Annotated in this window: 56 protein-coding genes and 2 pseudogenes (2 of these 58 running past the window's edge); 42 read left to right on the plus strand and 16 right to left on the minus strand. The window is 68.3% G+C overall.

Annotated features, from left to right (window positions below):
• Positions 1-285 carry the 3' portion of a hemophore-related protein gene (locus SBI80_RS06370; protein ID WP_318973526.1) on the plus strand. Its footprint begins 60 nt before the window's first position, so 285 of the gene's 345 nt are visible here — the last part of the coding sequence; its start codon lies beyond the left edge, outside the window; its stop codon occupies positions 283-285.
• A gap of 51 nt (positions 286-336) precedes the next feature.
• On the opposite strand, the gene SBI80_RS06375 is transcribed toward SBI80_RS06370, so the two are convergent.
• Complete coding sequence (locus SBI80_RS06375; RefSeq protein ID WP_318973527.1) at positions 337-933, minus strand: TetR/AcrR family transcriptional regulator; 597 nt, start codon at positions 931-933, stop codon at positions 337-339.
• A gap of 88 nt (positions 934-1021) precedes the next feature.
• Between SBI80_RS06375 and SBI80_RS06380 the strand changes: the two genes are divergently transcribed.
• Positions 1022-2065 (plus strand): aldo/keto reductase, encoded by a 1044-nt coding sequence (locus SBI80_RS06380; protein WP_318973528.1) that lies wholly within the window; start codon positions 1022-1024, stop codon positions 2063-2065.
• On the opposite strand, the gene SBI80_RS06385 is transcribed toward SBI80_RS06380, so the two are convergent.
• Positions 2062-2676: a hypothetical protein gene (locus tag SBI80_RS06385; protein ID WP_318973529.1), complete on the minus strand. Its 615-nt coding sequence runs from the start codon at positions 2674-2676 to the stop codon at positions 2062-2064. The genes SBI80_RS06380 and SBI80_RS06385 overlap by 4 nt on opposite strands.
• Before the next feature lie 141 nt (positions 2677-2817).
• On the opposite strand from SBI80_RS06385, the gene SBI80_RS06390 reads away from it, so the two are divergent.
• The 6 genes from SBI80_RS06390 to SBI80_RS06415 are packed head-to-tail and all read left to right on the plus strand — an operon-like array spanning position 2818 to position 9093.
• Positions 2818-3189, plus strand: coding sequence for a YraN family protein (locus SBI80_RS06390; protein WP_318973530.1), 372 nt, complete (start codon positions 2818-2820; stop codon positions 3187-3189).
• Complete coding sequence (locus SBI80_RS06395; RefSeq protein WP_318973531.1) at positions 3189-4700, plus strand: YifB family Mg chelatase-like AAA ATPase; 1512 nt, start codon at positions 3189-3191, stop codon at positions 4698-4700. The genes SBI80_RS06390 and SBI80_RS06395 overlap by 1 nt, the downstream gene beginning before the upstream one ends.
• Positions 4697-5878, plus strand: a complete 1182-nt coding sequence (gene dprA, locus SBI80_RS06400; protein WP_318973532.1) for a DNA-processing protein DprA — start codon at positions 4697-4699, stop codon at positions 5876-5878. Before SBI80_RS06395 ends, dprA begins: the two co-directional genes overlap by 4 nt.
• A gap of 10 nt (positions 5879-5888) precedes the next feature.
• A complete protein-coding gene (locus tag SBI80_RS06405; protein WP_318973533.1) occupies positions 5889-6740 on the plus strand; it encodes a siderophore-interacting protein in 852 nt (283 codons plus the stop codon).
• A gap of 23 nt (positions 6741-6763) precedes the next feature.
• Entirely contained in the window at positions 6764-7942 is a 1179-nt protein-coding gene (locus SBI80_RS06410) for an alpha-hydroxy-acid oxidizing protein (protein WP_318973534.1), read from the plus strand.
• A complete protein-coding gene (locus SBI80_RS06415; protein WP_318973535.1) occupies positions 7939-9093 on the plus strand; it encodes a zinc-binding dehydrogenase in 1155 nt (384 codons plus the stop codon). The genes SBI80_RS06410 and SBI80_RS06415 overlap by 4 nt, the downstream gene beginning before the upstream one ends.
• Positions 9094-9174: 81 nt before the next feature.
• Here the strand turns inward: SBI80_RS06415 and SBI80_RS28210 are convergent.
• Positions 9175-9345, minus strand: a pseudogene (locus tag SBI80_RS28210) (DUF222 domain-containing protein); the annotation flags it as partial.
• Between the two features lie 55 nt (positions 9346-9400).
• Positions 9401-9805, minus strand: a pseudogene (locus SBI80_RS28215) (DUF222 domain-containing protein); the annotation flags it as partial.
• A gap of 338 nt (positions 9806-10143) precedes the next feature.
• Between SBI80_RS28215 and SBI80_RS06425 the strand changes: the two are divergent.
• Complete coding sequence (locus SBI80_RS06425; RefSeq protein WP_318973730.1) at positions 10144-11046, plus strand: tyrosine recombinase XerC; 903 nt, start codon at positions 10144-10146, stop codon at positions 11044-11046.
• A gap of 5 nt (positions 11047-11051) precedes the next feature.
• Here SBI80_RS06425 and SBI80_RS06430 read toward each other — a convergent pair whose 3' ends face one another.
• Complete coding sequence (locus SBI80_RS06430) at positions 11052-11543, minus strand: M23 family metallopeptidase (RefSeq protein WP_318973537.1); 492 nt, start codon at positions 11541-11543, stop codon at positions 11052-11054.
• Between the two features lie 317 nt (positions 11544-11860).
• On the opposite strand from SBI80_RS06430, the gene rpsB reads away from it, so the two are divergent.
• From rpsB to SBI80_RS06475, 9 genes are all read left to right on the plus strand, one after another.
• Entirely contained in the window at positions 11861-12688 is an 828-nt protein-coding gene (rpsB, locus tag SBI80_RS06435; RefSeq protein ID WP_318973538.1) for a 30S ribosomal protein S2, read from the plus strand.
• 25 nt (positions 12689-12713) lie between these two features.
• The gene (tsf, locus tag SBI80_RS06440) at positions 12714-13529 is read left to right on the plus strand and encodes a translation elongation factor Ts (RefSeq protein WP_318973539.1); all 816 of its coding nucleotides are present in this window, start codon (positions 12714-12716) and stop codon (positions 13527-13529) included.
• 137 nt (positions 13530-13666) lie between these two features.
• Positions 13667-15109 (plus strand): amidase, encoded by a 1443-nt coding sequence (locus SBI80_RS06445; protein ID WP_318973540.1) that lies wholly within the window; start codon positions 13667-13669, stop codon positions 15107-15109.
• A 140-nt stretch (positions 15110-15249) separates the two neighbouring features.
• On the plus strand, positions 15250-16422 hold the full coding sequence (locus SBI80_RS06450; RefSeq protein WP_413232666.1) for an FtsX-like permease family protein: 1173 nt from the start codon (positions 15250-15252) through the stop codon (positions 16420-16422).
• 148 nt (positions 16423-16570) lie between these two features.
• Positions 16571-17137 (plus strand): FtsX-like permease family protein, encoded by a 567-nt coding sequence (locus SBI80_RS06455; RefSeq protein WP_318973542.1) that lies wholly within the window; start codon positions 16571-16573, stop codon positions 17135-17137.
• Between the two features lie 94 nt (positions 17138-17231).
• Positions 17232-17894, plus strand: coding sequence for an ABC transporter ATP-binding protein (locus SBI80_RS06460; protein WP_318973731.1), 663 nt, complete (start codon positions 17232-17234; stop codon positions 17892-17894).
• A gap of 25 nt (positions 17895-17919) precedes the next feature.
• Entirely contained in the window at positions 17920-19437 is a 1518-nt protein-coding gene (locus SBI80_RS06465) for an APC family permease (protein ID WP_318973543.1), read from the plus strand.
• Positions 19438-19441: 4 nt separating this feature from the next.
• The gene (locus tag SBI80_RS06470) at positions 19442-21457 is read left to right on the plus strand and encodes a primary-amine oxidase (protein ID WP_318973544.1); all 2016 of its coding nucleotides are present in this window, start codon (positions 19442-19444) and stop codon (positions 21455-21457) included.
• A 62-nt stretch (positions 21458-21519) separates the two neighbouring features.
• The gene (locus SBI80_RS06475) at positions 21520-22827 is read left to right on the plus strand and encodes a DUF1254 domain-containing protein (protein WP_318973545.1); all 1308 of its coding nucleotides are present in this window, start codon (positions 21520-21522) and stop codon (positions 22825-22827) included.
• Positions 22828-22831: 4 nt separating this feature from the next.
• Here the strand turns inward: SBI80_RS06475 and SBI80_RS06480 are convergent, their stop codons facing one another.
• Complete coding sequence (locus SBI80_RS06480; RefSeq protein ID WP_318973546.1) at positions 22832-23251, minus strand: MarR family winged helix-turn-helix transcriptional regulator; 420 nt, start codon at positions 23249-23251, stop codon at positions 22832-22834.
• 45 nt (positions 23252-23296) lie between these two features.
• On the opposite strand from SBI80_RS06480, the gene SBI80_RS06485 reads away from it, so the two are divergent.
• The 4 genes from SBI80_RS06485 (at position 23297) to SBI80_RS06500 (ending at position 26449) form a co-directional block, all read left to right on the plus strand.
• Positions 23297-23986, plus strand: a complete 690-nt coding sequence (locus tag SBI80_RS06485) for a class I SAM-dependent methyltransferase (protein ID WP_318973547.1) — start codon at positions 23297-23299, stop codon at positions 23984-23986.
• Positions 23987-24194: 208 nt separating this feature from the next.
• Entirely contained in the window at positions 24195-24950 is a 756-nt protein-coding gene (gene pyrH / locus SBI80_RS06490) for a UMP kinase (protein WP_318973548.1), read from the plus strand.
• 28 nt (positions 24951-24978) lie between these two features.
• Positions 24979-25536, plus strand: a complete 558-nt coding sequence (frr, locus tag SBI80_RS06495; RefSeq protein ID WP_318973549.1) for a ribosome recycling factor — start codon at positions 24979-24981, stop codon at positions 25534-25536.
• Positions 25537-25549: 13 nt separating this feature from the next.
• Positions 25550-26449, plus strand: a complete 900-nt coding sequence (locus tag SBI80_RS06500; RefSeq protein ID WP_413232667.1) for a phosphatidate cytidylyltransferase — start codon at positions 25550-25552, stop codon at positions 26447-26449.
• Here SBI80_RS06500 and SBI80_RS06505 read toward each other — a convergent pair.
• Complete coding sequence (locus SBI80_RS06505; protein ID WP_318973732.1) at positions 26360-27292, minus strand: DMT family transporter; 933 nt, start codon at positions 27290-27292, stop codon at positions 26360-26362. The two genes, SBI80_RS06500 and SBI80_RS06505, sit on opposite strands and share 90 nt — an antisense overlap.
• Positions 27293-27463: 171 nt before the next feature.
• Between SBI80_RS06505 and SBI80_RS06510 the strand changes: the two genes are divergently transcribed.
• Together SBI80_RS06510 and rlmN are read left to right on the plus strand one after the other, a co-directional pair.
• Positions 27464-28315: a LysR family transcriptional regulator gene (locus SBI80_RS06510; RefSeq protein ID WP_318973551.1), complete on the plus strand. Its 852-nt coding sequence runs from the start codon at positions 27464-27466 to the stop codon at positions 28313-28315.
• Positions 28316-28329: 14 nt separating this feature from the next.
• Entirely contained in the window at positions 28330-29421 is a 1092-nt protein-coding gene (gene rlmN, locus SBI80_RS06515; protein ID WP_318973552.1) for a dual-specificity RNA methyltransferase RlmN, read from the plus strand.
• Here rlmN and SBI80_RS06520 read toward each other — a convergent pair.
• Both SBI80_RS06520 and SBI80_RS06525 read right to left on the minus strand, forming a co-directional pair.
• Complete coding sequence (locus tag SBI80_RS06520; RefSeq protein WP_318973553.1) at positions 29418-29672, minus strand: DUF2631 domain-containing protein; 255 nt, start codon at positions 29670-29672, stop codon at positions 29418-29420. The genes rlmN and SBI80_RS06520 overlap by 4 nt on opposite strands.
• 71 nt (positions 29673-29743) lie before the next feature.
• Entirely contained in the window at positions 29744-31036 is a 1293-nt protein-coding gene (locus SBI80_RS06525; RefSeq protein ID WP_318973554.1) for a cryptochrome/photolyase family protein, read from the minus strand.
• Between the two features lie 100 nt (positions 31037-31136).
• On the opposite strand from SBI80_RS06525, the gene puuE reads away from it, so the two are divergent.
• Together puuE and SBI80_RS06535 are read left to right on the plus strand one after the other, a co-directional pair.
• Entirely contained in the window at positions 31137-32027 is an 891-nt protein-coding gene (gene puuE, locus SBI80_RS06530) for an allantoinase PuuE (RefSeq protein WP_318973733.1), read from the plus strand.
• A 53-nt stretch (positions 32028-32080) separates the two neighbouring features.
• A complete protein-coding gene (locus SBI80_RS06535; RefSeq protein WP_318973555.1) occupies positions 32081-32848 on the plus strand; it encodes an SDR family oxidoreductase in 768 nt (255 codons plus the stop codon).
• 33 nt (positions 32849-32881) lie between these two features.
• Here the strand turns inward: SBI80_RS06535 and SBI80_RS06540 are convergent, their stop codons facing one another.
• Positions 32882-33322 (minus strand): nitroreductase family deazaflavin-dependent oxidoreductase, encoded by a 441-nt coding sequence (locus SBI80_RS06540; RefSeq protein WP_318973556.1) that lies wholly within the window; start codon positions 33320-33322, stop codon positions 32882-32884.
• Between the two features lie 128 nt (positions 33323-33450).
• On the opposite strand from SBI80_RS06540, the gene sigI reads away from it, so the two are divergent.
• Entirely contained in the window at positions 33451-34320 is an 870-nt protein-coding gene (gene sigI / locus SBI80_RS06545; RefSeq protein WP_318973557.1) for an RNA polymerase sigma factor SigI, read from the plus strand.
• Here sigI and SBI80_RS06550 read toward each other — a convergent pair.
• The 3 genes from SBI80_RS06550 to SBI80_RS06560 all read right to left on the minus strand — a co-directional run bounded on the left by SBI80_RS06550 (position 34307) and on the right by SBI80_RS06560 (position 37506).
• Positions 34307-36037, minus strand: coding sequence for a cytochrome c biogenesis protein DipZ (locus tag SBI80_RS06550; RefSeq protein ID WP_318973558.1), 1731 nt, complete (start codon positions 36035-36037; stop codon positions 34307-34309). The two genes, sigI and SBI80_RS06550, sit on opposite strands and share 14 nt — an antisense overlap.
• A 130-nt stretch (positions 36038-36167) precedes the next feature.
• Positions 36168-36725: a fasciclin domain-containing protein gene (locus SBI80_RS06555; protein ID WP_318973734.1), complete on the minus strand. Its 558-nt coding sequence runs from the start codon at positions 36723-36725 to the stop codon at positions 36168-36170.
• Between the two features lie 94 nt (positions 36726-36819).
• Positions 36820-37506 carry a fasciclin domain-containing protein gene (locus tag SBI80_RS06560; protein ID WP_318973559.1) on the minus strand — a complete coding sequence of 229 codons (687 nt, stop codon included), beginning with the start codon at positions 37504-37506 and terminating at the stop codon, positions 36820-36822.
• Positions 37507-37679: 173 nt separating this feature from the next.
• Here SBI80_RS06560 and dxr point away from each other — a divergent pair, with 173 nt between their 5' ends.
• The 8 genes from dxr (at position 37680) to SBI80_RS06600 (ending at position 46346) form a co-directional block, all read left to right on the plus strand.
• A complete protein-coding gene (dxr, locus tag SBI80_RS06565) occupies positions 37680-38885 on the plus strand; it encodes a 1-deoxy-D-xylulose-5-phosphate reductoisomerase (protein ID WP_318973560.1) in 1206 nt (401 codons plus the stop codon).
• Entirely contained in the window at positions 38882-40111 is a 1230-nt protein-coding gene (locus SBI80_RS06570) for a M50 family metallopeptidase (protein ID WP_318973561.1), read from the plus strand. Before dxr ends, SBI80_RS06570 begins: the two co-directional genes overlap by 4 nt.
• A gap of 18 nt (positions 40112-40129) precedes the next feature.
• Entirely contained in the window at positions 40130-41293 is a 1164-nt protein-coding gene (ispG, locus tag SBI80_RS06575) for a flavodoxin-dependent (E)-4-hydroxy-3-methylbut-2-enyl-diphosphate synthase (RefSeq protein ID WP_318973562.1), read from the plus strand.
• Between the two features lie 49 nt (positions 41294-41342).
• Positions 41343-42197 carry a GNAT family N-acetyltransferase gene (locus tag SBI80_RS06580; RefSeq protein WP_318973563.1) on the plus strand — a complete coding sequence of 285 codons (855 nt, stop codon included), beginning with the start codon at positions 41343-41345 and terminating at the stop codon, positions 42195-42197.
• A gap of 82 nt (positions 42198-42279) precedes the next feature.
• Entirely contained in the window at positions 42280-44103 is a 1824-nt protein-coding gene (locus SBI80_RS06585; RefSeq protein ID WP_318973564.1) for a penicillin-binding transpeptidase domain-containing protein, read from the plus strand.
• A gap of 30 nt (positions 44104-44133) precedes the next feature.
• The gene (locus tag SBI80_RS06590; RefSeq protein ID WP_318973565.1) at positions 44134-44733 is read left to right on the plus strand and encodes a DUF1707 SHOCT-like domain-containing protein; all 600 of its coding nucleotides are present in this window, start codon (positions 44134-44136) and stop codon (positions 44731-44733) included.
• A 61-nt stretch (positions 44734-44794) separates the two neighbouring features.
• Positions 44795-45655 carry a type I methionyl aminopeptidase gene (gene map, locus SBI80_RS06595; RefSeq protein ID WP_318973566.1) on the plus strand — a complete coding sequence of 287 codons (861 nt, stop codon included), beginning with the start codon at positions 44795-44797 and terminating at the stop codon, positions 45653-45655.
• A 127-nt stretch (positions 45656-45782) separates the two neighbouring features.
• Positions 45783-46346, plus strand: a complete 564-nt coding sequence (locus tag SBI80_RS06600; RefSeq protein ID WP_318973567.1) for an alpha/beta fold hydrolase — start codon at positions 45783-45785, stop codon at positions 46344-46346.
• 64 nt (positions 46347-46410) lie between these two features.
• Here the strand turns inward: SBI80_RS06600 and SBI80_RS06605 are convergent, their stop codons facing one another.
• On the minus strand, positions 46411-47967 hold the full coding sequence (locus SBI80_RS06605; RefSeq protein ID WP_318973568.1) for an amino acid permease: 1557 nt from the start codon (positions 47965-47967) through the stop codon (positions 46411-46413).
• Positions 47968-48181: 214 nt separating this feature from the next.
• Here SBI80_RS06605 and SBI80_RS06610 point away from each other — a divergent pair, with 214 nt between their 5' ends.
• The 7 genes from SBI80_RS06610 (at position 48182) to nicT (ending at position 54860) form a co-directional block, all read left to right on the plus strand.
• Positions 48182-49531 (plus strand): glutamine synthetase family protein, encoded by a 1350-nt coding sequence (locus tag SBI80_RS06610; RefSeq protein WP_318973735.1) that lies wholly within the window; start codon positions 48182-48184, stop codon positions 49529-49531.
• A complete protein-coding gene (locus SBI80_RS06615; RefSeq protein WP_318973569.1) occupies positions 49512-50288 on the plus strand; it encodes a gamma-glutamyl-gamma-aminobutyrate hydrolase family protein in 777 nt (258 codons plus the stop codon). The genes SBI80_RS06610 and SBI80_RS06615 overlap by 20 nt, the downstream gene beginning before the upstream one ends.
• Entirely contained in the window at positions 50285-51649 is a 1365-nt protein-coding gene (locus SBI80_RS06620) for an aldehyde dehydrogenase family protein (protein WP_318973570.1), read from the plus strand. The genes SBI80_RS06615 and SBI80_RS06620 overlap by 4 nt, the downstream gene beginning before the upstream one ends.
• Positions 51650-52423: a 3-oxoacyl-ACP reductase gene (locus tag SBI80_RS06625; RefSeq protein WP_318973571.1), complete on the plus strand. Its 774-nt coding sequence runs from the start codon at positions 51650-51652 to the stop codon at positions 52421-52423.
• 4 nt (positions 52424-52427) lie between these two features.
• Positions 52428-53162, plus strand: a complete 735-nt coding sequence (locus SBI80_RS06630; RefSeq protein ID WP_318973572.1) for a FadR/GntR family transcriptional regulator — start codon at positions 52428-52430, stop codon at positions 53160-53162.
• A 155-nt stretch (positions 53163-53317) separates the two neighbouring features.
• On the plus strand, positions 53318-53644 hold the full coding sequence (locus SBI80_RS06635) for an ArsR/SmtB family transcription factor (RefSeq protein ID WP_318973573.1): 327 nt from the start codon (positions 53318-53320) through the stop codon (positions 53642-53644).
• 109 nt (positions 53645-53753) lie between these two features.
• Positions 53754-54860 carry a Nickel transporter NicT gene (nicT, locus tag SBI80_RS06640; RefSeq protein WP_318973574.1) on the plus strand — a complete coding sequence of 369 codons (1107 nt, stop codon included), beginning with the start codon at positions 53754-53756 and terminating at the stop codon, positions 54858-54860.
• Positions 54861-54909: 49 nt separating this feature from the next.
• Here the strand turns inward: nicT and SBI80_RS06645 are convergent, their stop codons facing one another.
• Complete coding sequence (locus tag SBI80_RS06645) at positions 54910-55704, minus strand: phosphodiesterase (RefSeq protein WP_318973575.1); 795 nt, start codon at positions 55702-55704, stop codon at positions 54910-54912.
• Between the two features lie 71 nt (positions 55705-55775).
• Positions 55776-56811 carry the 3' portion of a mycothione reductase gene (mtr, locus tag SBI80_RS06650; protein ID WP_318973576.1) on the minus strand. Its footprint extends 356 nt past the window's final position, so 1036 of the gene's 1392 nt are visible here — the last part of the coding sequence; its start codon lies off the right edge, out of view — the gene reads right to left on this strand; its stop codon occupies positions 55776-55778.

The following is a 56811-nucleotide window of genomic DNA, read 5'->3' on the forward strand; positions in this document are numbered from 1 at the left end:
GCCGCACCGTGCAAGGCCAGCGGATACGCCGCGACGGCCAGCGGTGTGCTCAGCTCCGCGGGTGCCTACCTCGATGCCCACCCCGGTGCCGACGACGTGCTCACCGCGGCCGCCAACCAGCCTGCCGCCGACGCGCGGACCTCCGTGCGGGGCTACTTCTTCGCCCACCCCAACGAGTTCCTGGACCTGCAGAACATCGTGCAGCCGCTCAAGGACGTGAAGAACCAGTGTGGCGTGGACGTCTCACCGAGCCAGCTGGCCACGCTGTTCGAGGCGCTGTCCTAGGTGTACTGACCTGGGTGTACTGGCCTGCGTGTACTGACCTAGGTCCCCGCCTCAGCCGGTCACGAACACGCCGGCGCCGATCGCGGCCATCGTGACGGCCACGGCGCGTTCGGCATCGGCGGTGCTCAGCCGCCGGGTGTCGGTGAGGAAGCGGTAGTAGAGCGGCGCCGACAGCTGCCGGATCGCCTCGCGCGGGTCAGTGCCCACGGGCGCCTCGCCGCGCTCGATGGCGTCTGCCACCACGGGAGAGACCTCGTCGAGTCGTTTGCGGTAGAACCCCGCGAGCGCCTCGGCCGTGATGGGGTCGCACGTGGCCGCGGCGATGATCGCCTTGAACAGCGGGCCCTGCCGCGCGTCGTTCAGGGTGCGCCTGATCAGTTTCGCCGCGGATAGCAGATCGGCCTCCAGCGAGCCAGTGGACGGTCGCTGCGACGACGTCTCGGCCATGTCGGTAAGCAAGTCGGCGACCAGACCCGGCACCGAACCCCAGCGCCGGTACACCGTCGACTTGCCGACGCCTGCCCGTTCGGCGACCGCGGTGAGCTCGATGCCCTCGAGCCCGGACTCGACCAGTAGGTCGGCAGCGGCCCGGAGTACCGCATCGCGGACGGCGGCGGTTCGTCCACCCGGTCGGGAAGTCACTGACACCCCCGCATCCTAACGGGACATCGGTTTCGTTAGTGCATTCTTCGTGCTAGCTTCCTTATCGGGAACATCGTATCGATAAGGGGTTGGCATGGAGTACCGACGAGTGGGCCGTTCCGGCCTGGTGGTATCCGAATTGAGCTTCGGCGCAGCGACGTTCGGAGGTTCCGGAGAGTTCTTCGGAGCGTGGGGTGACACCGACGTCGCCCAGGCTCGCCGCATGGTCGACATGTGCCTCGACGCGGGCATCACGCTGTTCGACACTGCCGACGTCTACTCCGACGGTGCCTCCGAGGAAGTGCTCGCAGCGGCCGTGAAGGGCAGGCGCGATCGCGTGCTGATCTCGACCAAGGCCGGGTTGCCCCTCGGTCCAGGGCCCGGCGAGGCGGGGACCTCACGGACCCGGTTGATCTCCTCGGTCGAGGGCGCGTTGCGACGGCTGGACACCGACAGGATCGATCTCTTCCAGCTGCACGCCTACGACGCGCACACGCCCATCGAAGAGGTCCTCGACACCCTCGACGTGCTGGTCACCGCGGGCAAGATTCGCTACGCCGGGGTGTCCAACTTCGCGGGCTGGCAGCTGATGAAGTCGCTGTCGGCGGCGCGCGAGGCGCACCGACCACGCTACGTCGCGCACCAGGTGTACTACTCGTTGATCGGGCGGGACTACGAGTGGGAACTGATGCCGCTCGGCCTCGATCAGGGCGTCGGGGCGCTGGTGTGGAGCCCGCTGGGGTGGGGACGCCTGACGGGGCGCATCCGGCGCGGTGCGCCCCTGCCCGAACGGAGCAGGTTGCACTCCACCGCCGATGCCGGTCCGCCGGTGGACGATGCGTTGCTCTTCGACGTCGTCGACGTGCTCGACGCCGTGGCCGCGGAGACCGGCCGGACCGTGGCGCAGGTGGCGTTGAACTGGCTGCTGCGCCGGCCGACGGTGTCATCGGTCATCGTCGGTGCCCGTGATGCCGAGCAGCTGGCCGAGAACCTCGGGGCCGTCGGGTGGGCGTTGAGCGCCGAACAGGTCGACCGCCTCGACGTGGCGAGCCGTCGCGAGGCGCCGTACCCGTACTTCCCCTACTTCCGGCAAGACGGGTTCGCGCGGTTGAACCCGCCGGTGTTCGCCGGACGCTAGCCGGGCAGGTCGGTGTACTGGAACGTCGCGCCGTCGGCGCTGAAGGTGAAGCCCTTGCCGGTCAGCTCGCTGACACACGAGATGCCCGTCGCCTCCTGCACGTTGCAACGGAAACCCGAGACGATCAGCACCTTGCCGAACGGCAGCGCGTTCGCTGGCCCGGGGAGCAGGGCGTATCCGGGTGCGTCCAGAGCGACGAACTGAGGATCGGCGTCGCGGCCCACCTGAATCGCGGTGGGGGCGGCCTCGGTCCCGTCCTCGCGCGTGACCGCGTTTGGCGCGCCCTTGATGGGGATCGTCGAACCGGTCGCCGACTGACATCCCGCCGCCACCCGCGGGACTATGGCGCACACCCACCGCTTGCTGGGGCTGGTGAAGTAGTAGGCGGTCTGCCCGTCCGGGAGCGCTCCGGCGAAGTCGTAGGCGTTGGCCAGTGCGTCGTTGGAGGCGGGGTTGGCCAGTGGAGGGGGTGCGGTGATGCTGGTCTGCACGGTGGGTCGGGCGTCGTCGGTGTTGACCACCGTCCCGGAGTCGCAGCCGGCCAGTGACACGGCGGCCGCGACGGCGACCACCGGCGGCAGCAGACCTCGGAGATGGTTTCGGCCAGCCATGGGCGCCATCGTCGCACGGGTCCCCGACCGTTCGGCATTCGACGAGGTCGGTAGTCCGGGGTGCTGTGGATGGCGCCGCGATTGTGGATGACGGGCCACCGCGGAGGTCGTCTCGTCGGGGTCGGTCTGCACGGTGGTGCCATGACCGAAACGTGGAGCCGCGCCCAGATCGGGGCGCTCGGTGAGCAACTCGCAGTCGAGCATCTGAGATGGTGTGGATTGCGGGTGATCGCCCGCAACTGGCGTTGCCGCCATGGCGAACTGGACGTGATCGCCACCGATCCGGAGAGCGGCGGGGTGGTGTTCGTGGAGGTGAAGACGCGCACCTCCGACCGGTTCGGCGGGGTCGAGCAGGCCGTGACGCCCCAGAAGCTGCGCCGGCTGCGCCGCCTGTCCGGGCTGTGGCTGGCCGCCCAGGACGTCCGGTGGCCACACGTCCGCATCGACGTCATCGGGGTCCGCATCGGCCGGGGGCCCGTCCCCGAGATCACCCACCTGAAGGCGGTGGGGTGATGCCGCTCGGACGCGCGTACTCGGTGGGCGTTCGCGGGGTCGACGGCGTCATCGTGGAGATCGAGGCGCACATCACCTCGGGGCTGCCGGGCGTGCACCTCGTCGGGTTGCCTGACGCGGCGCTGCACGAGGCGCGCGACCGGGTCCGCTCGGCGATCACCAACTGCGGCGACGAATGGCCGCAGACGCGGCTGACCCTGGCCCTGTCGCCGGCCACGTTGCCCAAGATGGGTTCGGTCTACGACATCGCCCTCGCGGCGGCCGTGCTGTCGGCGGCCCAGAAGAAGGTGTGGGCGCCGCTCGAACAGACGGTGCTGCTCGGCGAGCTCGCGCTCGACGGGCGGGTGCGGCCGGTCAAGGGCGTGCTCCCGGCGGTGCTGGCGGCCAAGCGGGAGGGCTGGCCAGCGGTGGTGGTGCCCATCGACAACCTGGCCGAGGCCAGCCTGGTCGACGGCATCCGGGTGCGGGGCGTCAGAACTCTGCAGCAGCTGAAGAGGTGGTTGGCCGGCAAGGGAACGCTCGACGACCGGGTGCCCGAGTCCTCGCCGGAGGCCGAACCCATCGCCGATCTCGCCGACGTGGTCGGGCAGGCGCAGGCCAGATTCGCCGTCGAGATCGCGGCGGCGGGCGCGCATCACCTGCTGCTGACCGGGCCTCCAGGAGTGGGCAAGACCATGCTGGCTCAACGACTCCCGGGTCTGCTGCCGCCGCTCACGCACGAAGAGGCGCTGGAGGTCACCGCGATCCACTCGGTGGCGGGGTTGCTGACCGGCGCCACCCCGCTGATCACCCGACCGGTATTCGTGGCACCGCACCACACCTCGACGGTCGCCGCACTGGTCGGCGGTGGATCGGGTATCGCGCGCCCGGGAGCGGTGAGCCGTGCGCATCGTGGCGTGCTGTTCCTCGACGAGTGCGCCGAGATCGGATCCAGCGTCCTGGAGGCACTGCGAACGCCGTTGGAGGACGGCGAGATTCGGCTCGCCAGGCGGGACGGGGTGGCGCACTACCCGGCCCGCTTCCAGCTGGTGATGGCGGCCAATCCGTGCCCGTGCGCACCGGCCAAGTCCAGTGATTGCGTCTGTGCCGCAGCGGTCAAGCGTCGATACCTTGGCAGGTTGTCGGGCCCGCTGATGGACCGCGTCGATCTGCGCGTGGAGTTGCACGCGGTGCGCTCCGGTGCGATCGGCGCCGAGGCGGGGGAGCCGACCGAGGCGGTCCGCGCGAGGGTCGCCGCCGCAAGGGAGGCGGCTGCAGCGCGCTGGGCCCCGCATGGCGTGCGAACCAACGCGGAGGTCAGCGGACCGCTCCTGCGCCGGCGATTCCGGCCCGATCGCACCGTGATGGCGCCGCTGAGCACCGCGCTGGATCGCGGGGAGCTCAGCATCCGCGGCGTCGACAGGACGCTGCGCGTCGCGTGGACCCTCGCCGACCTGGGTGGCCGCACGATGCCGGTGCTCGATGACGTCAACACCGCGTTGAGCTTTCGTCAGGGTGGGGGTGCGCGATGACCTCGGAGGCGATGGCGTGGGCGTACCTGTCCCGCGTGGTCGAGCCACCGTCACACCAGCTGACCTCCTACGTCGCGACGGTCGGACCGGTGCAGGCAGCGACCTGCATCAGACGGGGGAGGGTCACCGGGGATCTGGCTCGGCTCACCGAGGCGCGGCGCGACGTCGATTGCGCAGCAAGCGATGTGGAGACATTGGAGCGGCTCGGTGGTCGACTCGTCACCCCCGAGGATTCCGACTGGCCGCTGCTGGCCTTCACCTCGTTCCGCGGCGAGGCCGCCCGCACGCGTCCGTCGGGCCACCCACCGATGGTGCTCTGGGTGATCGGTGAGGAATCGCTGGCCGACGTGGCGATGCGGGCCTGCTCGGTCGTCGGCACCAGGGCGGCGACGGCCTACGGTGAACATCAGGCTGCCGAACTCGCGGCGGGCCTGGCCGAGCGGGACGTCGCGGTGGTCTCCGGCGCCGCCTTCGGCATCGACGGTGTCGCGCACCGCGCGGCGCTCGGCGCGGACGGGCTGACCGTCGCGGTGCTCGCCGGTGGTGTCGACGTGCCCTACCCGGCAGCGCATTCGGCGATGCTGCGGCGCATCGGCGAGCAGGGTCTGCTGGTCAGTGAATACCCGCCCGGTGTGCGACCGGCCCGCCACCGCTTCCTGACCCGCAACCGGTTGGTCGCCGCGCTCTCCGGCGCGACGGTCGTCGTCGAGGCCGGTCTGCGCAGTGGCGCCGCCAACACCGCGGCGTGGGCGGAGGCGCTGGGACGTCCCGTCTGCGCCTACCCAGGGCCGGTGACGTCGTCGGCATCCGCCGGTTGTCACGTGCTGCTGCGCAACGGCGCCCAACTGGTCACCCGGGTGGAGGAGGTCGTCGAGTTGGTTGGCTCGCCAGGTGAGATGGCGACCGAGCCGGCGCACCCGGTCTCACCGCTCGACGGGTTGTCCGACGCCGAGCTACGGACCTATGACGCCCTGCCGGCCCGGGGGGCCCGCACGCTCGAGCAGATCGCGGTGGCCGCGGGTACACCGCCTACCCAGTTGCTTGGGCCGTTGGCCGCCTTGGAACTCGCCGGCCTGGTGGTGCGCCGCGAGGGGCGGTGGCGCATCGCCAGGGCACGAGACGTAGCCGGCCATCTGAGCGCGCCCGCTCGTATAGTCGGGGGAGCAATCGACGAATGACGAGGTGACCGTGGCAGGGCGTCCCATCCACACGTTCGACGTGGTGCGCAGTGAACGGCTGGCGCCTCACATGACTCGGGTGGTGCTCGGGGGCGCCGGGTTCGACACGTTCACCCCGAGCCAGTTCGCCGATTCCTACGTCAAGATCGTGCTACCGCGGTCGGGTACCGACGTGTGCGCGTTGCCGACCCCGCTGACACTGGACAGCTTCAAGGAGTTGCCCGCCGAGCACCAGCCCGTCGTTCGCACCTACACCGTGCGCCGCGTCGACCCCGACCGCCGCGAGATCGCGATCGACTTCGTCGTCCACGGCGAGCAGGGTGTGGCCGGGCCCTGGGCTGCCTCCGTCGCACCCGGTGACCCGGCCTACCTCATGGGTCCCAGCGGTGCGTACGCCCCCGATCCCGCGGCGGACTGGCATCTGCTGGCCGGTGACGAGGCCGGACTGCCTGCCATCAGCGCGGCACTGGAGGCACTCCCGCCCGAGGCGGTCGGGTTGGCCTTCATCGAGATCAGCGGTCCCGACGACGAGATCGAACTGACGGCCCCCGACGGGGTGCAGATCCGCTGGATCTACCGCGGCGGGCGTGCCGACCTGGTGCCCGAGGAGCAGGCCGGCGATCACGCGCCGCTGATCACCGCCGTCAAGGAAGCGCTGTGGCTGCCCGGTCAGGTGCAGGTCTTCATTCACGGTGAGGCGCAGGCCGTCATGCACAACCTGCGGCCCTACGTCCGCAAGGAGCGCGGCGTCGAGGCGAAGTGGGCGTCGATCTCGGGCTATTGGCGGCGCGGACGCACCGAGGAGACGTTCCGTCAGTGGAAGGCCGAGCTGGCGAAAGCGGAGTCTCAGCCCGCGAACTGACCCCCGCCTGGCACCCTTGGGCCATGGCATTCGGCGACTATCAGCTCGAGATCTACCTTCAAGGCCTGTCCGGCGTGCTGCCGTCCCTCCCGATGGCGTTCGCGGAATTGGAGGCCAAGGCCAAGGCGGCGATGTCGCCGTCGTTGTGGTCCTACGTGGCCGGCGGCGCCGGTGACGAGCGCACCCAGCGGGTCAACGTCACGGCCTTCGAACGCTGGGGCGTGATGCCGCGAATGTTCGTCGGCGCCAAGGAACGAGACCTCTCCGTCGACCTCTTCGGCCTGCGGTTGCCGTCGCCCGTCTTCATGGCCCCCATCGGGGTGATCGGCCTCTGCGCGCAGGACGGGCACGGCGACATCGCCGCGGCCAGGGCCGCCGCCCGCACCGGCGTGCCGCTGATGGTGTCCACCCTTACCGCCGACCCCCTCGAACGGGTGGCCGCCGAATTCGGCGATACCCCGGGCTTCTTCCAGCTCTACACCCCGACCGATCGTGACTTGGCCGCCAGCCTGGTCGCTCGCGCCGAGGCGGCCGGGTTCAAGGGCATCGTGGTCACCCTCGACACCTGGGTGCCCGGCTGGCGGCCGCGGGATCTGTCGACGTCGAACTTCCCGCAGCTGCGCGGGCACTGCCTGTCCAACTACACCAGCGATCCCGTCTTCCGGGCCGCCCTGCCCCAGACGCCGGAGGAGAACCCGCAGGGCGCGATCCTCAAATGGGTGTCTACGTTTGGTCACTCACTGTCGTGGGACGACCTGCCGTGGCTGCGATCGCTGACCGACCTGCCGCTGTTGGTCAAGGGAATCCAGCATCCCGACGACGCCCGCCGCGCGATCGACGGGGGGGTCGACGGCATCTATTGCAGCAATCATGGTGGGCGCCAAGCCAATGGCGGGCTGCCAGCGATCGAATGCCTGCCCGGGGTGGTGGAGGCGGCCAATGGTGTGCCGGTGCTGTTCGACTCCGGAATCCGCAGCGGCGCCGACATCGTCAAGGCCCTGGCGCTGGGTGCCACCGCGGTGGGCATCGGGCGGCCCTACGCATACGGCATGGCGCTGGGCGGCACCGACGGCGTGGTGCACGTGCTGCGGTCGCTGCTCGCCGAGGCCGACCTCATCATGGGCATCGACGGGTATGCCACTCTGAAGGATCTGACCGCAGACGCGTTGCGCCGCGTCGACTTCTCGGAGGTGCCGCGATGAAGGCCGTGTCCTGTCTCGAAGGACGACTGGACGTCGTCGACGTTGCGACGCCGCAGCCGCAGAAGGGCCAGCTGGTCTTGAACGTCAAGCGCTGCGGCATCTGCGGATCCGACCTGCACGCCCGGCACCACGCAGGTGAGCTCGAAGACGTGATGGTCGCCGTCGGCTATCGCGACTTCATGCGGGCCGACACCCCGGTCGTGATGGGCCACGAATTCAGCGGCGAGGTCGCCGAACGTGGACGCGGTGTCCCCAAGGAATTCAAGGTGGGCACGCTGGTCGTGTCCTTTCCCTTGGTGCGGGCCCATGGCGGCGTGCATCTGACGGGCCTGTCGCCGCTGGCTCCTGGCGGCTACGCCGAGCAGGTCCTGGCCGAGGCGGCGATGAGCTTCGTCGTGCCCAACGGATTGTCGGCCGACGTCGCGGCGTTGACCGAACCGATGGCCGTCGCCTTGCACGCCGTGCGCCGCAGCGAGATCGGCAAGGGTGACGTCGCGATCGTCATCGGCTGCGGACCCGTCGGGCTCGCCGTCATCAGCCATCTAGCGGCGCGTGGCGTCAAGACCATCGTCGCCAGCGACTTCTCCTCCGGCAGAAGGGAACTCGCCAGCAAGTGTGGTGCCGACGTCGTGGTCGATCCTGCGGTGGAATCACCCTACGAACGAGTCGGCAAGGGGGCGATCACCAATGCGCCCGATCTCTACGAACTCGGCATGGGCTCGATGGAGAAGCTGCGCAAGCTTCCGGGCTGGTCGCACGTCTACCGCGCCGCGGACGCGTTCGGCGCAGCCGGTCCGAAGCGGCCGGTGATCTTCGAGTGCGTCGGCGTGCCCGGCATGATCGACGGTGTCATCGCTGCCGCGCCGCTGAATTCGCGCGTAGTGGTCGTCGGCGTCTGCATGGGCGAGGACAAGCTGCGGCCGGCCATGGCGATCGCCAAGGAAGTCGATCTGCGGTTCGTATTCGGTTACACGCCCTTGGAATTCCGCGACACCCTGCACCTGCTAGCCGACGGAAAGGTGGACGGTACGCCGCTGCTCACCGGCACCGTCGGACTCGACGGGGTGGCGGCCGCGTTCGATGCGCTGGGCGATCCCGAGACCCACGCCAAGATCCTCATCGACCCGGCCAGCAGCGCCGTCGCCCCCTGACCTCACCCCTCGGGTTCGTCCTCGGGTGGGTTCCCCGGACGACAGCACCGAGCGGGCGGTGGCGACGAGCGCGTCGTGGTGGCGTTGCCCGACGCTGCGATGATCGCCATCGATCTGCGTCTGGCTTGGCGTGCCCGAGGTACGGGGATGCTCGTCGTCCGGATTGCACATCCCGGGCGCGCCGAACCGCCCGAGGATCGGCTCCAGGCAAGCGCGGGCTTCGGCGTCGATCTCGCCGGTGAGTGAACTCATTCCGTCGGGGCGCTGCCTGCCGATGCGTAGGTGACGTTTGCGGGCGTTCGGCTGCGTCGGGCATCGGGCCGTCCTGATCCAGCAGCGCCATCAACCGCTCGGCGGCCATCCGGACCTCCGTCGGCCCGAACCCCACCGCAAGGTCGACGAGGGTGGCCTCGGCCTGCGCACGGGTGGTCGCGTCCACCCACCTCGGCAGCCGGTCGAAGAACCGCCGAAGGACCACCACGTGCTCGGCCCCGATCCGCCCACCGGCCTGGGCGGCGGCCACCCTGGCCAGTGCGGGCGCCAGGGGTTGCCCCGATAGCGCCACACGCGGCCCCAGATCGGCGGCCTCGTGCAGGCGTCGCCCGGCTTCGGTGGTGGAGATCCGCAGCCGTCCGGTCAGCATCTGGCGCAGGTTCCTGGCCCCCCAAATCCCGCGGGGTGGCCTCGCGCTGCAACCGGGCCAGGATCCGATGCGACAGCACCGGCAGCTGCCGGGTCACCGTCTCCACCTCACCCAGCACCGCCACGAGCTCTCGATGATCGACGCCGTCGGCACTGCACGCGGTGACCTCGGCGTAGGCCGCCCGCAACCGCGCCACCGCCTCGAGCAGATCCCAACCATTCCTCGAACATACATTCGACCACCGACACGAATGCCAGGCTGTGACGGCTGAAACCAAAGGGGCGCACGTGTTTTCGAGGTTAGACAAGAATCGACCTGGTCACCATGTGGTCTCGATTCCGCGACACCCCTGCCGCTCGTTCGCGGCGCCCGTGCGGGGCCGGGAGACTAGGGGAGTGGCGGTGGCGATCGACGTGGTCCTCGAGGAATTCGACGAATACCTCGACCTGCAGTGCGGGCGCTCAGAACACACCCGCCGCGCCTATCTGGGCGACCTGAGGTCGCTGCAGGCCTTCCTCGTCGCACGTGCGCCCGAGGCGGGGCTGGACCACATCACGCTGCCGGTGCTGCGGTCGTGGCTCTCGGCGCAGGCCGCGGCGGGGACGGCGCGAACCACGCTGGCGCGACGGACGTCGGCGGTGAAGACGTTCACCGCGTGGGCATCCCGGCGCGGACTGCTCGACGGCGACCCGGCCGCACGGCTGCAGGTGCCCAAGGCTCGTCGCACCCTGCCCGCGGTGCTGCGTCAGGATCAGGCACGCGATGCGCTGGAGGCAGCCGAGTCCGGCGCGCAGCAGGGCGACCCGCTGGCGCTGCGGGACAGGCTGATCGTGGAGATGTTGTACGCCACCGGGATTCGCGTTGGCGAGCTGTGCGGCCTCGACGTCGACGACGTCGACACCGGCGCCAGAGTGCTGCGTGTCCTCGGCAAGGGCAACAAGCAGCGCACGGTGCCGTTCGGCGAACCCGCGCTGCGCGCACTCGGGTCGTGGCTCGCCGACGGCAGGCCCGCCCTGGCGAGTCCGGCGTCCGGGCCGGCACTGCTGCTCGGCGCGCGGGGCCGGCGCCTCGATCCGCGACAGGCTCGCACCGTCGTGCACCAGACCATGACCGCGGTCGACGGCGCACCCGACATCGGCCCGCACGGGCTGCGACACAGTGCAGCGACCCACCTACTGGAGGGCGGGGCGGATCTGCGGGTGGTCCAGGAGTTGCTCGGGCACTCCAGCCTGGCGACCACGCAGCTCTACACCCACGTCACGGTCGCGCGGCTGCGTGCGGTGCACGACCAGGCCCACCCCCGGGCGTGACTGCGTCAGCCGGCCAACGGCTTGAGACGGATCACGGCCGTGGCGACCAGCCCGAGCGGGTCCACGTAGTCCGCCCGCGACGCTGGGCCCCACATCGCACCCCAGTGCAGGCATGCCGCGATACCGCAGCCGGGATGACCGGCCACAAGCGTCCCCACCGGCGCTCCCGCGCCGACCAGCTGACCGGCCCGTACGGTGGCCTCGACCGGTTCGTAGCTGGTGCGCAAGCCCCCGGGGTGGGCGATCGACACGACGGGCCGGCCGGCCAGTTCGCCGGCGAAGACCACCGTGCCCGGCGCCGCGGCATACACCGTCTGACCCGACGCCGCGCTCAGGTCGACGCCACGATGACCCCGGTGCCACTTGACCGTCGGGGCGTCGAACGTCCGCAGCAACCCGGGCCGCGGCCGCAGCGGCCAGTCCAGCCGGCCGTCGGTGGCCGCCGCCGCAGGTGCCTGCAGCATCGATAGGCTGACCAGCGCCGCAAGGAATCGCATCCCACCAGTTCAGCGTGCTGCCGACCGGCCGATCAAGGGCCGACGCTCCGCTCGTGGATGAAGCGGCGTCTGGGGATGAATCCGGGGACATCGCGCGTGGACGAAGCATGCATGTCAACGGTGTAAACTCAGTCCCGCAATCCGCGTCAGCGGGTTGACTTCGCGCGCCGTGCCGCAGCCCCGCTCCTTCAGGGTTGCACACGCATGCCGGGCGGTCCCGCCTCGAGGTTCGAGACGGGTCCGGCACGCAACGGACGCCAGGGTTCGGCCGTCACCCGACGCCGGACGACAACCGTCGACAAGAGGACGTGGCCACCATGGCTGTCGTAACCATGAAGCAGCTGCTCGACAGCGGCACCCACTTCGGGCACCAGACCCGTCGCTGGAACCCCAAGATGAAGCGGTTCATCTTCACCGACCGCAACGGCATCTACATCATCGACTTGCAGCAGACGCTGACGTACATCGACAAGGCGTACGAATTCGTCAAGGAAACCGTCGCCCACGGCGGCAGCATCATGTTCGTCGGTACCAAGAAGCAGGCGCAGGAGTCCATCGCGGACGAGGCCACCCGGGTCGGGATGCCCTTCGTCAACCAGCGCTGGCTCGGCGGCATGCTGACCAACTTCTCCACCGTGCACAAGCGCCTTCAGCGGATGAAGGAGCTCGAGACCATGGAGCAGACCGGTGGCTTCGAAGGTCGCACCAAGAAGGAAATCTTGATGCTGACCCGCGAGAAGAACAAGCTCGAGCGCAGCCTCGGCGGTATCCGCGACATGCAGAAGGTGCCGTCGGCGATCTGGGTCGTCGACACCAACAAGGAGCACCTCGCCGTCGCGGAGGCGCGCAAGCTGAACATCCCGATCATCGCGATCCTCGACACCAACTGCGATCCCGACCTCGTCGACTACCCGATCCCGGGCAACGACGACGCGATCCGCTCGGCCGCGCTGCTCACCAAGGTGGTCGCCTCGGCCGTCGCGGAGGGTCTGAAGGCACGCTCGGGCGCAGGCGCGGACAAGCCGGCCGCAGAAGGTGCCGAGCCCCTGGCGGAGTGGGAGCAGGAACTGCTCGCCTCCGCAACGGCAACCGCACCGGCGGAAGCGGGCGCGGTCGCAACCGAACCGACCACCGACGCTTCCTGACCTTTCAAGGAAAGAGCTGAACATTATGGCTAACTACACCGCTGCCGACGTCAAGCGTCTGCGGGAGGTGACCGGCTCGGGCATGCTCGACTGCAAGAACGCCCTGGTCGAGGCTGATGGCGACTTCGACAAGGCGGTCGAGGTGCTCCGCATCAAGGGTGCCAAGGACGTCGGCAAGCGCGCGGAGCGTGCCACCGCCGAAGGTCTCGTGGCAGCCAAGGACGGCGCGCTCATCGAGCTGAACTCGGAGACCGACTTCGTCGCCAAGAACGCGGAGTTCCAGGCGGTGGCCGCTCAGATCGTGGCCGCTGCCGCGGAGTCCAAGGCCACCGACGTCGACGCGCTCAAGGCCGCCAAGGCCGGCGACAAGACCGTCGAGGAGCTCATCGCCGACCTGTCGGCCAAGATCGGCGAGAAGCTCGAGCTGCGCCGTGCGGCGTACTTCGACGGAACGGTCGAGACCTACCTGCACAAGCGTTCGTCGGACCTGCCCCCGGCAGTCGGCGTGCTGGTGGAGTACACCGGCGGCAACGCCGAGGTCGCCCACGCCGTGGCCCTGCAGGTCGCGTCGATGAAGGCCAAGTACCTGACGCGCGACGACGTCCCCGCCGACGCCGTCGCCAACGAGCGCCGCATCGCCGAGGAGACCGCGAAGGAGGAGGGCAAGCCAGAGCAGGCTCTGCCCAAGATCGTCGAGGGTCGACTCACCGGCTTCTTCAAGGACGTCGTGCTGCTCGAGCAGCAGGCGATCTCCGACGACAAGAAGACCGTCAAGGCACTGATCGAGGATGCCGGACTGACCGTGAACCGGTTCGTCCGCTTCGAAGTCGGCCGCGCCTAGGCGCCAAGGCTTGAGCGACGCACCAAATCGCTCGATAGGAGACCCCGTGTCCCACCGGTGATCCCGGTCGGCACGGGGTTTCTCCGCGTTTGGGGGTCGGCGGCGTTATTGCACACGTGTGTTGCTAGCGTCGGTCCATGACCTCCGTTTCCGCGTACGACGACGATGCACTGGGCACCCTCGACGCCACGGCCGTGGCCGATGCCATCCGTTCTGGCGCGGTGTCCCGGCGCGAGGTGGTCGACGCGGCGATCGCCCGCACGCAGAAGGTCAACCCGGCGGTGAACGGTCTGGCCTACGAGGCCTTCGAACGCGCCCGCGCGCGAGCGTCTGCGGCCATTCCGTACGGCGGATTCTTCGATGGAGTGCCGACGTTCGTCAAGGACAACGTCGCCGTCGCGGGAATGCCCACGATGGAGGGCGCCGATGCCTGGCATCCGCGTCCGGAGGCCGCGAACGGCGACTTCGCCCGTGCCTACCTGTCGACGGGCCTGATCGCACTGGGCAAGACCCAGATGTCGGAGTTCGGCTTCAGCGCCGTCGCCGAGCATCCGCGACTGGGTGCGGTGCGCAATCCGTGGAACACCGATCACACGGCGGGCGCGTCCTCGTCGGGTTCCGGCGCGTTCGTGGCCGCCGGCGTCGTGCCCATCGCGCATGCCAACGACGGCGGGGGCTCGATCCGGATCCCGGCGTCGTGCAACGGTCTGGTGGGGCTCAAGCCGTCGCGTGGCCGCCTGCCGTTGGACGCGAACATGCGCCAGATGCCCATCCGCATCGTGGCCAATGGCGTGGTCACCCGGTCGGTCCGGGATACGGCAGCGTTCTACCGCGAGCTCGAGAGAGTCTGGCCCGCTTCGAGACTCGAACCCATCGGAGACGTGACCGGACCGGGCCGGGCCCGGTTACGCGTCGTCGTCTTCACCAAGTCGGTCAAGCGCGAAGCCAGCCCCGAGGTCCGCGATCAGACCCTGCGGACCGCCGCATTACTCGAGCGGATGGGCCACCGCGTCGAACGACTCGACACCCCGCCGGTGCCGGCGTCCTTCATCGACGACTTCCTGCTCTACTGGGCCCTGCTGTCCTTCGCGCTGGTGCGCGGCGGCAAGAATCGATTCGGTGAATCCTTCGACCGCGGCAAGCTGGACAACCTCAGCCTCGGCCTCGAGAAGTTCGCGGCTGCCAACCTGCACCGGCTGCCGTTCGCGATCGCCCGGTTGGCCACGCTGCGGCGCCGCACGCTCAAGCTGGTGCGGGACTACGACGTGTTGCTGACGCCCACCCTGGCCGACGTGCCACCGCTAGTCGGGCACCTCGACCCGACGGCGGACTACGACCAGATCATCGAGCGACTGGTGGACTGGGTGGCGTTCACGCCGCTGCAGAACGTCACCGGAGACCCAGCGATCTCGCTGCCGCTGGGGCAGTCCGCCGACGGTCTGCCCATCGGAATGATGTTCAGCGCACGTCTCGGGGGTGAGGGCACGCTGCTGCAGTTGGCCTACGAACTGGAGCAGGCGGTTCCGTTCCGGACGTTGCAGGCGGCCGCGGGTGCGGATTCCAACTCTCAAATATGTTGAAAGCCATCGCAATTCGATTTCGGTTGGTCAGGTGGCGACGAAATCCGTTGTCCACGTGACACAGCGACGTAACCCGACTTAGGTCTAGTTAACGAGACGGAAATCAGTAGTAGTAGCCGAAGAAACACGGCGAGCTGAGCATCCCTGTTGTGGAGTCCACTGCGCCCACGACCCTACGATCACCGGCGATCGCCAGTGCTTCCGGCAATACCTTCGGGTATTTGTTTCGGTTCGCACTGGCGAACATTCGTCGACGACCGGAGCGGTTCGTGCTTTCCGTGCTCGGTATCGCGCTGGCGATCGCCTGTGTCGTCGTCGTGCGTACGATCTCGTCGAGCTTCGCCATCACCGGCGCTGACTCGGTGACCGACGTACTCGGCGGCGCCCAGTTGTGGGCGGTGCCGGCCGCCGGCGTGCACTACGACCCCGACGTGCAGGCGCTGGTCGCCGACGGACCCGCGCCTCAGCTGTCGCTGCCACCCGGGTGGAGCGGTACCGAGACGCTCTCGGGTCGCGCCGAGGTCGACGGCACACCGATCTCGCTGCGTGGAAGTGACCAAATTCCCTCCGGTCAAATCACTTTGGGGTCTGCCCTGGCCGAACGGCTCGGGGTCGCCGACGGTGGCACCCTCGCAATCGCCGACCGGAACCTGACGGCGAGGATCGCGGGCTCCGGGCAATCCGCCGTCGTGTCCAGCGAGCTCGCCAGATCGGTCGTCGGGGACAAGGGGTGGTGGACGCTCTTCGCGCCGGCCGGTCAGGAGAAGAACCGCAACCTCGGTGAGACGTTCGGCGCCGCAGCGGGTCTGCCGTCCACCACCGACCCGTCGGTGACGCCCGACGCCGGCGGTCCGGGACTGCTCTACGACACCGTCGGCGGCAACGGCCCGCTGACCTTCGAGCAGAAGTTCTCGGCGCTGTTCTCGGGCAAGGTCACCAGCTCCACGCTGGGGTTGATCTCGACGATCGGCCTGATCCTGGGCTTCGTGATCGCCGTGTCGTCCTTCCTGGCCGCCGTGCAGGAGCGCAAGCGCGAGTTCGGCATCATGGCGAGTATCGGGCTGGCCGACGAGGTGCTGTACTTCTTCCTGGTCGAGTCGGCGATCGTATTCGTCCTGGCGTACGTGGTCGGCGTGCTTGGCGCGGGAGCCGCAGTGGCACTGGTGATCCCGGGCATCGCAACGCCGGTCGCATGGCTGCAGGCCGCGGGGATGGTGTTCGGCTTCCTGCCGGCGATGGCGATCGTGGGAGCGCTGGTGCCGGTGCACCGGCTGCTGCAGCACCGTCCCGTCGACCTGCTGGGGGATCGCTAGTCATGTCCGGGGGCGAGCGAAGCGACGGGGGATTATCCGGGGGCGAGCGAAGCGACGGGGGATTATCCGGGGGCGAGCGAAGCGACGGGGGATTATCCGGGGGCGAGCGAAGCGACGGGGAAGAACGGACGCAGGGGAGACGAAGGCAATGCTGAGCAAGGGACTGGCGTATGGCTGGCTGTCGGCCCGCCGACGCATCGGTGAGATGGTGCTGCCGGTCGTCACGACCGCCACCGGAGCCTTCCTGGTGGTCATCGTCTTCGGCATGTCCGACGGCATCCGGGCGCAGTCGGCCTCGCTGGGCCACGCCGACGAGATCGGCCGCGCGGTCGTGCTGATCGCGGTGACGGTATTGCTGGTCGGCGTCGTGGAGGTGGCCGTCGCGACCACCAGGACCGTCGCGCACCGCACCAAGGAACTCGGCGTACTCGGCGCCAATGGCGTGCCCCGCCAACCAGTGGTCGCGGCGCTGCTCGTCGAACCCGTCGTCGCCGCGGTCCTCGGCGCCGTCGCCGGAGCGGCCGTCGCCGTTGCCGTCGCGATGGTGCTCGGGGCTACCGGCTTCGTACCCACCGGCGTCGCCGTCGGTGGACTCCTACTGGGCGCCGGCATCGCCATCGGCGTCAGCGTCGTCGCCGCCGTGGCGACCAGCATCGTGCCCACGTGGACCGCAGCGTCGCGGCCACCGATCAAATCACTCTCCGCGGGAGGCTGACCACGTGACGGTCATCAAGGACACCGACGACAGCACCGAGGTCGCCGACGCCGGGGCGCCTGCCTCCGGGCCGGCCACCGATGCGTCACCGGTCATCGAAGTATCCGATGTCTGGAAGCTGCACAAGCTGGGCGACGAGGTCGTCAAGGCGTTGGTGGCGGCCGAATTGCAAGTCATGCCGGGCGAATTCGTCTGCCTCATGGGTCCCAGCGGCAGTGGCAAGTCCACGCTGCTGAACATCATTGGCGGTCTCGACCGGCCCACCAAGGGCACGGTGAAGGTGGCGGGCAAGGACACCGGCCGGCTCACCGAGAGCCAGTTCGCGGCCCTGCGGCACGACACCATTGGCTTCATCTTCCAGAGCTACAACCTGATCCCGTTCCTGTCCGCGGTAGAGAACGTGGAACTGCCGCTGATGTTCGAGCCCTATGACCGGAAGGCGTTGCGCAAGCGCGCCACCGAACTGCTCGAGCTCGTCGGATTGAGCCATCGCATCAACCACCAGCCGACCAAGATGTCCGGTGGTGAACAGCAGCGCACCGCGATTGCCAGATCGCTGATCAGCAATCCGACGCTGGTCCTGGCCGACGAGCCGACGGCGAATCTGGACCACAAGACGGGTGAGACGGTCGTGCGGATGCTGCGCGACCTGTGCTCGACCATGGGCGTCACCGTCGTCGCCAGCACCCATGACCCGACCGTCGCCGACGAGGCGAGCCGTGTGATCCGCATGCGAGACGGACAGATTGTCAACTGACTCGAATCTGATTGGGAGAAAAGCAATGACACAAGAAATGGAAGCGACGCGGCCTTCGGACCGCGACAAGCTTCTGACCACCGAGCTGGTCCCCGAACAAGTCCTGCCCAAGGTGATGACGACGTTCGGCCTCGTCGCCACCTATGTCTTCATCATCTGCTGGATCACCGGTTCGTCGGTGATCGCGGCCGGCGGCTGGAGCTCGATCCCGATGTGGATCCTCGGCATCCTGACGTTCTTGGTCCCGGCCGGCATGGCGGTGGCCGAGCTGGGCAACCTGTGGCCGGGTGAAGGCGGGGTGTACATCTGGGCCACCCGGACCATGGGCGAGACCTGGGGCTTCATCGGCGGTTACCTGTCGTGGATTCCGGTGATCCTCAACGCCGCCTCCTCACCGGCGGTCGTGGTGCAGTTCCTGCTGCTGGCCTTTCACGCCGAGCTCGGGTTGACGCTCAGCATCATCCTGCAGCTGGTGATCCTCTGGGCCGTCATCGGGTTGGCCCTGGCCAAGCTCGCCGCCAACCAGAAGATCATGAACGGCGTGTTCATGATCTATGGGGTGCTGACCGCCGTCATCTTCGTCTCCGGTCTGGTCTACGCCCTCAAGAACGGGTCGGCCACACCCTTCCGCGCGCACGATCTGGTGGTTCCCGACTTCGTCGGAGCTGGCTTCCTGTACGGCACCGTGCTGCTCTACCTGTTGGGTGTGGAAACCCCCTACAACATGGGCGCGGAATTCCTCTCGGTCCGCAAGAGCGGCCCGAAGATGGTGATCTGGGGTTCGGTCGCGCTGGTCGCGATCTATCTGCTGACCACGATCGGCACCATGTTGGCGCTGCCGTCCGACCAGATCGACCCCGTCACCGGTGTCATCGGGATGCTCGGCGTGGCAGCTCCCAAGGGCGTGATGGAGGTCGCGGCCGTCGTGCTGGCATGCATCATCTTCGTCGCCCTGGTGACCTACCAGATCGCCTATTCGAGGCTGATCTTCGTCTCGGGCCTGGAGCGCCACCTGCCGCGCATCTTCACCCACCTCAACCCGCGCACCCGCAATCCGGTCACCGCGGTGCTGATCCAGGGCGTGCTGTCCTCGCTGATCCTGGTGGGCCTGTACTCGCAGAGCAGCATGGCGAACGTGACCATCTTCATCCAGGGCGGCCTGTCCACGGTGTGGCTGATCTCGGGGATCTTCTTCCTGTTCCCAGTCATCATCGCGCGCAAGAAGTATGCCGATCGCTATGCCTCGGAGAAGTTCTGGCGCATCCCCGGTGGGTCGGTCGGCGTGTGGATCACCGTCGTCGTCGGCACCGTGGGAACGATCGGCGGCGTCTACTACTCGTTCGCCAAGTCATGGATCAAGGACGTCCCGGACAGCGAGTGGATGACGTGGACCGGTGGCATCTCGCTCGGCATGGTGGCACTGGGCGTGATCGTCTACGTCTTCGGACGGCGGGCCGCACACAAGACCTCCGCGGAGGATGCGCTCGCGCATCTGGCGGTGCTGGATCTGACCAAGACCGACTCGACGAAGGCTGAGAGCTGACGACATGACATTGCATAGCACCACGATTCGTGCGGATGCGACCGCGGGTAAGAGCGACTACCCGCTCGACCCGCTCACCGGGGAGGAAATCCAGAGCGCTGCGGCGATCGTCATGGCCTCCGAATACGCCTCGCCGACACTGAAGTTCGTGATGATTCAGCTGGCCGAGCCGGCCAAGACCGCGGAGCTGAGCTTCGAAGGCTTGGACGTCCCGCGGTGTGCCTTCGCGACCATGTACGACGGTGCGGCGAAGATGGTGTACGAGGGGGTCGTCGACCTCGGCGCACGGGTGATCGAGTCCTGGAAGGCGATTCCCGGCCGGTTCCCCTCCTACCTCGTCGAGCACATGACCGGGGTGGAGGAGAAGGTACGTGAGGACCCGCGCTGGCAGGAGGCGATGCGCAAGCGTGGCGTCACCGACTTCAACCTGGCGATGATCGATCCGTGGCCGGCCGGCTACTACGGCCAGAGCGACCACTACGACAATTCGCCATTGATCTGCCGGCCGCTGACCTTCATGCGCGCCGCACCGTCGGAGCACGGTTACGCCAGGCCGGTCGAGGGCTTGATCGTCACCTTCGATCTCGACGCCATGGAGATCCTCGACATCGAGGATCACGGCGTGATCCCGTTGCCGCCGAAGGCTGGCAACTACGATCCGCGCTTCATGTTCGACGAGGACAACCGGCCGGCGTTCACGGAGTTCCGGGACGGCGTCAAGCCGATCGAGATCACCCAGCCAGAGGGACCGAGCTTCACCGTCGACGGCTGGAAGGTGGAGTGGCAGAAGTGGTCCATGCGAATCGGATTCAATCCGCGCGAGGGCATCACGCTCCACGAGGTGACCTACACCGACCGTGGCGTGACGAGACCGATCATGTACCGGGGGTCGCTGTCGGAGATGGTGGTGCCCTATGGCGACACGTCACCGACCCACTGGAACAAGAACGTGTTCGACATGGGCGAGGTGGGCATGGGCTTCTCCGCCAACCCGCTGACGCTCGGTTGTGACTGTCTCGGCGAGATCTACTACTTCGACGGTACGGTCAACGACTCCGACGGCAACGCGGTGACGATCCCCAACGCCATCTGCATGCACGAGGAGGACTACGGAATCTCCTGGAAGCACACCGACTTCCGTACCGGAGAGGTCGAGGTCCGGCGGTCGCGGCGGTTGGTCGTCTCGATGATCTGCACCGTCGGCAACTACGAGTACGGGTTCTTCTGGTACTTCTACAACGACGCCTCGATCGAGGTCGAGGTCAAGTTGTCGGGTGTGCTCACCACCGGCGCGGTCGCCGACGGCGAGACCCCGCGCTGGGGCAAGTTGGTGGCACCGGGCATCTACGGTCCCAACCATCAGCACTTCTTCAACTTCCGGCTCGACATGAGCGTCGACGGGCCGGCAAACAGTGTCTACGAGGTGGATTCGATTCCGGAGCCCGATCCGGCGCTGAATCCCCACCACAACGCCTGGATCACCCAGGACACGCTGGTGGCCTCGGAGGCCGAGGGAGCGCGCGACTGGGACTGGAAGACGGGCCGGTACTGGAAGATCGCCAACCCGTCGAAGCTCAACGAGCTCGGCAGCCCGACGGCATACAAGCTGGTGCCCAAGGACATCGTACCCGTCATGGTGCAGGAGGGTTCCTACATCTACGACCGGGCCCGCTTCGTGCAGCACAACCTCTGGGTCACCAAGTACGACGAAGCGGAGAGGTTCGCGGCGGGTGACTACATGTATCAGTCCGCGGACGTGCAGGGTCTGCCGGAGTTCATCGCCGACGATGCGCCGCTGGAGAACACCGACGTGGTGCTCTGGTACACCCTCGGGGCCCATCACATCGTGCGGCCGGAGGACTGGCCCGTAATGCCCTGTGCGTATACGGGTTTTCACCTGAAGCCGATCGGGTTCTTCGACGGCAACCCGGCCCTGGACGTGCCCCCGACGCCGCCCAAGGCGTGCCACGGTGCGCACCATGCCGGACTACCGGTGGCCAAACGGGCGATGGAGTCCTGATCGAGTAGTAATCTTCGGTGCCCTGGCCTCCGATCGCGGGGGTCAGGGAACTGGAGGCGACCGTGAGCACCCTTTCCGATGACCTGCGGACTCTGAGCTACGAGGCATTCGTCTACTTCTATCCGCTGGTGACGATGGACGTCACGCGGCTGCAGGTGCTGAACATGCCGGAGGGCAGTGGACCCGGAGCGGGACCGCCCAATCGCTTCTCGCACCTGCGCGCCTTTCCGACGGCCGACTTCCGCGCCGTGGTTCGGCCCAACTTCGACACGCTGTACTCGTCGGCGTGGCTGGACCTCACCGCCGGGCCGGTCAAGCTGACGGCACCGGACACGAACGACCGGTACTACATGCTGCCGTGCCTCGACATGTGGACCGACGTGTTCGCCAATCCGGGCAAGCGCACGACGGGGACCGAGGCCGCGGAGTGGATCGTCGTGGGCCCAGGGTGGGACGGGGAGCTGCCCGAAGGGTTGCCGGTGATCACGGCGCCAACCCCACACGTGTGGATCATCGGACGTACCCAGACCAACGGCGTGGCCGACTATCCGGCCGTCCACGCGGTGCAGGACGGTTACGTCATCACCCCGATGGTCGACGCTCCCCGGTTTCGGGTGAATCCCGACCACGACGTCACCACCGAGCCGTCGAAGAAGGTCAATGGGATGGCCGCGCTGGACTTCTTCCGCTACGCCGCCGACCTGCTCGCCGTCAATCCGCCGCACGCCACCGACTTCTCGCAACTCGCCAGGATCGCCAACCTGGGGATCCGCGGGGGAGAGCCCTTCGACTCGAGTCGTTTCACCGCCGACGAGCGGCGCGAGATCGAGGCGGGCAAGGCCGACGCGCTGGCGGACATGTTGGCGTCACTGCCTAGGCTCGGCACCAGCGTGAACGGCTGGACGGTGATGACGGACGAAATCGGCGTGTACGGGAATGCGTACTTCAAGCGCGCGGTCGTCACCCTCGTCGGCCTCGGCGCCAATCCGCCCGAGGACGCGGTCTACCCGCTGCTCACCGTCGACGCCGACGGCGATCCCGTCGTCGGAGACCGCGACTACGTCATTCACTTCGCGGCCGATGCGTTGCCGCCGGTGTCGGCGTTCTGGTCGGTGACCATGTACGACGCCGAGGGATACCAGGTCGCCAACGAACTCGATCGCTTCGCCATCGGCGATCGTGATGCGCTGACCTACGGTCCCGACGGGTCACTGACCCTCTATCTGCAGCACGCGAATCCGGGGCCACCGCGGGAGTCCAACTGGCTCCCGGCTCCACTGGGCGCACTGGGGGTGACCATGCGGTTGTACGCACCGAAGGCCGAGGTTCTCGACGGTCGTTGGGTTCCGCCAGTGGTCAGCAAGGCCTGATTGCTCAGCTCAGTTCGGCGAGCAGCTTCTTGAACTCCGCCCGTTGCGCCGGGGTCAGCGGCTCGAGCACGCGGCGCTCCGCCTCGCGCACCCCGTCGTCGATCCGTTCGAGCAGGGCCCTGCCGTCGCGGGTCAACTCGGCGGGCAGCGACCGGCCCGACGACACGCTGGCCGGGCGGGTGACGAGATGACGTTCCTGCAGACCGCGCACCACCATGTTCATCGCCTGGGGCGAGACCATCACGTCGCGGGCCAGTTCGGCGTTGGACCGGCCGGGGCAGCGCGACAGGATGCGCATGCAAATGTATTGGGGGAACGACACTCCCATGGGTTCGAGCGCGATGGACGTGACCTCGGTCCGCAGCGCGGTTGCCAGCCGGTGCAGCAGGTAACCGAGCGGCTCGTCGGCCTCGTCGTGTCTCATCTCAATAATCTTGACATATATCAATCAGGTTGATATTCAGGAGGGATGACGAACCCGACCGACGCGATGTTCGAATCCGCCTACCGGGGTGAGGCCCCTGAGATCGCCGAGGGCACCAAACCGCCGTGGAGCATCGGTGAGCCACAGCCCGAGATCGCCGCGCTGATCGCAGCGGGCGCGTTCCACGGCGACGTCCTCGACGCCGGCTGCGGCGAGGCAGCCACCGCGCTGGCGCTCGCCGAGCAGGGGTTCACCACGGTCGGCCTGGACCAGTCGCCGACGGCGATCGAACTCGCCCGCGCCGAAGCGGCGAGGCGCGGGCTGACCAACGCGAGTTTCGACGTCGCCGACATCAGCGCGTTCACCGGCTATGACGGGCGCTTCGGAGCGATCGTCGACTCCACGCTGTTCCACTCCATGCCGGTGGCCCTGCGCGACGGCTATCAGCAGTCCATCGTGCGAGCGGCCGCACCCGGTGCGTCGTACTTCGTGCTGGTCTTCGACCGTGCGAGCCTGCCCGCCGACGGTCCGGTCAACCCGGTCACCGAGCAAGAGCTGCGGGACGTCGTCGGCAAGTACTGGGTCATCGACGACATCCGGCCGGCCCGCATTCACGCCAAGGTTCCCGAGACCGCCCGGGAACACTTCGCGGGATTCGCCGGCCCCGGCGTGCGCGACGAACCCAACGGGCGCATGTCGGTGGGGGCGTGGCTGCTGCAGGCCCACTTGGGCTGACGAGCGCTCGCGCGAGGAACCGACGTTCCTGACGAGCGCTCGCGCGAGGAACCGACGTTCCTGACGAGCGCTCGCGCGAGGAACCGACGTTCTCCTGACGCGGCCCGCCCCCCTCGGCGCCCCCAACCCAGCCGTTTGGCAGGATTGGGGGCGCCGAGCACTTCAAGGCCGGGGCGGCTGCCTCGGGTGGGTGACCCGAAGGAGTTTGATGGCGGAGACGGTCCTGGCAGACCCGGCCGATCGGTCCGGTTACTCGCGTGTCCTGCTCAAGCTGGGCGGTGAGATGTTCGGCGGCGGTCAAGTGGGCCTGGATCCCGACGTCGTGGCGCTGGTCGCGCGGCAGATCGCCGAGGTCGTGCGCGACGGCGTCCAGGTCGCCGTGGTCATCGGTGGCGGCAACTTCTTCCGGGGTGCCCAGCTACAGCAGCGCGGCATGGAGCGCAGCAGGTCCGATTACATGGGCATGCTCGGCACGGTGATGAACAGCCTTGCGCTGCAAGACTTCCTGGAGAAGGAAGGCATCGACACCCGCGTGCAGACCGCCATCACCATGGGTCAGGTCGCCGAGCCGTACATTCCCGGCCGGGCCCGGCGTCACCTGGAGAAGGGTCGCGTCGTCATCTTCGGTGCTGGCATGGGCCTGCCCTACTTCTCGACGGACACCACGGCTGCCCAGCGCGCGCTGGAGATCGGCGCCGACGTCGTGCTGATGGCCAAGGCCGTCGACGGCGTGTTCACCGCCGACCCCCGCCTGGACCCGGATGCCGTGCTGCTCACCTCGGTCACGCACCGCGAGGTCATCGACCGCGGGCTTCAGGTCGCCGATTCGACGGCGTTCAGTCTCTGCATGGACAACCGGATGCCCATGCTGGTGTTCAACCTGCTCACCGACGGGAATATCGCCCGCGCGGTGGCAGGTGAGAGGATTGGCACACTGGTCACCACCTGGCGGGTGGACGACTGAGTGAGCGCCGGCGACGGGAGAACATGAATTGATCGACGAAACCCTCTTCGAGGCTGAGGAGAAGATGGAGAAGGCGGTCTCGGTGGCGCGCGACGATCTGTCCTCCATCCGTACGGGGCGAGCCAATCCCGGCATGTTCAACCGGGTCAAGGTCGAGTACTACGGTTCGCCGACGCCGATCACCCAGCTCTCCAGCATCAACGTGCCGGAGGCCCGCCTCGTCGTCATCAAGCCCTATGAGGCCAGCCAGCTCCGCAACATCGAGGATGCGATCCGCAACTCCGACCTCGGCGTCAACCCGAGCAACGACGGCAACGTCATCCGCATCTCGGTCCCGCAGCTGACCGAGGAGCGCCGCCGCGAACTGGTCAAGCAGGCCAAGGGCAAGGGCGAGGACGCCAAGGTGACCGTGCGCAACATCCGCCGCAAGGCCATGGAGGAGCTCGCCCGCATCAAGAAGGACGGTGAGGCCGGCGAGGACGAGGTGGGTCGTGCCGAGAAGGACCTCGACAAGAGCACCCAGACCTACACCGCGCAGATCGACGATCTGGTGAAGCACAAAGAAGGCGAGCTGCTGGAGGTCTAGGTCGCCGTCAGACCTGACCTTCAGCAACAGCACGGTGGCAGACACCGATACGGCTCCCGCCGAAGGAGCTGACCCCGTCGAGCCCGCCAAGAAACAGGGCCGGGCCGGGCGAAATCTTCCCGCCGCCATCGGCGTCGGAGCCTTCCTCGGCTTCGGCGTCATCGCCATCCTGGTGTTCGCCCCGCTGGGGTGGGTGCCCGTCGTCGCCGCGGCCATGGCCGTCGCGACCCACGAGGTCGTCCGTCGCCTGCGCACGGCGGGGTACGCCATCCCCATCGTTCCGCTACTGGTCGGTGGGCAGGCGATCGTCTGGCTGACCTGGCCGTTCGGGGCGACCGGTGCCTTCGGTGCGTTCGGAGCCACCGTCGTGGTCTGCATGATCTGGCGTCTGCTGTCGGGGGGACTGAAGAACGCGCCGGAGAACTACCTGCGCGACGTCACGGCCACGGTCTTCCTCACCGCCTGGATTCCGCTGTTCGGCGCGTTCGGCGCGCTGCTCGTCTATCCCGACGACGGCCGCTGGCGAGTGCTCTGCCTGATGCTCGGCGTCGTCTTCTCCGACATCGGCGGATACGCCGCGGGCGTGTTGTTCGGCAAGCATCCGATGGTCCCGGCGATCAGTCCGAAGAAGTCGTGGGAGGGCTTCGCCGGCTCGCTGATCTTCGGCACGGCGGCCTCGGTGCTCGCCGTGTCCCTCCTGCTCGACAAGCCCGCCTGGGTCGGGGTGCCGCTCGGTCTGATGCTCGTCCTCACCGGGACGCTCGGCGACCTGATCGAGTCCCAGGTCAAGCGCGATCTGGGAATCAAGGACATGGGCACGCTGCTACCCGGGCACGGCGGCCTCATGGACCGGCTCGACTCCGTCCTGCCGTCGGCGGTCGCCACCTGGGTCGTCCTCACGCTGCTGGCGTGAACCGGAGGCGTTGAGCCAGCACGCCGCGGCGCCGAGGGCCAGACCGACGCCGGTGCCGACGTCGATGCCCTGGCCCAGCATCAGCCACGACAGCACGCCGGCAACGGCCGGGATGACGCAGAACAGCATCGACACCGCCGCGGCACCGTGCAGGTTGATGGCGCGGACGTACAGCGAGACGCCGAGGGTGGCATTCAGCAGCACCACGCCGGCGACGGCGAACACCGCCTTCACCGGATCGTGGATGGCGAAGTGGGTGGTGAGCGACAGCACGGCGGCGGGCAGGAACGCCACCGCGTTCTGGATCGAGGTCGAGGCGCGGAAGTCGACGTCGGCGCAGAATCGCTGCTGGTAGACCCCGCCGGCCGCCAAGCCGATCAGCGCGACCAGGAGCAGTAGCACCGCCGGGTCCAGGCCCTTCTCGGCGATCAGACGGCTGGCGCAGGCCGCCAGCACCGCGGCAACCCCGAGCACCAGGGCGAGGATCCGCCGGAGGTTGAGGCGGTCGCGCAGGAACGTGGCGGCCAGCAGCGCGGTCGCGACGGGGTTCATCGCGACGACCACCGCGCACAGCACCGCCGGGGCGCCGTGTTCGATCGCCAGGTAGAGCGCGCAGAACTGCACGGCCTGCATCAACAGGCCGGCGACCGCGACGTGGCCAAGCTTGCGCGCCGACGGCATCGCCACATGCGCGATGCGGGCCCAGGCGCCGAGGATGGCCGCAGCGAGGCCGAACCGGAAGGCCAGCACCGCCATCGGGGACATGGCGTTGACGGCCATGTTCCCGATCGGGTAGCCGAGGGCATAGAAGAACGTGACGGCCGAGGCAGTACGCAGCGGCATCCGGGTGGGCGTCATGGACTTCATGGTCGGGGGCCGCCGAGGCTGCCGTCCAACGAATATCTTCGATCATGACCGATCGTGATTGCTGATCGGTCGGTTCGGCAGGGTGTACGAGTTGGCGCCACGACACGAATCTTTGATCGTTTCTACTGATCGGAGTACTTTGGTCGGGTGCCCCAGGTCCTCGACATCGCGCCCCTGCGCAGTGTGGTGGCCGTCGCCGACTGTGGCGGATTTCACCGCGCTGCGACCGTGCTGAACCTCACGCAGTCCGCGGTCAGTCAGCACGTGCGCCGGGTCGAGGCCGTCGTCGGTGGTCCGGTCGTCGAGAAGTCCGGCCGCGGCGTTGCCTTCACCGAGCTGGGGCACCGGGTGCTGGCGCACGCGCGCACCATCCTGTCCGCCCACGACGCTGCGCTGGCCGACCTCGGGGCGGCCGAGGAGCGGGTCCTGCTGATCGGGGCCACCGAACACGGCGCCGACGTCATGCTGCCCGGGCTGACGGGCGCGCTGGGGGACCGGCTGCCGGCCTGGCGGCTGCGGTTCCGGCTGGACCGCAACGTGATGCTGGCCGACGCCATCGAGCATGGGGCCGTCGACGTGGCGGTGATGCTGGACGGTTCGGGCCTCGACCCCGCGAACGCCTCGGGAGTCGTTGCGCTGAAGTGGATTTCTAGTCGCACGTTCTCGATGCCCGGGAACGAGCCGCTGCCCGTGGTGATGTTCTCCGAACCGTGCACGCTGCGCGAGCCCACGTTCGCCGCCCTGGACCGCATCGGGGTGCCCTACCGGATCGCCGCCGAGAGTTCGGACCTGTCCGGTCTGTTCGCCGCGGTGCGTTCCGGTCTTGGCGTCGCGCTGCTGCCGATGATCGGCCGGTTGCCGGACGGCACCTGCCTGGTCGAGGGACTGGCCCCGACCAGCCGGGCCACGGTGTTCGTCCGGGGGCGCTCCGGCGTCGATCCCGAGGTACTGGAGGCCGTCGACCAGGCGGTCCGCGACGTCTTGAGTGAGCAGGCCTGATAATGAGCGGAACCATGAAGATTCCCCTGGTGTTCGAGGCACCGCGACGAGCGAAGCCGCCGCGGCACTTCGCCGACCTCGACGACGACGCCAGGGCCGCCGTGGTGGCCGAGCTCGGCCTGCCCGCCTTCCGGGGCAAGCAGCTGGCCAACCAATACTTCGGCCGGCTGATCGCCGACCCCCGGGCCATGACCGACCTGCCCGCCGCCATGCGCGAGCAGGTTGCCGGCGCGCTGTTCCCCGACCTGCTGGCGCCCGTCCGCTCGATCGAATGCGACGGGGCCGAGACCCGCAAGACGCTGTGGCGGGCGGTGGACGGCACCACCTTCGAGTCGGTGCTGATGCGCTATCCCCAGCGCAACACCGTGTGCATCTCCTCGCAGGCGGGTTGCGGCATGGCGTGCCCGTTCTGCGCTACCGGCCAGGGCGGTCTGACGCGCAACCTGTCCACCGCGGAGATCCTCGAGCAGGTTCGCGCCGCCTCGGCCGCGATGCGCGACGAACACGACGGCAGGCTGTCCAACATCGTCTTCATGGGCATGGGTGAGCCGCTGGCCAACTACAACCGCGTGCTCGCGGCGGTCAAGCGGATCATCGCGCCTCCGCCGCACGGCTTCGGGATCTCGGCGCGCTCGGTGACCGTCTCGACCGTCGGGCTCGCCCCGGCGATCCGCAAGCTCGCCGACGAGCGCCTCGGGGTCACCCTCGCCTTGTCGCTACACGCTCCCGACGACGAGCTGCGCGACACGCTGGTGCCGGTGAACAACCGGTGGAACGTCGGCGAGGCGCTCGACGCTGCGCGCTACTACGCCGACGTGACGGGCCGGCGGGTGTCGATCGAGTACGCACTGATCCGCGACGTCAACGATCAGGCGTGGCGGGGTGATCTACTCGGCAAGAAGTTGCACGGTGCGCTGGGTCCGCTGGTGCACGTCAACGTCATCCCGCTGAATCCGACGCCCGGCAGCAAGTGGGACGCCAGTCCCAAGGCCGCGGAGCGCGAGTTCGTCAAGAAGGTGCGCGATCGCGGGGTCTCCTGCACGGTCCGCGACACCCGGGGCCGCGAAATCGCCGCAGCCTGCGGCCAACTCGCGGCGGAGGGCTAGCGGGTCCAGCCGCGCTTGCGCAGCCACCAGTCGCGGAACGCGATCCCCAGGATCACGATTGCGAAGCCGATCAGGAAGACGTCCTCCACGTGGCCCTGATGGTTGCCGCGCAGCATGCACAGCATGAAGATCGCCGAGAGGATGCCGCCGATCTGGATGGCGCGGTGATTCTCCTTGGACCAACCCCAGTTCGCCGACGGCACTTCCTCGACGTCGACGCCGGTGTGTCGTTCGACCTCGGTGTTCGCCACGCTCGCTCCTCAGGTTCCCGGTTTAACTCGCGATCATTCTGGCACACCCGATCATCGGGGGCGCAGACGTCCTAGCGGACCGCCTCGTACCTCCGCAGGGCCTCGGCGCGCTCGGCGGCGTGGTCGACGATCGGCTCGGGGTAGTCCTCGCCACCGAACTCGGGCACCCATCGCTGCACGTAGGCGCCGTCCGGATCGAACTTCTTGCCCTGGGTGGTCGGGTTGAAGACCCTAAAGTAGGGCGCCGCATCGGTTCCGCAGCCCGCCGCCCACTGCCAGCCGTGCTGGTTGCTGGCCATGTCACCGTCGGTGAGCTGCTCGAGGAACCACCGCGCTCCCCATTGCCACGGCAGGTGCAGGTCCTTGACCAGGAACGACGCCGTGATCATCCGCACCCGGTTGTGCATGTAGCCGGTCTCGGCGAGCTGGCGCATGCCTGCATCGACGATCGGGAACCCGGTCTTGCCGGCCTTCCACGCCTCGAACCGCTTCTTCGCCTCGGCATCCTCGTCGACGTCGATGCGGTCGAAGGCCTTGTTCCAGTTCCACCATGCGCTGCGCGGCCACGAGTACAGGACGCCGGCGTAGAAGTCGCGGAAGGCCAGCTCGCGCAGGTAGGCCTGGGCGCCCTGGCCGCTGCCGAGATCGGCCGCCATCGTGCGGGGGTGGATCGTTCCGAACTTCAGGTGCGCCGACATCCGGCTGGTGCCGTCGTGGTCGGGCCGGTCGCGCTCGGAGGAGTAGTCCGACAACGACTTCTCGACGAAATCCTTCCAGCCCCTGCGCGCGGCAGCCTCACCCGCGGGGTGGTCCAGCTCGGCATCCCCGGCCGGAATGTCGATGCCACCGTCGACGTCGCCGGGGTCGATCCAGGTCGCCGACTTCGCGTCGGTCCGCGCGGGCTTGCGCCAGCCGTGTTCCCGCCACGCCGAATAGAACGGCGTGAACACCTTGTAGGGACTGCCGTCCCCCTTGGTGACCCGGCCGGGTGACACCAGGTACGGCGAACCCGACGCCTCCAGCGGCACGTCGCCGAGGGCGTCGCGGACGGCGTCGTCGCGGCGCTGCCCGAACGGTGAGAAGTCCTCCGTCACGTGTACCGACGTCGCCTCGATCTGCTTGGCGATCGCCGGGATTCGGGTCTCCGGACGTCCCTGCACCACCAGCAGGCGACCGTCGAGGCCGTCACGCAGTTCCCGCAGTGAGTCGTACAGGTACTGCAACCGGCGCGGGCCGGCGCTCGCCTTCAGGCGCGAGTCGAGCACGTAGCAGGCGAGCACCTCTTGGCCATCCCTGGCACCGTCGAGCAATGGGGGCAGGTCGTGCAGACGCAGATCGCGACGGAACCACAGCAGCGAGGTCATGCATCGATCTTGCCCGTATTCGGCCGCCGAAAAACCCGGTAAGGCGATTCGCTGCGACAATGCACTCGTGACGCCGACGACCGATGACTACCCCCGCGACATGGTGGGCTACGGACCTCAACCCCCCGACCCGCGCTGGCCCGGTGGCGCCAACATCGCGCTGCAGTTCGTCCTCAACTACGAGGAGGGCGGCGAGAACAACGTGCTGCACGGCGACGAGGCGTCCGAGACGTTCTTGTCCGAGATCATTGGGGCCCAAGCCTTTCCGAACCGTCACATGAGCATGGAGTCGCTCTACGAATACGGTTCGCGCGCCGGGCTGTGGCGGGTACTGCGGTTGTTCGACCAGCGCGAGCTGCCGCTGACCATCTTCGGCGTCGCTTCGGCGCTGGCCCGCAATCCCGCGGCGGTTGCGGCGTTCCAGGCGCGCGGCGACGAGATCGCCTGCCACGGGCTCAAGTGGCGCAGCTACCAGATGGTCGACGCCGACACCGAGCGTGCCGAGCTGGCCGAGGCGGTGCGCATCATGACCGAACTGACCGGTTCGGCACCGCTGGGCTGGTACACGGGCCGGGACTCGCCGCAGACACGCGAGCTCGTCGTCGAACACGGCGGGTTCCTCTACGACGCGGACTCCTACGCAGACGACCTGCCCTATTGGACCCGCGTCGGGGGCGCCGACCATCTCGTCGTGCCGTACACCCTGGACACCAACGACATGAAGTACGTCTCGGCAAGCGGCTTCCCCAGCGGATCCGAATTCTTCACCTACCTGCGGGACGCGTTCGACGTGCTGTACGCCGAGGGCCTGGCCGGGTCGCCGAAGATGCTCTCGGTCGGGCTGCACTGCCGCCTCGTCGGACGGCCCGCGCGCATCGCCGCGCTCGGGCGATTCCTCGACCACGTCCAATCGCACGACGGGGTGTGGATCACCCGGCGGGTCGACGTGGCCAGACACTGGATCGAGCACTTCCCGCCGCAAGGTTCCTGACCGGCTTCGGTGGAGTTGGACTCTCCCGCGGGGGGAGACCGCACGCTGGTGGCATGACCCATGACGACCTCGACGGCCGGCTGGCCGTGGTGACCGGTGGAACCAAGGGTGCGGGTGCGGCGGTGGTGGCGCGCCTGCGGGCAGCCGGGGCGCGTGTGATCGCCGTCGCGCGCCACGCCCCCGTGGACGCCGCCGACTTCGTGACCGCCGACGTCGCCTCTGCCGACGGTGCGCAGGACGTCGCCCGGTACGTGACAGCCCTTGGTGGTGCCCAGATATTGGTCCATGTCGCTGGCGGATCCAGTTCTCCTGCAGGGGGATTCGCGGCCCTGAGGGACGCCGACTGGCTCGCCGAACTGCAGCTGAACCTGCTGGCCGCCGTGCGGTTGGACAGGGCGCTGGTGCCGGCCATGCTCGACGCCGGGGCGGGTGCGGTCGTGCACGTGGGGTCGATCCAGAGCCGCCTGCCGCTGTACGACGGCACCCTGGGGTACGCGGCCGCCAAGTCGGCGTTGCGGACCTACTCCAAGGGACTCGCGAACGAGCTGGCGCCCAGGGGAGTTCGGGTCAACACGGTGTCGCCCGGCTTCATCCAGACGACAGCGGCCGACGAACTGGTCGCCAGGATCGCCGCGGCCTCCGGCACGGACGAGGGTGCCGCGCTGCAGACGCTGATGGACTCCCTCGGCGGCATACCCCTTGGCCGACCCGCCCGACCGGCCGAGATCGCGGAGGTCGTCGGCTTCCTGGTATCCGATGCCGCGTCGTCGGTGGTTGGCGCCGACCTCGTCGTCGACGGTGGCACCGTCCCGACCACCTGACCCGCCCCCGCCCCCTTCCTCGAGTGTGCGTGATCAGGCCGGGTCGAACCGGAAGACCGCCAATCGCCCTGCCAGTGACTCGAATTCGTCGGGCGTGCCCTCGGTCACCAGACCGCTGCGCTTGGCGAAGCCGACGCCGACGGGCACCTTGACGGCGAACGCGCGTAGGACGGGCTTGGCCTCGGCGGGGGTGAGTTCGACGATCCGGACCCGTCGCGAGTGCCGCCCGCGTGCGAGGGTCCCCGATCCCGCGGCCCTGGCGTTGGCTGCCCAGTCCGCACGCGGGTAGCCGGCCACCGTGTACAGGCCGCCCTCGTGGTCGAACGGCGTCATCGGCGTCTGGCGCGGCTGCCCCGAGCGGCGCCCCGGCACGGTGAGCACCATCGACGGTCCGGTGGGGACGCCGAACCTCTGAAGGGCTATCACCACCTTGTTCATCGTCTTCAAGAAGCGCGGCGGCCGTACGTTCGACATGATCGTCCTCCCTTGTCCATCGGTACTTGCGGTGTTCACCTACGAGGACGGGTGGGCGGCCCGAAAAGTTACCTCGTCTGCAGCGGAGGCCGCTGTAACTTTCCGACCCCCCTGTTCGTCGTACCTGTATGGAGCGAAGGCGTCCGACCGACCGGACCGTCACGGCGGCCTGGCGGGAACACCGGCCCTATCTGGTCAATCTCGCCTATCAGATGCTGCGCGACGTGGGGGAGGCCGAGGACGTGGCGCAGGAGACGTTTCTCCGGTTGTCGCGCGCCGACGCCGACGACATCGCCGACGTCCGCGCCTGGCTGACCGTCGTCGCAGGGCGGTTGTGCATGGACCAGCTGAGATCCGCGCGGGCCCGGCTCGAGACCAAGATGGCACCCGAACAGGAGGCGGCCCTGGTCGACGTCGACGTCATCGGGGATCCGGCGGACCGCGTCACCCTCGACGACGAGGTGAGCTCGGCCCTGTTCGAGGTGCTGCGGCAGCTCAGCCCGTCCGAGCGGGTGGCGTTCGTCCTGCACGACGTCTTCTCGGTGCCGTTCGACGAGATCGCCGAGACGGTCGGCCGGCCGGCCGGTACCTGTCGGCAGTTGGCGCGCCGGGCCCGGGCGAAGTTCGCCGCGGCGAACTCGGCCCCGGTCGACGTCGCCGAGCACCGATCCGTGACGGAGGCCTTCATCACCGCCTGCGCCAACGGTGATCTCGGTGCGCTGACGTCGGTACTCGATCCCGACGTGTGGGGACGGGGGACCGTGCTCGCCGAGCCCGCACCGCCGCCCCAGGAGCTGCGCGGGCCCGAGGAGGTGGCCGTCAACCTGATGCGCTACCTGGGCACCCCCGTGACGGTGGTGTCCGGCCCGCCGGGACGGCCGATGCTGCTGGCGTTCGACCGCGGCCGGTTGTTCGCGGTCGTGGCGTTGACGATTCGGGGCGGCCTGGTGGTCGGCATCGAGGCCACCGCCGACCCGGCTGCCCTCAACCGTAGGTGAACGAGAACGCCTGCAGCCCCTTGCTCAGGCTCACGTCGACGTGCTCGGGCTGCCCGGTGCCGTCGGCGACGATCTGACGCATGTTCGGCGGCCCGCTGACCGGAATCGTCGTGGTCTTGCCGTTGCGCGTCACCGTGACGGTGCCCGTGCCGCCGACCACCAGATAGACGTCGCGGGCGTGGTAGTTCAACGCCAAGCCGGCGCCGTCCTCGAGCGCGGTGGCGCCCTGGTAGTCCAGGGCCCAGCGACCGCGCAGGGCGAAGGAGTCGGCGGCCAGCTGAGCGGGCAGGGCGAAACTGGCCTCCCCCTTGTCGTAGATCCCCTGGCCGCCGTAGTTGACCACCTTGCCGACGCTGAAGTACGTCTCGGGCGTCGTCGGTGCCGTCGGGGTGGTGTCGCGGCCGTCGGTGGCGGGAGGCAGGTCGACGTTCGGCTGCGCATCGGTGAGCAACTGACGGATCAGCCCCTCGGTGACGTCGTAGTCGCCCTCGCCGAACTTGACGTGACGCACGGTGCCGGTGGCATCGATGAGGTACTCGGCCGGCCAATACCGGTTCCGGTAGTTGGTCCAGGTCGACAGGTTGTCGTCCAGCGCGATCGGATAGTCGATCTTCAGGTCGGCGGCGCCGCTGGCGACGTTGGCGGCGACCTTCTCGAACCCGTACTCCGGTGAGTGCACGCCGATGACCTCGAGGCCCTTGTCCTTGTATGCGTCGTACCAGCCGACGACGTGGGGGATGGCACGCTGGCAGTTGATGCAGGAGTACGCCCAGAAGTCGATCAGGACGACCTTGCCGCGCAACGACTTCAGGTCGATCGGTGCCCCGCCGGGAGTGTTGAGCCACGCGGTGATGCCCTTGACGTCCGGCGCGGTTCCGCAGCTCTCCAGCTGCCTGCCACCGTTGGAGCAGTTCGACAGCTGGGCGTTCTGCTCGTTGACCAGACCGCCGAGGTTCAGCTTCTGGAGTTGATCCTCGCCGCCGACCTTCTCCTGCAGGGTCCCGGTGTAGTCGGGAATGGCACGCTGCAGCACGGCCGGCAGGTTGAACACCAGCGCCACCGCGAGCAGGATCGTCACCACCCCGGCGATCACCCGGATCTGGCGCTGTCGATTGCGAAAGGCGGCCACGCGCTGGGCAACCCGGCGTCCGGCGAGTGCGAAGAACAGCAGCGGCAGCGCGGCGCCGACGGCGAACGCCAGCGTCAGGGCCACCGTACTGGCACCGATGGTCCCGGTGGCTCCCGCCACGACGATCGCGGCCAGGACGGGGCCCGCACACGGCACGTACAGCACCCCGAGCGCCAGACCGAGCCCGAAACCGCTCTTGCCGCTGCCGAATTGGCGCTGCGGCAGCCTGGCGAACGGCTTCTCAAGAATCGCCTCGAACCGCGGAAAGATCAGGCCGAGGCCGATCGCCACCAGGGCGACGAGCGCCACCCACCGCACGGCATCCTGAGGCAGGTGCAGCAGCGACAGCAGCGCCGAGCCCAGCAGGGTGACGATGCTGAAGCTCAGCACCAGACCGGCGATCACCAGATACGGCCGAATGGTCTGCGCCCGCGATGGTGGCGCCACGGTCGCGACGGCGCCGCGATCGGCGGACGGGCCGACGCCCTGGGTGCCGGAGAAGAAGATGACCGGCAACACGGGCAGGATGCACGGGGAGATTCCGGTGATCAACCCGCCGAGGAAGCCGATCGCGATCAGTGTGAGCATGTCTTCCATTCGTTGCCGCGGAGGTATCGGATCGGTTGTCGGTCAAAGTCTTTCGTGCTCATCGGCGAAAGCCAACGAGGCGGCCCGGCATTGGGCCGGACCGCCTCGTCAGCGCTTGCTGATCGGTCGACTACATCGCCGGAGGCGCTGGCGGCATGAGGACCGTGTCGACCATGTAGACGGTCGCGTTGGCGGTCTGCACGCCACCACACACCAGACCTGCGTCGTTGATCTTCAGATCCGGACCCATCCCGGTGACGGTGACCTTGCCACCCTGAACCGTCTCGTGCGTGCCGACGACCTGCGCGGGGCTCAGCCGGCCCGGCACCACGTGGTAGGTCAGGATGCTGGTCAGCAACGGGGCGTCCGTCTTGAGCTTCTCGATGGTCGCGGGGTCGATCTTCTTGAACGCGTCGTCGGTCGGCGCGAACACGGTGAATTCACCACCATTGAGCGTGTCGACGAGGTTGACCTCCGGGTTGAGCTTCCCGGAGACCGCCGCGGTGAGGGTGGTCAGCATCGGGTTGTTCGACGCCGCGACCGCGACCGGGTCCATGGCCATCCCGGCAACCGAACCCGGTCCCGTCGGCACCTCCTTGGCGTAGGCCGCGCAGCTGTTGCCGACGAGGCCAGCGGCGGGGTCGGCCTGGGCGACGCCGGTCGAGGTGAGCAACGCGGCCACGGCCATCGCTGCGATCGATGCGCCGGTGACGGTCCTCTTGGTGTTCAGATTCATCATGTCGACTTTCGGTTGTGTTGAGTGAAATCGGTTGAGGGAAGCGTTACTTCGCCGGCGGCATCAGCACGGTGTCGACCATGTACACGGTCGCGTTGGCGGTGTGGACGCCACCGCAGACCAGGCCGGACTGGTCGAACTTGAGGCCTTCGCCCGAACCGGTGACGGTGACGTCGGCGCCCTCGACGGTCTTGTGGGTGCCGACGACCTGCGCGGGGCTGAGCTGACCCGGGATCACGTGGTAGGTCAGGATGCTCTTCAGCAGCGGGGCGTCGGTCTTGAGCTTCTCCAGCGTGGCGGCGTCGATCTTGGCGAAGGCATCGTCGGTGGGGGCGATGACGGTGAACTCTCCACCATTGAGGGTGTCGACGAGATTCACGCCGGGGTTCAGCTTGCCGGACACGGCGGACGTCAGCGTCGTCAGAAGCGGGTTGTTCGACGCGGCCGTCGCGACCGGATCCTGGGCCATGCCGGTCACGGAGCCGGGTCCCTCGGGAACCTTCTGGGCGTAACCCGCGCAGCCCGAGCCGACCAGGTCGGCGGCGGGATCGGCAGCGGCCGTGGCTGGCGAGCTCGTCGAACTGCTCATGACGCTGGAGGAGATGCTGCTGGCGCTGCTGGACACACCACTTGCGGTCTGACTGGCGGTATCGCTGGAACAGGCGGAGACGCCGAGCACGGCGACTGCGGTCAGGCCTGCCGCGGCAAACGCCTTGCGGTGAGATGCGTTCATGACGTGATCACTCCAATGTGGTTTGGGCCGGCGCCGTTCCGCCGTCCTCATGGGGCATTCGCGGTGACGCTGATCCCGGATGGGCCGGGGGACCGTACGTCACTTTCGCGTCACAATTCGGTGGGAATGTGCTGTGCGTCGGTCGCCATCGAGCGCAGGGGCACAATGGTTCGGTGACATCCGAAGCGCAGGAGCGCAGCGACTCGGGCCACGGCGCGCGGCTGCGCGTGGTGATCCTTGGCAGCACCGGTTCCATCGGCACCCAGGCGCTCGAGGTCATCGCCGCCAACCCCGACAGGTTCGAGGTGGTCGGGCTGGCCGCGGGCGGTGGCAATCCCGACCTGCTAGCCAAGCAGCGCGCCCAGACCGGGGTGTCCAACGTCGCGGTCGCGTCGGTCGCGGCGGCCGACCGCATCGGTGACGTGACGTTCTCGGGCCCCGAGGCGGCCACCCGGCTGGTGCAGGACACCGAGGCCGACGTCGTGCTCAATGCGCTGGTGGGGGCGCTCGGGCTGCGTCCCACGCTCGCAGCGCTCCAATCCGGGGCCCGGTTGGCACTGGCCAACAAGGAGTCACTCGTCGCCGGCGGTCCGCTGGTGCTCAAGGCCGCCAAGCCGGATCAGATCGTGCCGGTGGACTCCGAGCACTCCGCGCTGGCGCAGTGCCTGCGGGGCGGGGCGGCCGACGAGGTCGCGCGGCTGGTGCTCACGGCGTCCGGCGGCCCGTTCCGCGGATGGTCGGCGGCCGAGCTGGAAGACGTCACCCCCGAACAGGCGGGCGCCCACCCGACGTGGTCGATGGGGCCGATGAACACGTTGAATTCGGCGTCGCTGGTGAACAAGGGCCTCGAGTTGATCGAGACACACCTGTTGTTCGGCATCGACTACGACCGCATCGACGTCGTCGTGCATCCGCAGTCGATCGTGCACTCGATGGTCACGTTCTTCGACGGGTCCACGATCGCTCAGGCCAGCCCGCCCGACATGCGACTGCCCATCGCACTGGCGCTGGGCTGGCCGGCACGAGTACGCGGTGCGGCTCGTCCGTGTGACTTCAGCACGGCCTCCACCTGGGACTTCGAGCCGCTGGACGACGAGGTGTTCCCCGCCGTCGCGCTGGCGCGGGAGGCCGGCAGCAGGGGCGGTTGTCTGACCGCGGTCTACAACGCCGCCAACGAGGAGGCCGCCGAGGCGTTCCTCGCCGGGCGGATCCGATTCCCCGCGATCGTCCGGATCGTCGGTGACGTGCTGCGCGCTGCCGATCAGTGGGCCGCGGAACCGGCTACCGTGGAGGACGTACTCGACGCGCAAGACTGGGCGCGGGCACGGGCCGCGAGCGGCGTGACGAAGGCAGCACGGGAGGTCTTGGGAACCAGATGATGTTCGTACTGGGCATTGTGCTGTTCGCACTGGCCATCCTGCTGTCGGTGGCGTTGCACGAATGCGGACACATGTGGGTGGCGCGGGCCACCGGGATGAAGGTGCGTCGCTATTTCGTCGGCTTCGGTCCCACACTGTGGTCGACCAAGCGTCGCAACCGGCTCGGCTACACCGAGTACGGGGTCAAGGCCGTGCCGCTCGGCGGGTTCTGCGACATCGCGGGAATGACGTCGGTCGAGGAACTCGCCCCCGAGGACCGGCCGTACGCCATGTACCGCCAGAAGGTGTGGAAGCGCGTCGCCGTGCTGTTCGCCGGGCCTGCCATGAACTTCGTCATCGGCCTGGTGCTCGTCTACGGGATTGCCGTCGTGTGGGGGCTGCCGAACCTGCATCCGCCGACCACCGCGATCGTCGGGGAGACGGCGTGCGTCTCACCGGAGGTCACCAAGGGCAAGCTGGGCGAGTGCACCGGACCCGGGCCGGCCGCGCTGGCCGGCATCAAGCCGGGGGACACCGTCGTCAAGGTCGGCAGCACCGACGTGGCGACCTTCGAACAGATGGTGGCTGCGGTTCGCAAGCTCGACGCGCCGACGCCCTTCGTCGTGCAGCGGACCGAGAACGGCAAGACCACCGAGTTCACCACCACCGTCGACGTCACCCAGACCCAGCGGTTCGGCAAGGACGCCGACGCCGCGCCCACCAGGGTCGGTGCCGTGGGGATCGCGGCGGCGCAGTTCGAGCCCACGCACTACAACCCGCTGTCTGCGGCCCCGGCCACCGTCGCCTTCACCGGTGACCTGATGGTCGAGCTCGGCAAGTCGCTGGTGAAGATCCCCAGCAAGGTGGGTGCGCTGGTCGACGCCATCGGCGGGGGCGAGCGCGACAAGGAGACGCCGATCAGCGTGGTCGGGGCGAGCATCATCGGCGGCGAGACCGTCGACCACGGCCTCTGGGTGATGTTCTGGTTCTTCTTGGCGCAGCTGAACTTCGTGCTGGGCGTGGTGAACCTGCTTCCGCTGCTGCCCTTCGACGGCGGTCACATCGCGATCGCCGTCTACGAGAAGATCCGCAATATGATTCGCTCGGCGCGCGGCAAGGTCGCCGCCGCCCCTGTCAACTACCTCAAGCTGATGCCCGCCACCTACGTCGTCCTCGTCGTGGTCGGTGGCTACATGCTGTTGACCGTCACCGCCGACTTGGTCAATCCGATCAAGTTGTTCCAATAGCGTGAGAAGGAAGTCATCATGACCGTCGGTCTGGGATTGCCGGTACCGCCCCCGCCGACGCTGGCCCCGCGGCGCAAGACGCGCCAGCTCATGGTGGGCAACGTGGGCGTCGGTAGCGACTACCCGATCGCGGTGCAGTCGATGTGCACCACCAAGACCCACGACATCAACGCCACGCTGCAGCAGATCGCCGAGCTGACCGCGTCGGGCTGCGACATCGTGCGCGTCGCCTGCCCCCGGCAGGAGGACGCCGACGCGCTGCCCGCGATCGCCAAGAAGGCCAATATCCCGGTCATCGCCGACATCCACTTCCAGCCGAAGTACATCTTCGCCGCCATCGATGCCGGGTGCGCCGCGGTGCGGGTGAACCCCGGCAACATCAAGGAGTTCGACGGCCGGGTCAAGGAGGTTGCCAAGGCCGCCGGTGACGCGGGCATCCCCATCCGCATCGGCGTCAACGCGGGCTCGCTCGATCCACGGCTGATGAAGAAGTACGGCAAGGCGACGCCGGAGGCGCTCGTCGAGTCGGCGCTCTGGGAGGCCTCGCTGTTCGAGGAGCACGGCTTCGGCGACATCAAGATCAGCGTCAAGCACAACGATCCGGTCATCATGGTCGCCGCCTACGAGCAGCTCGCCGCGCAGTGCGACTACCCGCTGCACCTCGGCGTCACCGAGGCGGGTCCGGCGTTCCAGGGCACCATCAAGTCGGCGGTCGCCTTCGGCGCCCTGCTTTCCAAGGGAATCGGCGACACCATCCGGGTCTCCCTGTCGGCACCCCCGGTCGAGGAGATCAAGGTCGGCAACCAGATCCTCGAGTCGCTCAACCTGCGGCCGCGTGGTCTGGAGATCGTGTCCTGCCCGTCCTGTGGCCGCGCTCAGGTCGACGTCTACACGCTGGCCAACGAGGTCTCGGCAGGCCTGGAGGGGCTCGACGTCCCACTGCGCGTCGCGGTCATGGGGTGCGTCGTCAACGGTCCCGGCGAGGCCAGGGAGGCGGACCTCGGTGTCGCCTCCGGTAACGGCAAGGGGCAGATCTTCGTGCGCGGCGAGGTGATCAAGACGGTGCCGGAGCAGATGATCGTCGAGACCCTGATCGAGGAGGCCATGCGCATCGCCGCCGAGATTGGTGACGACCGAGACTCCCATGATGTCAGCGGTTCGCCCGTGGTGACCGTAAGCTGAAGTAGACCCTGTGAGCGGGGTCACCGCCATCGGCTCGTAGAAGGACCAGATGTCCGCTCCTCCGCTGTTTCGTCTCGCCGACGAGCGACGCGTCACGGTGGTTCGCGATGCCGCGGTGGTGCGGCATGTCCTCGACGAGGATCCCGTCGGTTCCTGCATGGTTGCTTCGCGGGTTGCCGATCACGGCATCGATCCAGCGGCCATCGGCGGCGAGATGTGGACCCGCCGCCGGCCCGTCGACTCGCTCTGCTTCGCCGGGGCCAACCTGATTCCGTTGCGCGGTGCGCGCGACGATCTGAATGCGTTCGCGGACAAGGCGATGAGCACGGCGCGCCGCTGTTCGTCGCTGGTCGGCCGGACCGAGCTGGTCATGCCGATGTGGCAGCGCCTCGAAGGGGCTTGGGGGCCAGCGCGTGACGTGCGGGACCACCAGCCGCTGATGGCACTGTCCAGCGCGCCGCAGTGCCCCATCGACCCGCAGGTGCGCCCGGTGCGCATCGAGGAGCTCGACGCCTATCTGGTGGCGGCCGTCGACATGTTCATCGGCGAGGTGGGCGTCGATCCGCGCATGGGTGACGGCGGCCGCGGCTACCGCCGCCGGGTGGCCGGGCTGATCACGGCGGGCCGGGCCTGGGCGCGCTTCGAACACGGTCAGGTGGTGTTCAAGGCGGAGGTCGGTTCGCAGTCACCGTCGGTCGGACAGATCCAGGGGGTCTGGGTGCACCCCGATTGGCGGGGCCGGGGACTCGGCGCCGCCGGCACCGCCGCGCTGGCGGGCGCGGTCGTGCGCAGCGGCCGCACTGCCAGCCTGTACGTGAACGGCTACAACACGGTCGCACGGGCGACCTACGACCGCATCGGTTTCACCCAAGTGGGCACGTTCGCGACCATCCTGCTCGACTGAGCCGAACCCGCTGGGCCAATAACGATCCGATCTCGGTGCGCCTCCACGCGTTGCGGTCCGTGCCCTCCTAACATCAGCCTCAATGGCAACACGAACCTCATCCGCATCACGGGTGACCGGACTCCTGACGGTCCTCGTCGTCATCGCAGCCGTTGGCGGCCTCAGTGCCTGCACCCCGAAACCCAACGGACCCGAACCGGTCGCGACGGCATTCTTCACCGCGCTGGCCAAGGGGGACACCACGGCCGCCGCCGCGCTCAGCGACCGGCCCGAGGTCGCCCGCACGGCGCTGAACCAGGCGTGGGCGGGCCTGCAGGCCACCAAGCTCGACGCCCAGATCCTCGGCTCGAAGTACGCCGAGGACACCGGCAGCATCTCCTACCGCTACACGTGGCACCTGCCCAAGAACCGGACGTGGACCTACGACGGTCAGCTCAACATGGTCCGCGACGAGGGGCATTGGCAAGTTCGTTGGAGCGCAACGGGATTGCACCCCAACCTGGGGGAGAACCAGACGTTCGCGCTGCGGGCCGACGCCCCGCCCCGCGCGTCGGTCAACGAACGCGGCGGCTCCGACGTGCTGCGTCCCGGCTTCCTGTACGGCTACGCGCTCGACGCCAAGGCGGCCGGCGGTGACCTGATGCCGACGGCGACGATCGTGGCCGACACCCTGCGGCGATTCGACCCGACCATGGACGCCCAGCGGCTGGCCGAGACCGCGAGCTCGTCGGCCAAGCCGCTCGACCTGATCACGCTGCGGCAGGCGGATCGCGACGCGGTGGCGCCGGCGATCGGCAACCTGCCCGGCGTCGTGATCACCCCGCGGCCCGAAATGCTGCCAACCGATGACCGGTTCGCGCCCGACATCATCAACCAGGTCAAGAAGTCGGTGGTCGACGAGCTCGACGGGAAGGCGGGCTGGCGGGTCGTCAGCGTCAACCAGAACGGCGCCGACGTCGAGGTGCTCGACGAAACCCCTGGCGCCCCAGCCCCTTCGGTGACCATCAGCCTGGACCGTGCCGTGCAGAACGCCGCCCAGGACGCGGTGGACATGGTGGGCAAGAAGGCGATGATCGTCGCCATCAAGCCGTCCACCGGGGACATCCTGGCCGTCGCCCAGAACGCCGCCGCCGATGCCGACGGACCCGCCGCGACGACCGGCCTCTACCCGCCGGGGTCGACGTTCAAGATCATCACCGCGGGCGCGGCGATCGACCGCGACATGGCAACGCCCAACACGCTTCTCGGCTGCCCCGGCCACATCGACATCGGCCAGCGGACCATCCCGAACTACGGCGGCTTCGACCTCGGCACGGTGCCCATGTCGCGGGCCTTCGCGAACTCGTGCAACACCACGTTCGCCGAGCTGGCCAGCCGGATGCCGCCGCGGGGCCTGACGACCGCCGCCGCGCAATACGGCATCGGCACCGACTACGTCGTCGACGGCATCACCACGGTCACCGGATCGGTGCCACCGACGGTCAACCTCACCGAGCGCACCGAGGACGGCTTCGGTCAGGGCAAGGTGCTGGTCAGCCCGTTCGGCATGGCACTGGCCGCCGCGACGGTCGCCGCGGGCAAGACGCCCGTGCCCCAGCTCATCGAGGGCAGCCACACCGAGGTCGCCGGTGACACCCCGACGATCACGCCCAAGATGGTCGACGGGCTGCGGCCGATGATGCAACTGGTGGTGACCAACGGCACGGCCAAGGAACTCAACGGCAGCGGCGACGTCCGCGGCAAGACCGGGGAGGCCGAGTTCAACGGGGGATCGCACGCCTGGTTCGCCGGCTACCGCGGTGACCTCGCCTTCGCCGCCCTGATCGTCGGCGGTGGCAGCTCGGAGTACGCCGTGCGGATGTGCAAGCAGATGCTCGGCGGTCTGCCCCCGGACTATCTGGCCTGAGTAGCCTGGTCCTGGGAAGGACGGGCATTCATGACCATCAACTCGGGAATCGGTTCGGACACGGGCGTAGAGGCAACCGTGCTGCGCATCTCGGACGCCGACCGCAACGGCACCCTGCGTCGCCTGCACAACGCGGTGGCACTGGGGCTCATCGACATCGGCGAGTTCGAGGAGCGCTCGGCGGCGGTCTCGCAGGCCCGGCTGCACTCCGAGCTCGGGGCGCTCGTCGAGGACCTGCCCGGCCCCGGCGCGATCGTCACGACCGCCACCGATCGCGTCGAACTGCGCGGTGTGCTCGGCTCGTTGAAGCGCCAGGGTGAATGGATCGTGCCCACCCGGTTGTCGCTGGTGCGGCGGATGGGGTCGATCGACCTGGACCTGACCAAGGCCCGCTTCGCCGGGCCGATCGTGGTGATCGAGCTCGACGTGAAGTTCGGGTCGGTGGACATCCGCCTGCCCGAGGGGGCCAGCGCGTCGATCGACGACGTCGAAGTGCTCGTCGGCAGTGCCCGCGACCACCGCAGGGACGCGCCGGCGGAGGGTTCGCCGCACGTGATCCTCACCGGACGCAGCGTGTGTGGCTCGATCGACATTCGCGGCCCGCGCAAGTCGCTGTTCAACCGCCGCTGACACCGACCCACCAGGTCGACGTCGGCGACGATGGTCGGGCAGTAGCGGTTACGCTGGGAGGATGTCCGTTCGCACCGCACTTCGCCCCGGCGAGCTGTCCCCGACGCTGCCGGTGCCCAAGTCGATCCCGCGCCCCGAGTACGCCTGGAAGGCCGAGGTTCGCGAAGGCACCGAGCCGTGGGTGCAGACCCACGAGGTGATCGAGAAGATGCGCGTCGCCGGGCGCATCGCGGCCAACGCGCTCGCCGAGGCGGGCCGGGCAGTGGCACCTGGCGTGACGACCGACGAGCTCGACCGGATCGCCCACGACTACATGGTCGACCACGGTGCGTACCCGTCGACGTTGGGCTACAAGGGCTTTCCCAAGTCCTGCTGCACCTCGCTCAACGAGGTCATCTGCCACGGCATCCCGGATTCGACCGTGATACAGGACGGCGACATCGTCAACATCGACGTCACGGCCTACCTCGACGGGGTGCACGGCGACACCAATGCCACCTTCCTGGCCGGCGACGTCTCCGAGGAGCACCGCCTGCTCGTCGAGCGCACCCACGAGGCGACGATGCGGGCGATCAAGGCCGTCAAGCCGGGACGGCAGCTGTCCGTCGTCGGCCGCGTCATCGAGGCGTATGCGAATCGGTTCGGCTACAACGTCGTTCGAGACTTCACCGGGCACGGCATCGGCACCACGTTCCACAACGGACTGGTGGTGCTTCACTACGATCAGCCCGCCGTGGAGACCGTGCTCGAGCCGGGCATGACGTTCACCATCGAGCCGATGATCAATCTGGGCGGGCTGGACTACGAGATCTGGGACGACGGCTGGACCGTCGCCACCATCGACAAGAAGTGGACGGCCCAGTTCGAGCACACCCTGGTGGTGACCGACGACGGCGCCGAGATCTTGACGCTGCCGGACTAGCGTCGGACGCCGGTCGATCGAATCGTCAAAGATCTGCTGCCGCAATCGTTTCTGGGCTTCGCAGCGCAAACGTCCGAAGGCCCCGAAAACCGGCACTCAAGATCACCGATCCCTGTAGCGTGGCGCAATGCCTTCGACTGTGCTGACCGTGGACGGGTTCCCGGCGACCGTCGACGTGTCCGGTCCCGAGAAGGGGTCGGCCGTCGTCCTCATCGGCGCCGCCAACCAGAGCCCGTCGGCCTACGAGGCGGTCTGCGAACGGTTGCACACCGCCTCGCTGCGCACCGTCGTCATCGCGCCGCATCCCAGGCTGAGCCCGAGGGGCGTCGTGGGGATCCTCGATTCCGTCGGCGTGCGCTGGGCACTGCTGGTGGGCGACCGCGTCGGGGGCGAGTTGGCCTGGGAGCTGGCCGCCACCCGGCTCGATCGGTTCATCGGGCTGGTGGTGGTGGACCGTGGTCATCCCCGCGTGCCCGATCACGCCGGCGTCGTCCGCAACGACGGCTGCCCACCGGTGGAGGTGAACACCACCGCCCTGGTCAGCAGCCCGGCCGCCAAGAACGTGGCCAGGGCCAGCCAGCGCTACGTGTACGGCGACTACCGGGTGGTCGAGTTACTCGGCCGGCGCAATGCCCACGAGTCGACCGCGCAGCTGGCCGCTGAGATCGTGCTGCGCACCAGCACCTGGTGACGACGGCACCGGGCCCCTCGGCCGTACGGCACGAGGGGCCCGGGGGTCTGGGGCGCCGCGCGACCTACGTCAGGTCGGCCACCTCGATCTGCTTGATCGGCCCGGTGAACCACTTCTTCACCGAGACGTGCCAGTAGATGAACAGCAGCACCAGCACGGCACCGACGAGGATCGGGGTGTAGTTCACGTACTTCCACTCGAAGCCCGGATCCCACGGCGCACCCAGGTTGGAGGTGGGGAACAGCGCGATGATCGAGGTGACGATGATCTCGATCAGCGCGACGGGCGCCATCCACTTGTGGTGGCCCCGCAGATTCCACTTGCCCACCGGGAACGCGTCGCCGGCCTTCCAGCGGTAGTAGATCGGCACCGCGAAGCACAGGTAGAGCCCCACGACGCCGATGGACACCACGGCGAAGAACGCGACCGGCACGGGTGCGCCGTTGATGTCGACCTGCACCAGGGCGGGCAGCGTGATGATCGCGGCGAGCGAGGCGGTGACGACGACGCCGTTGGCGGGAATCTTGTTCTTGCTGACCTTGGACCACAGCTGGTGGCCGGGCACGGCCCGGTCGCGGCTGAACGCGAACAGCATGCGCGACGCGCTGGTCTGGCAGGCCGTGGTGCAGAAGAACTGGCCGGCGGTCGAGATGAGCAGCACGATCGCCACCCACTTGGAGTCCATCGCCTGGGCGAAGATCACCGCGACCGCGCCACCGCCCTTGGTCACCCCGTCCACGTCCTGGACGGCGAACAGGAAGGCCAGCAGCAGGATGTAACCGCCGATGGCCGAGTAGAAGATCGAGCGCCAAATGCCCTTGGCCGCACCGTCGGCCGCGCTCATGGTCTCCTCGGAGAGGTGGGCGGAGGCGTCGTACCCGGTGATCGTGTACTGCGTGAGGATCGCCGAGATCGGCAGCACGAAGAACAGGAACCCGACGCCGGAGGTCGAACCGCCGAAGAAGCCGGTGTTGTTGACCGTCGTCGCGAACACGGTGCTGAAGCTGGCGTGCTGCTGCGGGATGAGGAACAGGATGAGGATGACGGCCGCGGCACCGGCGACGTGCCACCACACCGACACGTTGTTGATCACCGCGAGCAGGTGGCTGGAGAAGATGTTGATGACGGCCACCGCCACCAGGATGATCACGAAGATGATGAACGTCCTGGTCAGGCTGTAGCCGGCGAGCCAGCTCTCACTGAACGTGCCGAGCGTCAGGTCCAGGAAGGTGGCGCAGCCGTAGGCCACCGACGCCAGGATGGCGATGAGGCCGATCAGGTTGAGCCAGCCGGTGTAGAAGCCGGCCTTGGCGCCGCCGAGCTTGCTGGCCCACCAGTAGATGCCGCCGGAGGTCGGGTAGGCCGACACCAACTCGGACATGCACAGCCCGATGATGAGGATGAAGACCGAGATGATCGGCCAGCCCCATGCGATGGCGGCCGGGCCGCCGTTGTTCCAGCCGAGACCGAATGACGTGAAGCAGCCCGCCAGGATCGAGATGATCGAGAACGAGATGGCGAAGTTGCTGAAGCTGGACCACGTGCGGTTCAGCTCCTGGGTGTAACCGAGGGAGGCGAGGTGTCTCTCGTCCTCGGATAGTTCTTCGTGACCCTCTGGCACGGTGTTCTCCTTCTCGAGGCAGCGCTCGGGTGAACAGCGCTCGCTGAGTTGGAACAATAGAGTGGCAATGGACTTGTGTCCTACCTTTGGCGGTGACGGTTGTGTAAATCTGCGGGGGGAATGCCGGGTGTAGGTGGTCCAATGGTTGACTCACACCCAAGTTGGTCGGCTTCGAGAGGCAGAGCACGTGACTAAGGGAACGGCGCGATCCGGGATGCTGCAGCTGCCCGAGTTGGAGAAGCTGGTCGCCGAGGGTGCGGTGGACACCGTCATCGTGGCCTTCACCGACATGCAGGGCAGATTGACCGGCAAACGCATCACGGCCCGGCTCTTCGTCGACGACGTGATCGCCCACGGTGCGGAATGCTGCAATTACCTGCTGGCCGTCGACGTCGACATGAACACCGTGGACGGCTACGCCATGTCGAGCTGGGAGGCCGGCTACGGCGACATGGTGATGACGCCGGACTTCTCGACGCTGCGGATGATCCCGTGGCTGCCCGGCACGGCGATGGTGACCGCCGACCTCGGCTGGCACGACGGCAGCCCGGTGCGGCCCGCTCCGCGCGGCATCCTGCGCGCACAGCTCGACCGCCTGGCCCAACGGGGGATGGTCGCCGTCGCGGCGACCGAACTCGAATTCATGGTCTTCGACGACTCCTACCGCGACGCCTGGTCGAAGGGATATCGGGCGCTGACGCCCGCCACCGACTACAACATCGACTACGCCATGCTGGCCTCGACGCGGATGGAGCCGCTGCTGCGCGACATCCGCCGCGGCATGGAGGGTGCCGGGTTGTATTGCGAGGGCGTCAAGGGTGAGTGCAACCTCGGTCAGCAGGAGATCGGGTTCCGCTACGACGACGCGCTCGTCACCTGTGACAACCACACGATCTACAAGAACGGCGCCAAGGAAATCGCCGATCAGCACGGCAAGAGCCTGACGTTCATGGCCAAGTTCGACGAGCGTGAGGGCAACAGCTGCCACATCCACCTGTCGTTCCGGGGCGACGACGGAACGGCGGTCTTCGCCGACGACGAAGACCCGCTCGGCATGTCGCCGATGTTCCGCAGCTTCGTCGCGGGCCAGCTGGCCACTCTGCGCGAGCTGACGCTGTTCTACGCCCCGAACATCAACTCCTACAAGCGATTCGTCGACGGGAGTTTCGCGCCGACCGCCGTGGCGTGGGGCATGGACAACCGCACGTGCGCGTTGCGCGTGGTGGGCCACGGGCACGGCATGCGCATGGAGTGCCGGGCCCCCGGTGGCGACGTCAACCAGTACCTTGCGGTGGCAGCGTTGATCGCCGGTGGGTTGCACGGCATCGACCAGGGGCTGGAACTGCCCGAGGCATGCGAGGGCAACGCGTATACCAGTGGGGCGGACCGGCTTCCGACGACGCTGGCCGAGGCGGCCGCGTTGTTCGAACAGTCCACCGTGGCGCGCGAGGCGTTCGGCGACGACGTCGTCGAGCACTACCTGAACAACGCCCGCGTCGAGCTGGCCGCGTTCGGCTCGGCGGTGACCGACTGGGAGAGGCGTCGTGGTTTCGAACGGCTCTGATGCACCGCGCCGCCCGATCGTCGGGCTGACCACCTACCTGCAGCAGGCTCAGACCGGTGTCTGGGACGTCCGGGCCAGCTTCCTGCCCGCGGTCTACCTCGAGGGCGTCACGCTGGCGGGGGGCATCGCCACCCTGCTGCCGCCCCAACCGGTCGACGACACCGTGGTCGAGCGTGTGCTCGACGGCCTGGACGGGCTGGTGGTCACCGGCGGCCGCGACGTCGACCCGGCGGCCTACGGTCAGGCCCCGCACGAACGCACCGACGAACCGGCACGTGATCGTGACGCGTGGGAATTCGCCTTGGTACGAGGAGCATTGGCGCGCGAACTGCCCCTGCTGGGGATCTGCCGCGGCGCCCAGGTCCTCAACGTCGCACTCGGCGGCACCCTGCACCAGCACCTGCCCGACGTCGTCGGCCACTATCAGCACCAGCTCGGCAACGCGGTCTTCAACACCTCGTCGATCAAGACCGTGCCGGGCACCCGGTTGGCCGCCCTCATCGGCGAGTCGACCGATGCCCAGTGCTACCACCACCAGGCCATCGCCGAGCTCGGCACCGGCCTGATGGCGACCGCATGGGACACCGACGGCGTCATCGAGGCGGTCGAGCTGCCCGGTTCGACCTTCGTCGTGGCGGTGCAGTGGCATCCCGAGGAGCGGCTGGACGACCTGCGGCTGTTCGCCGGTGTCGTCTCCGCGGCCGCCGCCCACGCCTCGGGCAGAACCCAATTCACGTCTGAAAGGAACCCCGCGTGAGCACGTCCACCCTGATCAACCCGGCTACCGAGGAGGTGCTGCGCACCGTCGAGATGCTCGACGTCGCCGGTGTCGACGATGCGGTGGCGCGGGCGAAGTCCGCGCAGAAGCAGTGGGCCAAGCTTGCGCCGGCCGACCGGGCCGCTGCGCTCCGGTCGTTCGCGGCGCAGGTCGATGCCCACGTCGACGAGCTGGCGGCCCTGGAGGTGGCCAACTCCGGGCACGTCATCGGCAACGCCGAATGGGAGGCCGGCCACGTTCGCGACGTGCTGCAGTTCTATTCGGCCAGCCCGGAACGGATGTCCGGCAAGCAGATTCCGGTGGCCGGCGGGCTGGACGTGACGTTCAACGAGCCGCTCGGCGTCGTCGGGGTCATCGCGCCGTGGAACTTCCCGATGACCATCGCGTCGTGGGGGTTCGTGCCAGCGCTGGCCGCCGGCAACGCCGTGCTGGTCAAGCCTGCCGAGATCACCCCGCTGACCACCATGCGACTGGCCGAGCTGGGCCTTGCCGCGGGTCTGCCCGATGGTCTGTTCCAGACGCTGCCCGGCAAGGGTTCGGTGGTGGGGGAGCGTTTCATCACCCACCCGGACGTCCGCAAGATCGTGTTCACCGGGTCCACCGAGGTCGGCGTGAAGGTGATGGCGGGCGCCGCCCAGCAGGTGAAGCGGGTGACGCTGGAACTCGGCGGCAAGAGTGCCAACATCGTCTTCGACGATTGTGATCTGGCGGAGGCTGCCGCGACCGCACCCTACGGCGTGTTCGACAACGCTGGCCAGGACTGCTGCGCGCGCAGTCGAATCCTGGTGCAGCGCAACGTCTACGACAAGTTCATGGAGCTGCTCGAGCCCGCGGTCAAGGGCGTGGTCGTCGGTGATCCGACCTCGCGGGACAGCGAGATGGGCCCGTTGGTGTCGCGCCCGCACTTCGACACCGTCGCGTCCTACGTCCCGGATGACGCCCCCGTCGCATTCCGGGGCTCGGCCCCGACCGGACCTGGATACTGGTTCCCGCCAACGGTTCTCACCCCCAAGCGCACCGACCGTGCGGTGGCCGAGGAGATCTTCGGTCCCGTCGTCACGGTGCTCCCGTTCGAGGACGAGGCCGACGCCATCGCGCTGGCCAACGACACGCCCTACGGGTTGTCCGGCTCCATCTGGACCGAGAACCTGTCCCGGGCGATGCGGGTGTCGCGCGGCGTGGAATCCGGCAACCTGTCGGTCAACTCGCACTCGTCGGTCCGGTACAACACGCCGTTCGGCGGCTTCAAGGCCTCGGGGCTTGGCCGCGAGCTCGGTCCCGATGCGCCCCTGCACTTCACCGAAACCAAGAACGTCTTCTTCAAGATCGGAGAAATCTAGATGGACCTGACCGAGCGGCTCAAGGACAAGGTAGCCGTCATCACCGGCGGTGCCAGTGGCATCGGCCTGGCCACGGCCAAGCGCATGCAGGCCGAGGGCGCGATCGTCGTCATCGGTGACATCGATCCGGCTACCGGCAACAGCGTCGCCAACGACATGAACGTCAGCTTCGTCCAGGTCGACGTCTCGGATCAGGCCGCGGTCGACAACCTCTTCGACACCGCCGTCGAGTTGCACGGAGGCGTCGACATCGCGTTCAACAACGCGGGCATCAGCCCGCCGGAGGACGATCTCATCGACGTCACCGGCATCGACGCGTGGGACCGGGTGCAGGACATCAACCTCAAGTCGGTGTTCTTCTGCTGCAAGGCGGCGTTGCGTCACATGGTCCCCGCGCAGAAGGGCTCGATCGTCAACACCGCGTCGTTCGTTGCGGTGAACGGATCGGCGACCTCGCAGATCTCCTACACCGCCTCCAAGGGTGGCGTGCTAGCGATGTCACGCGAACTCGGAATCCAGTACGCGCGCCAGGGCATTCGCGTCAACGCGCTGTGCCCGGGCCCGGTGAACACCCCGCTGCTGCAGGAGCTGTTCGCCAAGGATCCGGAGCGGGCGGCGCGCCGGCTGGTGCACGTACCGATGGGTCGCTTCGCCGAGCCCACCGAACTCGCCGCCGCGGTGGCGTTCCTCGCCAGCGACGACGCGTCGTTCATCACCGGGTCGACGTTCCTGGTCGACGGGGGCATCACCGGGCACTACGTGACGCCGCTGTGACGACATGACGGCGGTTCCGGAGGGCGGGAGCGAGGCGGCACCGGCAAGCGAGGCGTTGCTTCGCCCGGTGCGCCTGGGCAATGCCTTCGAGGACACCGTGGCCCGGTTGCTCGAGACGATCCGTCTCGGCTTGCTGGCGCCCGGTGAGTCCCTGCCGCCGGAACGGGAATTGGCCGCCAAGCTCGGTGTCAGCCGCGACACCGTGCGTGAGGCCATCAAGTCGTTGTCCGACGCCGGTTACCTGGTGTCGCGGCGCGGCCGCTACGGCGGCACGTTCCTGGCCGAGGACCTGCCCGCGCCACGTGCGGGCCGGCGGTTCGATCGGGCCGACATCGACGACACACTGCGGCTGCGCGAGATCCTCGAGGTGGGGGCGGCCCGGATGGCGGCGGGCCGGACCCTGACCGCCGCCGAGCGCGAGACGCTGTGGAATCGGCTGGCCGACGTCAGGGGAGCGGACCCGGAGGACTACCGCCGGCTGGACTCGCGGCTGCACCTGGCCATCGCCGAGGCTGCCGGCGCGCCGTCGCTGGTGCCGCTGGTCGCCGAGAACCGGATGCGACTCAACGAGCTGCTCGACCACATCCCGCTGCTCACCCGCAACATCGTGCACTCCGACGAGCAGCACGTCGCGATCGTGCTGGCGATCCTCGCCGGGGACGCCGACGGCGCGGCCGAGACCATGACGGCGCACGTGTGGGGATCGGCGTCGCTATTGCACGGATTTCTCGACGACTAGATCTGCGGCGCGTCCACCGCGACACCACCGTGCTTGCGCGTGAACCTGGTGGCGACGGGGTCCCCGTCGTGACCACTCGCGGTGAGGTGATGGCTGCCCGGCGCGGCCGGGCGATGAGGGGTGTCTCGGGCCCTGCGGTGGACTAAGTTGCAGTCATGGAGCACGGCGGAGAGGCGATGGTTCGACATGCGTCGTCCGCGCTCGCCGACGTCGACATCACCGGGTGGACCCAGCGCTTCGACCTGTTGTCCGACCCCAACCGCCTGGAGATCCTGCTCAGCCTGCACCGGGCGCCGGGCATCTTCGTCAGCGATCTCGCCACCGTGGTGGGCCGCTCGGAGAATTCGGTCTCCCAGGCACTTCGGGTGCTCCGGCAGCAGGGCTGGGTGAGCAGCACCCGGGTCGGCCGGTCGGTGGCCTACCGGCTCGAGGATGAGATCGTTCACGACCTGCTGCACTGGATAGGCGCTGCGCACGGTTGACCTGCCCGTTCGGACGGGTCGTCGGCCTGAACATCTGAACAGCTAGACAGATTATCTGGTGCCGCCTAGGGTCGATCCACACCGTCTTTCGCAGCCCGAGGGAGTTCACGTGGTCGCCTGCACGTCATCGGAGCCTCAGCTCGGCCCGCCCGTCGCGAGCCGGCTGGACCGCACCGATTGGCTGACCATCGCGGGCATGGCCGGTGTCGTCGTCTTCCTGCATCTCTTCGGCTGGGGTGTGCTGGTGTTCGGCGTCGCCCCGCAGCACATCACCCTGGGATCCACCGGCGTCTTCGGTGTCGGCCTCGGCATGACTGCGTACCTGCTGGGCGTGCGCCATGCCTTCGACGCCGACCACATCGCGGTGATCGACAACACCACCCGCAAGTTGGTGGGGGAGGGCAAGCGCTCGCTGTCGGCCGGATTCTGGTTCTCGCTAGGACATTCCAGCGTCGTCTTCGGGCTCGCCTTCCTACTGGCCCTTGGCGTCAAGGCTTTGGTCGGCCCGGTGCAGGACGAGAACTCGGCGATGCTGCAGACCCTCGGGCTGATCGGGTCACTGGTCGCCGGGACCTTTCTCATCCTGATCGGCTTGACCAACCTGGTCGCCGTGGTCGGCATCGCGAAGGTGTTCCGCGAGATGCGCAGCGGAACGTTCGACGAAGCCGAACTCGAGCGTCAGCTCAACAGCCGCGGTTTCCTGGCCAGGCTGCTCGGCCGGGTGATGCGCCGCGTGAGCAAGCCGTGGCACCTCTACCCGGTGGGACTGCTGATGGGTCTCGGCTTCGACACCGCCACACAGGTCGCGCTGCTGGTCCTGGCCGCTGGCACGGCCGCCTTCACGCTGCCCTGGTACGCCGTGCTGGTGCTGCCGGTGCTCTTCGCGGCGGGCATGAGCCTGTTCGACGCCGCCGACGGCGTCTTCATGGCCCGGGCCTACGGATGGGCGTTCCTCAAGCCGATCCGCAAGGTGTACTACAACCTCACCGTCACCGTGCTGTCGGTGTTCGTCGCGCTGGTGATTGGCGGCATCGTGCTGACCGGTCTGGTGGTCGACAAGCTCGGCATCCAGTCCGGTCCGTTGGCCGCCATCGGATCGGCCGATCTCGGGTCGGTCGGGTTCGCCATCGTCGGAGTCTTCGTGGTCGTGTGGGTGGTGGCGCTGGCAGTCTGGCGGTTCGGCCGCATCGAGGAACGCTGGGACGCCTCGGCCTGACCGTGGTTTGGGCTCGTGCGAACGGATGGGCTCGCGCGAACGGATGGGCTCACGCGAACGGATGGGCTTGGCCGAAGTCGCCCAGCTGAATGGTGTGGCTGACCAATCCTTGGCCGGCGTCGAACCGGTGCAGCATGAAACCCCTTGGCCCGCCGTGGCTCGACGGCTGGGCGTCGGCGGTGAGGTCCAGGTCGATCTCGGTCGCCGTGCTGGGGCAGCTGCTGAGCACGGTGCCCGCCCATCGAGTGAGCATCGAGCGGTGCACGTGTCCGCAGAGCACGATCTCCACGTTGTCGACGCCCTCGACGACCTGGCGTAGTGCGTCACCGTCGAAGTAGCGGTACTCGTCGAGGTATTCGATGCCGCACGGAATCGGGTGGTGGTGCAGCATCAGCAGGGTTGGCTTGTCCGGGTCCCTGGCGAGGGTGGCGGCGAGCCACTCCAGAGAGGCCTCGTCGAGGTGCCCGTGATGGTGGCCGGGCACCGTCGAATCGAGTGCCACGACGCGCACGGGATGTTCGTCGACGCAATAGTGCAGCGGCCCGGAGCGTGGCAGGTAGGCGTGGTCGGCGAACGCCGCTCGCAGATTCTCCCGATCGTCGTGGTTGCCGGGTATCACCAGCATCGGAATGGGAAGGGCGGCAAGGATTTCCCGCAGTGCGGCGTACTCGGCCGGCTGGCCGTGGTCCACCAGGTCACCGCCGAGCAGGACCAGATCCGGGCGGGGGTCCATGGCCCACACCCGTGCGACGGCCTCGGCCAGCCGGGCATTGGAGTCCACCACGCCCTGATAGAGCACGCCGTGCGGCCGGACGTGTGGATCCGACAGGTGGGCGATCAGCACGGGCAGCGGGGGTGGGCGTGCGTCATGGTCCCACCCTCTCGTGAAACCGGCCCGCCGGCAGGCTGGGCCCGCTACACCAGGCCCAGCAGCGCGTTCTCGATCACCTCGGGCAGGGCGGGATGAATCCAGTACTGGCCGGTGGCAACCTCTTTCGCGGTCTGCCCGAAGCTCATCGCCTGGATGAGCGGCTGGATGATCGACGACGCCTGATGACCCATCACGTGCGCGCCGAGGATCTTGCCCGTCACGCGGTCGCCGACCAGCTTGACGATGCCGTGCTCATCCTCCATCGCCCATCCGTACGCGGTGTCGCCATACCGCTGCACCTTGGTCACCACGTCGAAACCGCCTGCCACGGCCTGAGCCTCGGTCATGCCGACCGTGGCGACCTGAGGGTCGGTGAACACCGCGGACGGCACGAAGCGGTGATCGGAGGCGCGCATCGCGGCGGTGTCGTCCCAGTCCAGCAGGAGGTTGTGCCGCACCACGCGCATCTCGTGATTGGCGACGTGCTTGAGCTGGTAGGCAGACGAGACGTCGCCGAGCGCGTACACGCCGCGGGCGGTGGTGCGCTGGTACTCGTCGACGACGACCAGCCCGTCGCGCACCTCGACCCCGGCCAGCTCGGCATCCAGTAGGTCACCGTTGGGAATGCGGCCGGTGGCCACCAGCAGCATGTCGGCACCGAGGGTCTTGCCGTCGTCGAGCTCGAGGACGATCTTGCCGTCGTCGTGGTGCGCGCCGATGACGTTCTCGTGGGTACGTACGTCCCACTTCGCGGACGCGATGTCGGTGAACGGGTGGCAGATCGAGTCGTCACAGTGCGTGAGCAAACCATCCCCGCGGACCACGATCGTCACCCGCACGCCGAGCGCCGAGAACACGTGGGCGAACTCCGCGGCGACGAAGCCGCCCCCGACGATCACCAGGTGCCCGGGCAGTTCGGGGATCCGCATGATGGTGTCGCTGGTCTCGTACTCGACACCGCAACCGGCGATCGCCGGTGGGACGTTGATGCGAGAGCCTGCGGCGATGACCACCTGGTCGGCGGTGAACTCGTCGCCGGCATCGGTGCGCAGCGTGTAGCGCCCGTCGGGCTGGGTGGGT

Origin of the sequence: Mycolicibacterium sichuanense (genome assembly GCF_033741125.1) — a bacterium.
Taxonomy (GTDB): Bacteria; Actinomycetota; Actinomycetes; order Mycobacteriales; family Mycobacteriaceae; genus Mycobacterium.

Bases quoted from the DNA above. Each gene is read 5' to 3' on its own strand.
- SBI80_RS06465 (WP_318973543.1), top strand. From the start codon at position 17,920: ATGACACAAGAAATGGAAGCGACGCGGCCTTCGGACCGCGACAAGCTT.
- SBI80_RS06550 (WP_318973558.1), bottom strand. From the start codon at position 36,037: ATGCTCACACTGATCGCGATCGGCTTCCTCGGCGGGTTGATCACCGGA.
- SBI80_RS06600 (WP_318973567.1), top strand. From the start codon at position 45,783: ATGCCTTCGACTGTGCTGACCGTGGACGGGTTCCCGGCGACCGTCGAC.
- SBI80_RS06560 (WP_318973559.1), bottom strand. From the start codon at position 37,506: ATGAACGCATCTCACCGCAAGGCGTTTGCCGCGGCAGGCCTGACCGCA.
- SBI80_RS06480 (WP_318973546.1), bottom strand. From the start codon at position 23,251: ATGAGACACGACGAGGCCGACGAGCCGCTCGGTTACCTGCTGCACCGG.
- SBI80_RS06470 (WP_318973544.1), top strand. From the start codon at position 19,442: ATGACATTGCATAGCACCACGATTCGTGCGGATGCGACCGCGGGTAAG.
- SBI80_RS06390 (WP_318973530.1), top strand. From the start codon at position 2,818: ATGACCGAAACGTGGAGCCGCGCCCAGATCGGGGCGCTCGGTGAGCAA.
- SBI80_RS06395 (WP_318973531.1), top strand. From the start codon at position 3,189: ATGCCGCTCGGACGCGCGTACTCGGTGGGCGTTCGCGGGGTCGACGGC.
- rpsB (WP_318973538.1), top strand. From the start codon at position 11,861: ATGGCTGTCGTAACCATGAAGCAGCTGCTCGACAGCGGCACCCACTTC.
- SBI80_RS06430 (WP_318973537.1), bottom strand. From the start codon at position 11,543: ATGCGATTCCTTGCGGCGCTGGTCAGCCTATCGATGCTGCAGGCACCT.
- SBI80_RS06630 (WP_318973572.1), top strand. From the start codon at position 52,428: ATGACGGCGGTTCCGGAGGGCGGGAGCGAGGCGGCACCGGCAAGCGAG.
- SBI80_RS06590 (WP_318973565.1), top strand. From the start codon at position 44,134: ATGACCATCAACTCGGGAATCGGTTCGGACACGGGCGTAGAGGCAACC.
- SBI80_RS06485 (WP_318973547.1), top strand. From the start codon at position 23,297: ATGACGAACCCGACCGACGCGATGTTCGAATCCGCCTACCGGGGTGAG.
- dprA (WP_318973532.1), top strand. From the start codon at position 4,697: ATGACCTCGGAGGCGATGGCGTGGGCGTACCTGTCCCGCGTGGTCGAG.
- SBI80_RS06635 (WP_318973573.1), top strand. From the start codon at position 53,318: ATGGAGCACGGCGGAGAGGCGATGGTTCGACATGCGTCGTCCGCGCTC.
- puuE (WP_318973733.1), top strand. From the start codon at position 31,137: ATGGTGGGCTACGGACCTCAACCCCCCGACCCGCGCTGGCCCGGTGGC.
- SBI80_RS06380 (WP_318973528.1), top strand. From the start codon at position 1,022: ATGGAGTACCGACGAGTGGGCCGTTCCGGCCTGGTGGTATCCGAATTG.
- map (WP_318973566.1), top strand. From the start codon at position 44,795: ATGTCCGTTCGCACCGCACTTCGCCCCGGCGAGCTGTCCCCGACGCTG.
- SBI80_RS06625 (WP_318973571.1), top strand. From the start codon at position 51,650: ATGGACCTGACCGAGCGGCTCAAGGACAAGGTAGCCGTCATCACCGGC.
- SBI80_RS06415 (WP_318973535.1), top strand. From the start codon at position 7,939: ATGAAGGCCGTGTCCTGTCTCGAAGGACGACTGGACGTCGTCGACGTT.
- SBI80_RS06555 (WP_318973734.1), bottom strand. From the start codon at position 36,725: ATGGCCGTGGCCGCGTTGCTCACCTCGACCGGCGTCGCCCAGGCCGAC.
- SBI80_RS06570 (WP_318973561.1), top strand. From the start codon at position 38,882: ATGATGTTCGTACTGGGCATTGTGCTGTTCGCACTGGCCATCCTGCTG.
- SBI80_RS06505 (WP_318973732.1), bottom strand. From the start codon at position 27,292: ATGCCGCTGCGTACTGCCTCGGCCGTCACGTTCTTCTATGCCCTCGGC.
- SBI80_RS06540 (WP_318973556.1), bottom strand. From the start codon at position 33,322: ATGTCGAACGTACGGCCGCCGCGCTTCTTGAAGACGATGAACAAGGTG.
- SBI80_RS06410 (WP_318973534.1), top strand. From the start codon at position 6,764: ATGGCATTCGGCGACTATCAGCTCGAGATCTACCTTCAAGGCCTGTCC.
- SBI80_RS06585 (WP_318973564.1), top strand. From the start codon at position 42,280: ATGGCAACACGAACCTCATCCGCATCACGGGTGACCGGACTCCTGACG.
- sigI (WP_318973557.1), top strand. From the start codon at position 33,451: ATGGAGCGAAGGCGTCCGACCGACCGGACCGTCACGGCGGCCTGGCGG.
- rlmN (WP_318973552.1), top strand. From the start codon at position 28,330: ATGAAGATTCCCCTGGTGTTCGAGGCACCGCGACGAGCGAAGCCGCCG.
- SBI80_RS06580 (WP_318973563.1), top strand. From the start codon at position 41,343: ATGTCCGCTCCTCCGCTGTTTCGTCTCGCCGACGAGCGACGCGTCACG.
- SBI80_RS06445 (WP_318973540.1), top strand. From the start codon at position 13,667: ATGACCTCCGTTTCCGCGTACGACGACGATGCACTGGGCACCCTCGAC.
- ispG (WP_318973562.1), top strand. From the start codon at position 40,130: ATGACCGTCGGTCTGGGATTGCCGGTACCGCCCCCGCCGACGCTGGCC.
- tsf (WP_318973539.1), top strand. From the start codon at position 12,714: ATGGCTAACTACACCGCTGCCGACGTCAAGCGTCTGCGGGAGGTGACC.
- pyrH (WP_318973548.1), top strand. From the start codon at position 24,195: ATGGCGGAGACGGTCCTGGCAGACCCGGCCGATCGGTCCGGTTACTCG.
- SBI80_RS06535 (WP_318973555.1), top strand. From the start codon at position 32,081: ATGACCCATGACGACCTCGACGGCCGGCTGGCCGTGGTGACCGGTGGA.
- SBI80_RS06455 (WP_318973542.1), top strand. From the start codon at position 16,571: ATGCTGAGCAAGGGACTGGCGTATGGCTGGCTGTCGGCCCGCCGACGC.
- SBI80_RS06610 (WP_318973735.1), top strand. From the start codon at position 48,182: ATGCTGCAGCTGCCCGAGTTGGAGAAGCTGGTCGCCGAGGGTGCGGTG.
- SBI80_RS06385 (WP_318973529.1), bottom strand. From the start codon at position 2,676: ATGGCTGGCCGAAACCATCTCCGAGGTCTGCTGCCGCCGGTGGTCGCC.
- SBI80_RS06525 (WP_318973554.1), bottom strand. From the start codon at position 31,036: ATGACCTCGCTGCTGTGGTTCCGTCGCGATCTGCGTCTGCACGACCTG.